This window comes from Kitasatospora sp. NPDC018619 (genome assembly GCF_044391605.1).
In the GTDB taxonomy this organism is placed as follows: domain Bacteria; phylum Actinomycetota; class Actinomycetes; order Streptomycetales; family Streptomycetaceae; genus Kitasatospora.
In genome coordinates, this window is sequence record NZ_JBISAI010000012.1 from 215344 (window position 1) to 271270 (window position 55927).

Annotated in this window: 50 protein-coding genes and 3 pseudogenes; 20 read left to right on the plus strand and 33 right to left on the minus strand. The window is 76.9% G+C overall.

All coding sequences use genetic code 11. The annotated features are described in order from the left end of the window. Nucleotides 1-235 precede the first annotated feature (235 nt). Complete coding sequence (locus ACH5AR_RS20900) at nucleotides 236-1360, plus strand: DNA gyrase subunit B (RefSeq protein ID WP_396302936.1); 1125 nt, start codon at nucleotides 236-238, stop codon at nucleotides 1358-1360. A gap of 59 nt (nucleotides 1361-1419) precedes the next feature. Here ACH5AR_RS20900 and ACH5AR_RS20905 read toward each other — a convergent pair whose 3' ends face one another. After that, a complete protein-coding gene (locus ACH5AR_RS20905) occupies nucleotides 1420-3057 on the minus strand; it encodes an alkaline phosphatase D family protein (protein WP_396302937.1) in 1638 nt (545 codons plus the stop codon). A gap of 457 nt (nucleotides 3058-3514) precedes the next feature. Here ACH5AR_RS20905 and ACH5AR_RS20910 point away from each other — a divergent pair, with 457 nt between their 5' ends. Then, entirely contained in the window at nucleotides 3515-4432 is a 918-nt protein-coding gene (locus ACH5AR_RS20910; RefSeq protein ID WP_396302938.1) for a LysR family transcriptional regulator, read from the plus strand. Between the two features lie 70 nt (nucleotides 4433-4502). Here ACH5AR_RS20910 and ACH5AR_RS20915 read toward each other — a convergent pair whose 3' ends face one another. After that, a complete protein-coding gene (locus ACH5AR_RS20915) occupies nucleotides 4503-5414 on the minus strand; it encodes a neutral zinc metallopeptidase (protein WP_396302939.1) in 912 nt (303 codons plus the stop codon). Between the two features lie 192 nt (nucleotides 5415-5606). Beyond that, a complete protein-coding gene (locus ACH5AR_RS20920; RefSeq protein WP_396302940.1) occupies nucleotides 5607-6101 on the minus strand; it encodes a hemerythrin domain-containing protein in 495 nt (164 codons plus the stop codon). 356 nt (nucleotides 6102-6457) lie between these two features. On the opposite strand from ACH5AR_RS20920, the gene ACH5AR_RS20925 reads away from it, so the two are divergent. Further along, a complete protein-coding gene (locus ACH5AR_RS20925; protein ID WP_396302941.1) occupies nucleotides 6458-7060 on the plus strand; it encodes an AAA family ATPase in 603 nt (200 codons plus the stop codon). Between the two features lie 87 nt (nucleotides 7061-7147). Here the strand turns inward: ACH5AR_RS20925 and ACH5AR_RS20930 are convergent, their stop codons facing one another. After that, nucleotides 7148-7879 carry a helix-turn-helix domain-containing protein gene (locus ACH5AR_RS20930; RefSeq protein WP_396302942.1) on the minus strand — a complete coding sequence of 244 codons (732 nt, stop codon included), beginning with the start codon at nucleotides 7877-7879 and terminating at the stop codon, nucleotides 7148-7150. Nucleotides 7880-8133: 254 nt separating this feature from the next. Between ACH5AR_RS20930 and ACH5AR_RS20935 the strand changes: the two genes are divergently transcribed. The 3 genes from ACH5AR_RS20935 to ACH5AR_RS20945 all read left to right on the plus strand — a co-directional run bounded on the left by ACH5AR_RS20935 (nucleotide 8134) and on the right by ACH5AR_RS20945 (nucleotide 10438). Continuing rightward, the gene (locus ACH5AR_RS20935; protein ID WP_396302943.1) at nucleotides 8134-8799 is read left to right on the plus strand and encodes a DUF4097 family beta strand repeat-containing protein; all 666 of its coding nucleotides are present in this window, start codon (nucleotides 8134-8136) and stop codon (nucleotides 8797-8799) included. 40 nt (nucleotides 8800-8839) lie between these two features. Then, nucleotides 8840-9670: an alpha/beta fold hydrolase gene (locus tag ACH5AR_RS20940; RefSeq protein ID WP_396302944.1), complete on the plus strand. Its 831-nt coding sequence runs from the start codon at nucleotides 8840-8842 to the stop codon at nucleotides 9668-9670. 117 nt (nucleotides 9671-9787) lie between these two features. After that, nucleotides 9788-10438, plus strand: coding sequence for a GNAT family N-acetyltransferase (locus ACH5AR_RS20945; protein WP_396302945.1), 651 nt, complete (start codon nucleotides 9788-9790; stop codon nucleotides 10436-10438). Nucleotides 10439-10855: 417 nt separating this feature from the next. Here the strand turns inward: ACH5AR_RS20945 and ACH5AR_RS20950 are convergent, their stop codons facing one another. From ACH5AR_RS20950 to ACH5AR_RS20960, 3 genes are all read right to left on the minus strand, one after another. Next, a complete protein-coding gene (locus ACH5AR_RS20950) occupies nucleotides 10856-11596 on the minus strand; it encodes an HAD family hydrolase (RefSeq protein ID WP_396302946.1) in 741 nt (246 codons plus the stop codon). A 98-nt stretch (nucleotides 11597-11694) separates the two neighbouring features. After that, a complete protein-coding gene (locus ACH5AR_RS20955) occupies nucleotides 11695-12933 on the minus strand; it encodes an alpha/beta hydrolase family protein (protein ID WP_396302947.1) in 1239 nt (412 codons plus the stop codon). 161 nt (nucleotides 12934-13094) lie between these two features. Continuing rightward, nucleotides 13095-13445 carry an ArsR/SmtB family transcription factor gene (locus tag ACH5AR_RS20960; RefSeq protein ID WP_396302948.1) on the minus strand — a complete coding sequence of 117 codons (351 nt, stop codon included), beginning with the start codon at nucleotides 13443-13445 and terminating at the stop codon, nucleotides 13095-13097. A gap of 196 nt (nucleotides 13446-13641) precedes the next feature. Here ACH5AR_RS20960 and ACH5AR_RS20965 point away from each other — a divergent pair, with 196 nt between their 5' ends. Beyond that, entirely contained in the window at nucleotides 13642-14832 is a 1191-nt protein-coding gene (locus tag ACH5AR_RS20965) for an MFS transporter (protein ID WP_396302949.1), read from the plus strand. A 110-nt stretch (nucleotides 14833-14942) separates the two neighbouring features. On the opposite strand, the gene pgm is transcribed toward ACH5AR_RS20965, so the two are convergent. Both pgm and ACH5AR_RS20975 read right to left on the minus strand, forming a co-directional pair. Then, nucleotides 14943-16583 carry a phosphoglucomutase (alpha-D-glucose-1,6-bisphosphate-dependent) gene (gene pgm / locus ACH5AR_RS20970; RefSeq protein ID WP_396302950.1) on the minus strand — a complete coding sequence of 547 codons (1641 nt, stop codon included), beginning with the start codon at nucleotides 16581-16583 and terminating at the stop codon, nucleotides 14943-14945. A gap of 201 nt (nucleotides 16584-16784) precedes the next feature. Further along, nucleotides 16785-17084, minus strand: coding sequence for a YciI family protein (locus ACH5AR_RS20975; RefSeq protein ID WP_396302951.1), 300 nt, complete (start codon nucleotides 17082-17084; stop codon nucleotides 16785-16787). A gap of 407 nt (nucleotides 17085-17491) precedes the next feature. Here ACH5AR_RS20975 and ACH5AR_RS20980 point away from each other — a divergent pair, with 407 nt between their 5' ends. Then, complete coding sequence (locus ACH5AR_RS20980; protein WP_396302952.1) at nucleotides 17492-19003, plus strand: FAD-binding protein; 1512 nt, start codon at nucleotides 17492-17494, stop codon at nucleotides 19001-19003. A gap of 65 nt (nucleotides 19004-19068) precedes the next feature. On the opposite strand, the gene ACH5AR_RS20985 is transcribed toward ACH5AR_RS20980, so the two are convergent. Further along, nucleotides 19069-20568, minus strand: coding sequence for a multicopper oxidase family protein (locus tag ACH5AR_RS20985; RefSeq protein ID WP_396302953.1), 1500 nt, complete (start codon nucleotides 20566-20568; stop codon nucleotides 19069-19071). A gap of 418 nt (nucleotides 20569-20986) precedes the next feature. Here ACH5AR_RS20985 and ACH5AR_RS20990 point away from each other — a divergent pair, with 418 nt between their 5' ends. The 3 genes from ACH5AR_RS20990 to ACH5AR_RS21000 are packed head-to-tail and all read left to right on the plus strand — an operon-like array spanning nucleotide 20987 to nucleotide 23927. After that, the gene (locus tag ACH5AR_RS20990) at nucleotides 20987-22528 is read left to right on the plus strand and encodes a pyridoxal phosphate-dependent decarboxylase family protein (protein WP_396302954.1); all 1542 of its coding nucleotides are present in this window, start codon (nucleotides 20987-20989) and stop codon (nucleotides 22526-22528) included. Further along, complete coding sequence (locus ACH5AR_RS20995) at nucleotides 22525-23265, plus strand: hypothetical protein (protein WP_396302955.1); 741 nt, start codon at nucleotides 22525-22527, stop codon at nucleotides 23263-23265. Before ACH5AR_RS20990 ends, ACH5AR_RS20995 begins: the two co-directional genes overlap by 4 nt. Next, nucleotides 23262-23927, plus strand: coding sequence for a DUF6875 domain-containing protein (locus ACH5AR_RS21000; RefSeq protein ID WP_396302956.1), 666 nt, complete (start codon nucleotides 23262-23264; stop codon nucleotides 23925-23927). The genes ACH5AR_RS20995 and ACH5AR_RS21000 overlap by 4 nt, the downstream gene beginning before the upstream one ends. A gap of 101 nt (nucleotides 23928-24028) precedes the next feature. Here ACH5AR_RS21000 and ACH5AR_RS21005 read toward each other — a convergent pair. The 4 genes and pseudogenes from ACH5AR_RS21005 to ACH5AR_RS21020 all read right to left on the minus strand — a co-directional run bounded on the left by ACH5AR_RS21005 (nucleotide 24029) and on the right by ACH5AR_RS21020 (nucleotide 26925). Continuing rightward, nucleotides 24029-24812: pseudogene (locus ACH5AR_RS21005) on the minus strand (ABC transporter permease). Nucleotides 24813-24855: 43 nt separating this feature from the next. Further along, nucleotides 24856-25688 (minus strand): annotated as a pseudogene (locus tag ACH5AR_RS21010) (ATP-binding cassette domain-containing protein). Between the two features lie 563 nt (nucleotides 25689-26251). Further along, nucleotides 26252-26722 (minus strand): NUDIX domain-containing protein, encoded by a 471-nt coding sequence (locus ACH5AR_RS21015; protein ID WP_396302957.1) that lies wholly within the window; start codon nucleotides 26720-26722, stop codon nucleotides 26252-26254. A 2-nt stretch (nucleotides 26723-26724) separates the two neighbouring features. Further along, nucleotides 26725-26925 carry a hypothetical protein gene (locus ACH5AR_RS21020; RefSeq protein WP_396302958.1) on the minus strand — a complete coding sequence of 67 codons (201 nt, stop codon included), beginning with the start codon at nucleotides 26923-26925 and terminating at the stop codon, nucleotides 26725-26727. Nucleotides 26926-27044: 119 nt separating this feature from the next. Here ACH5AR_RS21020 and ACH5AR_RS21025 point away from each other — a divergent pair, with 119 nt between their 5' ends. Both ACH5AR_RS21025 and ACH5AR_RS21030 read left to right on the plus strand, forming a co-directional pair. Then, nucleotides 27045-27884 (plus strand): Scr1 family TA system antitoxin-like transcriptional regulator, encoded by an 840-nt coding sequence (locus tag ACH5AR_RS21025; protein WP_396302959.1) that lies wholly within the window; start codon nucleotides 27045-27047, stop codon nucleotides 27882-27884. Beyond that, complete coding sequence (locus tag ACH5AR_RS21030) at nucleotides 27869-28078, plus strand: DUF397 domain-containing protein (RefSeq protein ID WP_396302960.1); 210 nt, start codon at nucleotides 27869-27871, stop codon at nucleotides 28076-28078. The genes ACH5AR_RS21025 and ACH5AR_RS21030 overlap by 16 nt, the downstream gene beginning before the upstream one ends. 168 nt (nucleotides 28079-28246) lie before the next feature. Here ACH5AR_RS21030 and ACH5AR_RS21035 read toward each other — a convergent pair whose 3' ends face one another. From ACH5AR_RS21035 to ACH5AR_RS21100, 14 genes are all read right to left on the minus strand, one after another. Further along, complete coding sequence (locus tag ACH5AR_RS21035) at nucleotides 28247-29179, minus strand: TIGR04222 domain-containing membrane protein (RefSeq protein ID WP_396302961.1); 933 nt, start codon at nucleotides 29177-29179, stop codon at nucleotides 28247-28249. Between the two features lie 1007 nt (nucleotides 29180-30186). Beyond that, nucleotides 30187-30981 (minus strand): MBL fold metallo-hydrolase, encoded by a 795-nt coding sequence (locus ACH5AR_RS21040; protein WP_396302962.1) that lies wholly within the window; start codon nucleotides 30979-30981, stop codon nucleotides 30187-30189. A 193-nt stretch (nucleotides 30982-31174) separates the two neighbouring features. Further along, complete coding sequence (locus tag ACH5AR_RS21045; RefSeq protein WP_396302963.1) at nucleotides 31175-32083, minus strand: alpha/beta hydrolase; 909 nt, start codon at nucleotides 32081-32083, stop codon at nucleotides 31175-31177. Next, nucleotides 32080-32781, minus strand: coding sequence for an indole-3-glycerol-phosphate synthase (locus ACH5AR_RS21050; RefSeq protein WP_396302964.1), 702 nt, complete (start codon nucleotides 32779-32781; stop codon nucleotides 32080-32082). The genes ACH5AR_RS21045 and ACH5AR_RS21050 overlap by 4 nt, the downstream gene beginning before the upstream one ends. After that, nucleotides 32778-33530, minus strand: a complete 753-nt coding sequence (locus tag ACH5AR_RS21055; RefSeq protein ID WP_396302965.1) for an N-(5'-phosphoribosyl)anthranilate isomerase — start codon at nucleotides 33528-33530, stop codon at nucleotides 32778-32780. The genes ACH5AR_RS21050 and ACH5AR_RS21055 overlap by 4 nt, the downstream gene beginning before the upstream one ends. After that, entirely contained in the window at nucleotides 33527-34672 is a 1146-nt protein-coding gene (locus ACH5AR_RS21060; RefSeq protein WP_396302966.1) for an acyl-CoA dehydrogenase family protein, read from the minus strand. The genes ACH5AR_RS21055 and ACH5AR_RS21060 overlap by 4 nt, the downstream gene beginning before the upstream one ends. A 158-nt stretch (nucleotides 34673-34830) precedes the next feature. Then, nucleotides 34831-35205, minus strand: a complete 375-nt coding sequence (locus ACH5AR_RS21065; RefSeq protein WP_396302967.1) for an ectoine synthase — start codon at nucleotides 35203-35205, stop codon at nucleotides 34831-34833. Continuing rightward, a complete protein-coding gene (trpA, locus tag ACH5AR_RS21070; RefSeq protein ID WP_396302968.1) occupies nucleotides 35199-36080 on the minus strand; it encodes a tryptophan synthase subunit alpha in 882 nt (293 codons plus the stop codon). Before trpA ends, ACH5AR_RS21065 begins: the two co-directional genes overlap by 7 nt. Continuing rightward, nucleotides 36073-37101 (minus strand): hypothetical protein, encoded by a 1029-nt coding sequence (locus ACH5AR_RS21075; RefSeq protein ID WP_396302969.1) that lies wholly within the window; start codon nucleotides 37099-37101, stop codon nucleotides 36073-36075. Before ACH5AR_RS21075 ends, trpA begins: the two co-directional genes overlap by 8 nt. Before the next feature lie 5 nt (nucleotides 37102-37106). Then, complete coding sequence (locus ACH5AR_RS21080) at nucleotides 37107-37385, minus strand: acyl carrier protein (RefSeq protein WP_396302970.1); 279 nt, start codon at nucleotides 37383-37385, stop codon at nucleotides 37107-37109. A gap of 120 nt (nucleotides 37386-37505) precedes the next feature. Further along, nucleotides 37506-39035, minus strand: a complete 1530-nt coding sequence (locus ACH5AR_RS21085; protein WP_396302971.1) for an AMP-binding protein — start codon at nucleotides 39033-39035, stop codon at nucleotides 37506-37508. Between the two features lie 5 nt (nucleotides 39036-39040). Continuing rightward, nucleotides 39041-39910, minus strand: coding sequence for a MaoC family dehydratase (locus ACH5AR_RS21090; RefSeq protein WP_396302972.1), 870 nt, complete (start codon nucleotides 39908-39910; stop codon nucleotides 39041-39043). Next, nucleotides 39907-41142 (minus strand): beta-ketoacyl-[acyl-carrier-protein] synthase family protein, encoded by a 1236-nt coding sequence (locus ACH5AR_RS21095; RefSeq protein ID WP_396302973.1) that lies wholly within the window; start codon nucleotides 41140-41142, stop codon nucleotides 39907-39909. The genes ACH5AR_RS21090 and ACH5AR_RS21095 overlap by 4 nt, the downstream gene beginning before the upstream one ends. A gap of 50 nt (nucleotides 41143-41192) precedes the next feature. Beyond that, a complete protein-coding gene (locus ACH5AR_RS21100; RefSeq protein ID WP_396302974.1) occupies nucleotides 41193-42404 on the minus strand; it encodes an aminotransferase class I/II-fold pyridoxal phosphate-dependent enzyme in 1212 nt (403 codons plus the stop codon). 571 nt (nucleotides 42405-42975) lie between these two features. On the opposite strand from ACH5AR_RS21100, the gene ACH5AR_RS21105 reads away from it, so the two are divergent. The 6 genes and pseudogenes from ACH5AR_RS21105 to ACH5AR_RS21130 all read left to right on the plus strand — a co-directional run bounded on the left by ACH5AR_RS21105 (nucleotide 42976) and on the right by ACH5AR_RS21130 (nucleotide 47685). Then, on the plus strand, nucleotides 42976-43848 hold the full coding sequence (locus ACH5AR_RS21105; RefSeq protein ID WP_396302975.1) for a BTAD domain-containing putative transcriptional regulator: 873 nt from the start codon (nucleotides 42976-42978) through the stop codon (nucleotides 43846-43848). Nucleotides 43849-44116: 268 nt separating this feature from the next. After that, on the plus strand, nucleotides 44117-44470 hold the full coding sequence (locus tag ACH5AR_RS21110; RefSeq protein WP_396302976.1) for an ArsR/SmtB family transcription factor: 354 nt from the start codon (nucleotides 44117-44119) through the stop codon (nucleotides 44468-44470). Between the two features lie 1087 nt (nucleotides 44471-45557). Next, nucleotides 45558-45935: a hypothetical protein gene (locus ACH5AR_RS21115; RefSeq protein ID WP_396302977.1), complete on the plus strand. Its 378-nt coding sequence runs from the start codon at nucleotides 45558-45560 to the stop codon at nucleotides 45933-45935. An 84-nt stretch (nucleotides 45936-46019) separates the two neighbouring features. Then, nucleotides 46020-46214, plus strand: a complete 195-nt coding sequence (locus ACH5AR_RS21120) for a hypothetical protein (RefSeq protein WP_396302978.1) — start codon at nucleotides 46020-46022, stop codon at nucleotides 46212-46214. Between the two features lie 22 nt (nucleotides 46215-46236). Next, nucleotides 46237-46416, plus strand: a pseudogene (locus ACH5AR_RS21125) (NUDIX domain-containing protein); the annotation flags it as partial. Nucleotides 46417-46707: 291 nt separating this feature from the next. Then, nucleotides 46708-47685, plus strand: coding sequence for a phosphotransferase family protein (locus ACH5AR_RS21130; protein ID WP_396302991.1), 978 nt, complete (start codon nucleotides 46708-46710; stop codon nucleotides 47683-47685). 455 nt (nucleotides 47686-48140) lie between these two features. Here the strand turns inward: ACH5AR_RS21130 and ACH5AR_RS21135 are convergent, their stop codons facing one another. Continuing rightward, nucleotides 48141-49364 (minus strand): MFS transporter, encoded by a 1224-nt coding sequence (locus ACH5AR_RS21135; RefSeq protein WP_396302979.1) that lies wholly within the window; start codon nucleotides 49362-49364, stop codon nucleotides 48141-48143. A 157-nt stretch (nucleotides 49365-49521) separates the two neighbouring features. Beyond that, a complete protein-coding gene (locus ACH5AR_RS21140) occupies nucleotides 49522-49839 on the minus strand; it encodes an ArsR/SmtB family transcription factor (RefSeq protein ID WP_396302980.1) in 318 nt (105 codons plus the stop codon). Between the two features lie 1470 nt (nucleotides 49840-51309). On the opposite strand from ACH5AR_RS21140, the gene tpx reads away from it, so the two are divergent. Further along, nucleotides 51310-51810, plus strand: coding sequence for a thiol peroxidase (tpx, locus tag ACH5AR_RS21145; RefSeq protein WP_396302981.1), 501 nt, complete (start codon nucleotides 51310-51312; stop codon nucleotides 51808-51810). Between the two features lie 2016 nt (nucleotides 51811-53826). Here the strand turns inward: tpx and ACH5AR_RS21150 are convergent. Genes ACH5AR_RS21150 through ACH5AR_RS21160 form a run of 3 tightly spaced genes read right to left on the minus strand, consistent with a single transcriptional unit; the run spans nucleotide 53827 to nucleotide 55862 of the window. Then, nucleotides 53827-54582: an SDR family NAD(P)-dependent oxidoreductase gene (locus ACH5AR_RS21150; RefSeq protein WP_396302982.1), complete on the minus strand. Its 756-nt coding sequence runs from the start codon at nucleotides 54580-54582 to the stop codon at nucleotides 53827-53829. Continuing rightward, a complete protein-coding gene (locus ACH5AR_RS21155; protein WP_396302983.1) occupies nucleotides 54579-55565 on the minus strand; it encodes a 3-oxoacyl-ACP synthase III family protein in 987 nt (328 codons plus the stop codon). Before ACH5AR_RS21155 ends, ACH5AR_RS21150 begins: the two co-directional genes overlap by 4 nt. Before the next feature lie 36 nt (nucleotides 55566-55601). After that, entirely contained in the window at nucleotides 55602-55862 is a 261-nt protein-coding gene (locus ACH5AR_RS21160) for a hypothetical protein (protein WP_396302984.1), read from the minus strand. Nucleotides 55863-55927: the final 65 nt, after the last annotated feature.

The window sequence follows — 55927 nt, forward strand, 5'->3', positions numbered from 1 at the left end:
CGCCGTCGGTCAACGGCGCGGCGCGGCCCCCCCGCCCCCCCCCCGCCCCCCCCCCCGGGGGGGGGGGGGGGGCGCCGGCCGCACTGCGGCGCCGGGCCGGGACAGCCGGGGGCCGTAGCCCGGCGACAGGCGCCCACGCAGCCGTACAGGCCCTCGCCGCAACGGCCCTGACCTGGCGTTACGAGGAAATTCACCTAGGCTGTGGAGCTCTGCCGGCCACCTTGGGAGGGGCACCGTGAGCCAGGACGACAACCCGTACGCCAACGCCCGGATCGAGGTGCTGGAGGGGGCGGAAGCCGTTCGCAAGTGGCCCGGGATGTACATCGGGTCGACGGGTGAGCGCGGCGTGAACCAGTTGGTGTTCGAGGTCGCCGGCCCGGCGGTGGAGGAGGTCCTGGCCGGCCGGGCCGGGCGCGTCGAGATCACTCTGCTGCCCGACGGCGGCGTGCGCGTCGCGGACGACGGCCCGGGCGCCGGCGTGGAGGCCCTGCTGACCCGCATGCACTCCGGGGAGCGGTCCCGCGGGCGCCACGACGTGGCGTGCGCCTTCCTCGGCATCGGGCCCTTCGTCGCCAACGCCCTGTCGAGCCGGATGACGGTCGAGGCGCGGGGCGGGGGCGTGCGCCGGGTGCAGGAGTACGCGCGCGGCCGCGCCCTCACCCCGCTCGCCGAGGCCGGGCCGGCCGCGGGCAGCGGGACCTGCGTCACCTTCCGTCCGGACCCCGAGGTCTTCGGGAGCACGCGCCCGGCGTTCGACGCCCTGGCCGACCGTTTCCGCGAACTGGCGCTGCTGAACCGCGTACTGGACGTCTCGCTGACCGACGAGCGCGACCCTCGGCAGGTGCGGTCGCTGCGTCTTCGCTTCCCCGGCGGCGTACGGGAGCTGGTCGGCCTCCTCGACGAGGGGGATGCGGCGCCCGCCGTCACGGACACCGTCTGGTTCGAGGCCGTGGACGAGCGGATGGCGGGCACGGTGGAGGTGGCCCTGCGGTGGCGCGAGCGCGGCGGGGAGCGGGTGCGCAGCTTCGCCAACAACCGGCCCACCGGACGCGGCGGCTCCCACGAGGAGGGCCTGCGCGAGGGGGTGGCGGCCGCGCTCGGCGCGTACGCGCGCCGGCACCCGCGGCCGGGGCCGGCGGGCGCGGAGCGCATCGCCGGGGCGGCCTGCGCGGGCCTGACGGCGGTGGTGTCGGTGAAGCTCGACGATCCCCGGTTCGAGGGCTCCACCCTCGACGTGCTCGCCGTCCCCGCGGTGCGCGGCTGCGTCGCCGGGGCCGTGCGGGAGCGCCTGGGCGCGTGGCTGGCTGGGCATCCGGAGCAGGCCGCGGCCGTCCTCGCCCGCGCCGCGGAGGGCGGCTGAGCGCCGTACGGGGCGCCCGGGCCCGCCGCCTCCCTCAAGGCGGCGGGCCCGGGGCCCGGTCAGGCGGGGCGGATGCCCGGGTGGCCGGCCTCGGTGGTGAAGGAGGCGGCGGTGGACAGGGTGCCGCCGGGGCGGGTGATGTGGGAGACCACCCGGTAGTCGGCGCGGGCGCGGTGCTGGTCCAGGGTGAGCACGGTGTAGCCGCGGCGCCCGTCGTAGAACTTCATGTGCGGGTTGGCCGCCATGAGGGTGGCCCAGTTGGACGGCTGCTGCGCGCCGTCGCCGTCGCTGCTGATCGAGGTGCCGACGAACTCCACGCCCACGGTGCGGGAGTTCGGGTCGTCGAAGTCGCGCTTGACGTCCAGGGCGTAGGCCACGTGCACGTCGCCGGTGAGCAGGACGAGGTTCTCGACGCCGGCGCGCTCGACGGCCTGGAGGAAGCGCTCGCGGGCGGCGGGGTAGCCGTCCCAGGCGTCCATGGAGAGCTTGGAGCGCTCGGCGGTGGTGTTCTTGCGGCGGGAGAAGACGACCTGCTGGGGCACGACGTTCCAGGTGGCCTTGGAGTGGCGCAGGCCCTCGGCGAACCAGCGCTCCTGGGTGGCACCCATCAGGGTGCGCTTGGCGTCCTCGGACTGCGGGGTCGGGTACTGCCAGCCGTCGCCGTTGGCCTGGTCGTCGCGGTACTGGCGGGTGTCGAGGATGTCGAACTGGGCGAGGCGGCCGTAGTGGACGCGCCGGTAGAGGGTGAGCTCGGTGCCGCGCGGCTGGGGCATGCGCAGCGGCTGGTTCTCCCAGTAGGCGCGGTAGGCGGCGGCGCGGCGGGCGACGAAGGGGGCCGGGTCCTGGTTCTTCTCGGGGATGCCGGCGGCGTAGTTGTTCTCGACCTCGTGGTCGTCCCAGGTGACGTACCAGGGGTGGGCGGCGTGGGCGGCCTGGAGGTCGGGGTCGTTCTTGTAGAGGGAGTAGCGCAGCCGGTAGTCCTCCAGGGTGGTGGTCTCGTGGTCGAAGTGGGCCGGCAGGGTGCGGTCGGTGTACTTGCGGTCGCCGCCGGCGGCGTCGATGCCGTACTCGTAGATGTAGTCGCCGACGTGGAAGACGGCTTCCAGGTCCTCGGCGGCCAGGTGGCGGTAGGCGGTGAAGTAGCCGTCCTCGTAGGCCTGGCAGGAGACGAAGGCGATGCGGGCGCTGTCGGGCCTGCGGCCGCGCGGCGGCAGGGTGCGGGTGCGCCCGACGGGGCTGGTCCAGGGGCCGACGGTGAAGCGGTACCAGTACTCGCGGCCGGCGTCGAGGCCGTCGGCGTCGACGTGGACGGCGTAGGAGAACTCGGCGTGGGCGCGGGCGGTGCCGCGGCGCTCGACGCGGCGGAACCGCTCGTCGCGGGCGATCTCCCAGCCGACCTTGACGGAGCCGGTGGGCGGCAGGCCGGCGCCGGGCTCCAGGGGGCGCGGGGCCAGGCGGGTCCACAGCACGACGGCCTCGGAGGTGGCGTCGCCGGAGGCCACGCCGAGGGTGAAGGGGTCGTCGCCGATGGCGCGCGGGGCGAGCTCGTTGTCGGCGGCGTGGGCGGAGGGCAGGTTGACGCTGAAGGCGAGCGCGGCGGCGGCCGAGGTGACGGTCAGGAAGCGGCGACGGTCCAGGCGGGCGGCGGCCTCGCGCAGTATCCGGTCGGCGGTGGGGTGTTCGGCGGGGCGGGTCATGGGGGGTGGCGGCCTTTCGCTGCTCGGGGGTGTGCGAAGGGAATTGGAGTAGGCCGCCCCGTACGGCGGGGGTCGGGATTCCGGCAGCAGAGTGATCATCTGATGGGAGACTCGTGAAGGTCCGGCACTTCCCCGCGAACCGGGGCAGGACGCCCTATTCCGGTCGGCCGGGGTCCGTCCGTGCCGATCCGGCGGCCCCCGCAGGCCCCCGCGGGCCTGCTCCGCCCTCCGGCGCGCCCGGCGCCCGCGCCCGCACCCCATGGGCGGGTCAAGGGCCCGCCCCGGCCCGCCCGGACCCGCCCGGGCCCGCTCCCCCGGCCCGCCCCGGCCCGCTCCCGGACGGCGCCATGACCGCGGGGCTATCCTGTCCGGGGCCGCTATCGCCACGGCGTCATGACGGCGGGTCGGCCGGTCGGGGCAGGGACCGGGGCAGGGACGGGGGCGGGGGCGGGGGCCGGTGGAGCTGAACACGCTCGCGCAGTTCCTGGTGGTGGCGCGGCTGGAGCACCTGAGCCGGGCGGCGCAGGAACTGCGCGTCGCCCAGCCGTCGTTGAGCCGTTCCGTGGCACGCCTGGAGGCCGAGCTGGGCACGCCGCTGTTCGAACGCGGCGGGCGGCTGCGGCTGAACGCGGCCGGGCGGCTGTTCCGCGACTCCGTGGAGCGTGCGCTCGGGGAGCTGGAGGCGGGCCGACGGGCGGTGGCGGAGGCGGCCGGGCAGGGGCTGGGCACGGTGCGGCTGGCCTCGGAGACGTTCCTGGCCTTCGGCGGGCCGCTGGCCGCGTTCAAGCGCGCCCACCCGGGGGTGGAGGTGGAGCTGCACCAGCTGGGCGCGCAGGAGGCGGCGCGCCGGCTGCGCGCCCGGGACGTGGACCTCGCGGTGGTGTCCCAGCCGGTCGCCGCCGAGGGGCTGGAGTCGCTCCTGCTGCTGGACGAGGAGGTGGGGCTGGCCGTCGCGCCGGACGACGAGCTGGCCGGGCGCCGGGCCGTCGGCGTCGAGGAGCTCGCCGGGCGCCCGGTCGTCGCCGCGCGGCCCGGGCACTGGCAGCGCCGCCTGCTGGAGCGGCTGTTCGCCGCCCACGGCCTGACGCCGCGGATCGTGTGCGAGAGCGACGAGGCCGGCGCCATCGCCGAGCTGATCAGCGCGGGCCTGGGGGTGGGCCTGGTGCCCGCCCTCGCCCGGCGCACCGCCACCCGGCTGCCGCTGGTGTGGGTGGACGTCCGGGACCCCGGGTGCCGGCGCAGCCTGACGCTGCTGTGGGACGGGCGGGCGCGCCTGCCCGCCGCCGCCCGCCGACTGCGCGAGGCGGTCGCGGGCTGGGACTGGGCGGACGGCGGGCGGGCGGAAACGGGGACGGGGACGGGGACGGGCTTCTGAGAGCGCCGCCCCGGCCCCGGCAGGCGGGCCCTACGGCCCGGCCGCCCTACGGCTCGGCGGCTCGGCGGCCCTACAGCTTGGCCGCCGAGAAGGTGTCGCACTGGGCGAAGTCGCCGCTGCGGTAGCCGGTGGTGAACCAGGCCTTGCGCTGCTCGGCGGAGCCGTGCGTCCACGCCTCCGGGTTGATCCGCCCGGTGGCGTTCTGCTGGATCCGGTCGTCGCCGACCGCCGCCGCAGCGTCCAGGCCCTGGGCGATGTCCTGGTCGGTGAGCGAGGCGATCAGCGGGCGGCCGGTGGAGGGCTGCGGGGTGGTGGTGGCGTGGTGCGCCCACACCCCGGCGTAGCAGTCGGCCTGGAGCTCCAGGCGCACCGAGCCGCTGGTGGCGCCCTGGCGGTCGTTGCCGACCTTCTGCATGGCGCCGGTGAGGTTCTGGACGTGGTGGCCGTACTCGTGGGCGACGACGTAGGACTCGGCGAAGGGGCCGCCCTTGGCGCCGAAGCGGGCCGACAGCTCGTTGAAGAAGCCGAGGTCGAAGTAGGCCTTGCGGTCGCCGGGGCAGTAGAAGGGGCCCACCGCGGAGGTCGCCGCCCCGCAGGCGGTGGAGACCTGGCCGGTGAACAGCACCGTCTCGGCGTTCTTGTACGGCACCTTGGCGGTGCGCGGCAGCTCGGTGCGCCAGAACTCCTGGACGCTGTTGGTGACGGCCACGATCCGGCAGTCCTGGCGCTTGTTGGCGTCCGCGCCGGTCTTGCAGGACTTCTGCGCCTCGCCCTCGGTGCGCACGCCGCCGGAGCCGGCGGAGGAGCCGGTGCCGGAGCCGGAGGACAGGCCCAGCAGCTGCGGGTCGACGCCGAGGACGACCGCGAACAGCACCGCGATCAGGCCCACGGCCCCGCCGCCGATGGCGACCTTCCCGCCGGGGATGCCGCGCCGGTCGTCCACCTGCGAGGTGTCGAGGTCGCCCTGGTCGTCGAACTGCATGTGCCCCTGCCTGCCCGTTCCTGTCGTCTTGTGCACCTGCCGGTGGCTCCGGGCCAGCCTACGGGCCCGCGCGCCCCGCGCGCCGCGGCGGGGCCTCAGCCGGGCGTGCGGGCGCGCCGACCACGCGCGGCGGTTGCGGCCCGGTCCCGGCCGCCGGCGGCGAGGACCGGGACGGCGGGGCGGTCCCGCGGCCTACGGCGCCCCCGGGCGCAGCACCGGCCCGGACCAGCCGTCGTCGGGCACCCCGGCGTCCAGGGCGGTGCCCAGGGCGCGTTCCTCGTAGGCGAAGTGGGATTCCATGATGGCGGCGAGGCCGTCGAGTTCGCGGCCGATGGCCTCCAGGGCGGCACCGGTGGGGGCGGTGGCGGCGGCGCGGTCGGCGAGCTCGCGCACCCGGGTGAGGATGCCGGTGACGAGGCCGTGGTCCTCGACGAGCCTGCCGACGGTGGGGGCCAGGTCGGGGCGTTCGTCCAGGAGCCGGGCGAACAGGCCGTCGTCCTCGCCCCGGTGGTGGGTGGTCAGGGCGGTGCAGAAGGCCAGGCAGTGGGTGAGGAGTTCGCCGCCGTGCTCCGGGGCCGGGCGGCCGAGGCCGGCGCGCAGGTCGGCGAGGCGTCGGCGCAGGTCCTGGTGGGCTCGGGCGAGTTGCAGGCTGAGGGCGGCCGTACGGCCGGTGGAGGGGGAGGCCACGGGGGCGGTCCCTTCGGTCGGGCACCTCCATGCCTGGCGCGGTCCGCCACCGGCACGCGATGCCGGGGCCCATCCGACCACGCGGCCGCGCCGGCGGGCAAGCGCGGGCCGCGGGGCGCGCGGGCGCGCTCGGGGCGGTGCGCCGGCGGGGTCGCGCAGGGTCTCGGCGGCCTTCGGCGTCGGGGCGGTCGGGTCCCTGCCGCCGGTCCGCACGGCCCGCGCCTCCAGGCTCCGCAGGCGCCGGCCGTCAGGGGTGCGCGCCGCCTCGCCGGTGGAGGTGCCGCCGGGCACGCGTGCGCTGCCGCCGCCCCCGCCCCACCGGGCCCGCCCGTCCCCGAACGGTCTACGGTGCCGGTATGCACACTGACGAAGTCCCGTGGGACGTCCTGCTGATCGGAGGCGCCTCCGGCCTCGGCAAGAGCCGCGCCGCCGCCCACCTGTCCGCCCTGCACGGCGCGTTCGTGGTCGAGTTCGACGACGTGGTGGCCGCCCTCCAGGCCGCCACCACCGCCGACAGCCACCCCGGCCTGCACCACTTCGACGCCCTGGACGACCCCGACGCGCTGCCCGCCGACCGCGTCCTGGAGCTCCAGATCGCCACCGCCCGCGCCCTGGACGACGCGCTGCTCGGCGTCGTGCGCAACCGGCTCACCGTGGACGTGCCCGCGATCGTGGAGGGCGACTACCTCACCCCCGGGGCCGCCGCCCGCGCCGCCGCCGAGGCCGCCGGGCAGGGCCGGCGGGTGCGCGCGGTCTTCCTGCACGAGGACGACCCGCGCAGCATCGGCGCCAACTACGCGGACCGCGAGCCCGCTTCGGGCCCGCAGCCCGAGCGCGCCGCCGTCAGCGCCCGCTACAGCGGCTGGCTCGCCGACGGGGCCCGCGCCCACGCCCTGCCCGTCGTCGACTGCCGCCCGTACGCCACCCTGCCCGAGCGCCTGGCCGCCGCCCTGGCCTGACGGCGCCGCCCCGCACGGCGCGCCCGGGCGGGGCGGCCGGCCCGGCGGCCGGGGCCGGCCGGGCGACCCGGGCCCGTACGGGGCGTGCTACTGCGGGCCGTTGCCGGTCGCGGGCTTGGTGTGGAGGACTTCGCGGGCCTGTTCGGCGGCGCGGACGATGCTCTCGCTGATGAAGTCGAGGAAGCGGGCGATGTTCTCCAGGCGGACGGCGGCGGGGGTGCCGGGGCCGAGGACGGCGACGCCGCGGCGGGCGGTCTCGACGACCCGGTCGTTGGCGCGGGCGCTGGCGATGACGGCCTGGTAGTAGAGCTCGTCGTCGACGATGTAGCGGTCGCGGCGGCGTTCGTCGCGTTCGCGGCGCACCAGGCTCTGGCCCTCCAGGAAGGCGATGGCCTTGGAGACGGAGGCGGGGCTGACCTGGAGGCGCCGGGCGAGTTCGGCGGCGGTGAGGCTGCCGGCGTCGGTGGTGGACAGGCAGGTGACGACGCGGGCGCTCATCCGGTTGAGGCCCGAGCCCATGAGGACGGTGGTGAGCTGCTCCTCGTAGGCGGCCACGGCCTCGACGTCGCGCCCGTGGGGCCCGGGGCCGGTGCGCGCCGCGGCGGCGGGGGCGGTACGGCGGCGCTGGGCGCGGTGCCCGGCGGCGCGGTGGGCGAGGTCGGCGCGGTAGCCGGCGGGGCCGCCGTTGCGCATGACCTCGCGGGTGACGGTGGAGGTGGGGCGCTCCAGGCGCCGGGCGATCTCGGCGTAGGGGAGGCTGTCGGCCAGCCCCAGCGCGATCTGCTGGCGTTCCTGCTGGGTGAGCCTGCCTCCCGGCATCGCGTCCTCCTCGGTGGCGGTGGCGGCCCGGCGGTGCCCGGGCCCGCGGCCACCCTAGCGTTCACCCTCAGGCCATTGCAATGATCCTGAGAGCCTTCGTTGCGTTACCCCTGCGCCCGTTGCAATGATTTACCGCAATCCACCTGCGAATACGTGGCTTTGACGCAACAAGCTTATTGCCGGAGTTCTGAAAGCAACGTAGCGTTTCCAATGTAGGAAACACCGATGGAGCGCATCCCGCACAGGAGCCCAGCATGCAGAAGTTCGACACCCCCGCCCCGGTCGCCGTCGTCCTGGACATCCCCGGCGGGCGCGTGCGGCTCATCGCCGCCGAGCGCACCGACACCACCGTCGAGGTCCGGCCCGCCGATCCCGGCAGGAGCCGCGACGTGCGGGCCGCCGAGCGCACCACCGTCGGGTTCGCCGACGGCGCCCTGCGCATCGCCGGCCCCGCCGCCGGGCACCAGCTCCTGGGCCCCTCCGGCTCCCTGGAGGTCACCGTCCAACTGCCCGCCGGCTCCGCGCTGCGGGGCACGGCCGCCGCCGCCGAACTGCGCGTCGTCGGCCGCCTGGGCGACGTGGCCTTCGACGGCGCCCACCGGCACACCAAGGTCGACGAGGCCGCGAGCCTGGAGCTGACCGCCGTCGACGGCGACGTCGAGGTCGGCCGCCTCACCGGCCCCGCCCGCATCACCACCGCCCGCGGCGACATCCGCGTCACCGAGGCGCAGCGCGGCACCGTCGAGCTGCGCACCGGCTCCGGGAGCATCACGGTCGGCGCCGCCGCGGGCGTCTCGGCCGCCCTGGACGCCGGCACCGGCCACGGCCGCGTCGCCGACTCCCTGCGCAACGACGGCACCACCGTGCTCGGCATCCGCGCCACCACCGCCCTCGGCGACATCACCGCCCGCAGCCTCTGATCCCGGCCCTCCGGGCCCGCAACCCTCCAAGGGGGACACCATGACGATCGACTCCGCATCCCCGACCGGTCCGGCCGCCTGGAAGGGCATGGTGGCGGTCGACGACACCGCCCTGGCCGTCACCGACACCGGCGGGCCCGGCCTGCCGGTGGTCTACCTCAACGGGCAGTTCGCCACCCAGGGCTACTGGCGCCGCGTCATCGCCGACCTCGGCCCCGGGCTGCGGCACATCACCTACGACGAGCGGGCCCGCGGGCGCCGGTCGAAGCGCTCCGCCGACTACTCCTTCGAGGCCGCGGTGCGGGACGTCAACGCCGTCCTCGCGGCCCGCGGCGTGGAGCGGGCCGTCACGGTGGGCTGGTCCTACGGGGCGTTCGTCAGCGCGCACTGGACCTCGCGCAACCCCCGGCGCGCGGTGGGCGCGGTCCTGGTCGAGGGCGCCGAGCCGTACGACTGGCTCGACGAGGGGCTGGAGCGGCGCATCCGCCGCCAGTTCCGGCTGTGGTACCCGCTCATGCTGCTGCTGCGCCCCACCGGCCTGACCCCGCGGATGACGCCCCGGCAGATGGCGCAGTGCAACATCGAGCTGGGCCGGATCAACAGCGCCCGCGCGCTGGGCGCGGTCCTGGACGCCATCACCGTGCCGACCCGCTACGTGCTCGCCTCGGGGGCGTCGCTGGGCAGCAAGGGCGACGAGCAGGAGCTGATCCGCGCGGCGGTGCCGGCGGTGACCGCGCGCAACCCGCACATCGGGCTCGGCGCGAAGGTGTCCAGCAGCCACGACACGATCCTGAAGAAGGACTTCCGCGCCGTCGCCGACGCCGTGCGCGAGATCGCCTCCCTCGACCGGGCGGGCGCGGGCGGGAGCTGACGGCCCGGCGGGCGGGGCCGGGGTGCGGGGAAGGCGGTGCGGGGAAGGCGGTACGGGGAAGGCGGTGCGGGGGAAAAGGCGGTGCGGCGGGCGGGGCCGGCTGGGCACACTGGGCCGATGATCACCGACCACTGGCCCCTGCGGGGGCTGCGCGTGTCCTCGCCCCGCCTGGAGCTGCGCCTGCCGACCGACGACGAGCTCGCCGAGGTGGCCGACGTCGCCGCCCGCGGCGTCCACCCGCCCCAGGAGCGGCCCTTCCTGACGCCGTGGGGCGAGCTGCCGCCCGCCGAACGGGCCCGGCACGTGCTGCAGCTGCACTGGCGGCGGCTGGGGCAGTGGAGCGCGCAGGACTGGGCGCTGGACCTGGTGGCCTTCCACGAGGGGCGCCCGGTGGGCATCCAGGACATGCGGGCCCGGCAGTTCGGCGTGCGGCGGGAGGTCGTCTCCGGCTCCTGGCTCGGCCTGGAGCACCAGGGCAGGGGGCTGGGCACCGAGATGCGCGCCGCGATGCTCCACCTGGCCTTCGCCGAACTGGGCGCCCGCTCGGCGACCTCGCTCTCCTTCCGCGACAACCACGCCTCGCTGGCCGTCTCCCGCAGGCTCGGCTACCGCGACGACGGCATCGACCGCGACGCCCGGGACGGCCGGGTGGTCGTCTCCCAGCGCCTGCGCCTGACCCCCGAGGCCTGGGCCGAACACGCCCGCACCCCCGTCACCGTCACCGGCCTGGACGCCGGCTGCCGCACCCTCCTCGGCCTCACCGCCTGACCCCGCCCGCACAGAGCAACTCCCCCACCCCTTACCAGAAGCCGCCCCCGCCAGCCCCGGGACACCAGCACCCCCACGCAGGAAGTCGGCCCCGCCGACTTCTCGCGCACGACGGCGGCCCGCCAGGGCGCGCAGGCTACACCCGCCCTCGCCCCCCAGGAGCGGCAAGACTCGACACCGCCAAGCAAAAACAGCCCCGCCCACACCAAAAGTCGGCCCCGCCGACTTCTCACGCACGACCGGAGCACCCCCCCCAACAGCAAGGCCAAGGCCCTGCGCCGGAAGCCGCCCCCGCCGACTTCTCGCGCACGACGGCCCCGCACGGCCGCCCGCGCAGGGAATCGGGCTGGACGGCTTGCGGTGCACAAAACGCAACAACCCCCCTACCCCGCGCAGGAAGTCGGCCCCGCCGACTTCTCACGTGCTACGGCCCCGCACGGCCGCCCGCGCAGGGAATCGGGCTGGACGGCTTGCGGTGCACAAAACGCAACAACTCCCCCACCCCGCGAAGGAAGTCGGCCCCGCAGACTTCTCGCGCGCTACGGCCCCGCACGGCCGCCCGCGCAGGGAATCGGGCTGGGCGGGCAGGGGTGTCAGGGGTGCAGGGCGGTGGGGGTGTCGGCGAGGGTGTGCAGGGCGTGGATGCCCTCGGCGACCGGGGTGCCGGAGGCGGTGCGGTCGAGCCAGAAGGGGCGCAGGGTGCCGAGGGCGTACCTGTCGCCGACGTAGGGCGCAGCCGGTCAGGAAGACGGCGGGGTCGGGTTTGGCCTCGCCGGGCCGGTCGGAGCCGACGAGGGCGGTGTCGGCGAAGTGGTGCAGCAGGCCGGTGGCGCGCGGTTTGGGGACCTGCTGGCCGATCGGGGCGTGGGAGACGATGCCGAGCCGGTGGGTGGGGGTGAGGGCGGCGAGGACGGGGGCGGCGTCGCGGTGGGCCGTGTAGCCGGCGAACCAGGCGGCGGTGTCCTCGCCGAGCAGGGCGAGGAAGCGGGCGTACTGCTCCTCCAGGACCTCGCGCCGCAGTGTCACGGCGCTGTGCTCGTCGGGCAGGCGGCGCAGCAGGTCGAGGCGGTGGAGGTGGGCGAGGATGCCGGCGCGCTCCGAGCCGGAGTGGTCGGACAGGGTGTCGTCGACGTCGAAGAGCACGCCGGTGGTCGGCACGGTCGGTCCTTTCGCGGGCCCGCCCCGGCTGCCCGGGGCGGGCCCGGGTGCCCGGGGCGGGCCCGACCCTACGCGGCGGCCGGCGGGTGCGGGCGGGTTCAGGCGTCGAAGCGGATCTCGGGCCAGTCCGGTGCGGGGGCGTCGAGCAGGGTGGGGGGGACGGCGCGCAGGTGGAGGTCGAAGTAGGCGGTGAGGTAGGCGCGTTGGGCGGCGACGGCGCGGTGGGGGTCGCCGGTGCCGAGGAAGTGCTCCAGCTGGTCGGCGGGCCAGGCGAAGACGGGCTGGCCCTGGGGGACGAGGAGTTGGAGGTCGCAGTAGGACAGGTGTCCGGAGCGGGTGAGGGTCAGGCGGCGGCGCCAGCCGGTCAGGTGCGGCCACAGGGTGTCCCACATGGCGTCGCGGGCGGGGCTGTCCCAGGCGGAGGCCATCAGGAGCAGGGGGCGGGGCTGGTCGGCGGTGGCGGCGGTGCCGAACAGGGGGCCGTCCAGGACGGCGCCGGCGCGGATGCGCGGGTCGTCGTGCAGGGCCTGGGCAGTGGTGGCGCCGCCCATGGAGTGGCCGAACATGCCGACGGCGTCGAGGTCGAGGGCGCCGTGCAGGCCTGCGGGCAGGGGGCCGCTGTCGAGGCGGTCGAGCAGGCAGCGGGCGTCGGCGGCGCGGTAGGCGACGATCTCGGCGTCGGTCATCGCCTGGACGCGGGGCTTGTCGCGTACTTCGAGGCGCGCGCCGGGGAACTCGACCTCGCCGGCGTCGTAGGTGTGGTCGAGGGCGGCGACGACGTGGCCGTGGGAGGCGAGTTCCTCGGCGAGGGCGGTGTTGAAGGCGCTGTCGGCGCCGGAGCCGTGGGAGTTGAGGACGACGGGGTGGCGGCGGGTGCGGTCGGCGGGCGCGTCGGGGCGGGCGTGGGTGGTGGGCCAGGTGAGGGGGGCGTCGGGGGTGCCGAAGTAGGCGGCCTGGAGGTGGGCGGTCTCGGCGGGGCTCATCCAGGGGGCGTAGGGGCCGCAGGCGCCGGGGGCGGCGGGGTACCACAGGCGGGCGCGCAGCTCGCGCGGGCGCGGGGTGGGGGCCCAGGCGTCGGTGCGGGCGGTGTCGGTCAGGTAGAGCAGGGCGGTGCCGACGGGGCGGGGCCCGGTGGGGGCGGGCAGCCGCAGCCGGGGCCCGCCCGTGCCGTCGGCGCGCGCGCCGGTACGGGCGGCGGCGCGGGCGGGCCCGGCACCGGTGGTGGCCGCGGCGGCGCCGAGGGCGAGCGCGCCGAGGAGGCCGCGGCGCGAGAGCGGCCGGGCGGAGGGGCGCGGACAGGGGCGGGCGGACGGGTCGGCGGGCTGGGCTGCGGTCATGGGCGCGGCTCCTTCGGCGGGGCGGGCGGCGTGCGCGTCCACCGTGCCGGGCCCGCCCGCCCGGGCGCGTCCGCCCGCGGCAGGAGCGGCCGGGGCCGGGCGTGCGACCGCGGGCCTACGCCTGCGGAGGCAGCCCGCCGCCGTGCCCCCTAGGGCGTGCCCTAAGGGCGAACCGCCGCCCGCCGTACGGGAGTCGGCCGGGCGGCCAGGATCGCGTCGAGCAGTCCGGGGAAGCGGGTGTCGAGGTCGGCGCGGCGCAGGCTGACGAAGCGGTTGCGGCCGGCGACGCGGGTGGTGGTGACGCCGGCCTCGCGCAGCACCCGCATGTGGTGGGAGACGGTCGACTTGTGGAGGTGCTCCAGGCCCAGGCCGCGCGGGTCGCAGGAGTGCTCGGCGTCGTCGGCGTAGCTGAGCAGCAGGGTCATCCGGACGGGGTCGCCGATGGCGTGCAGGACGGTGACGAGGTCGATGTCGGCGGTGGCGGGCTGGGGAAGCCGCTCGTCGTCGCTCATGGCGCACGCTCCTGGGGGCCGTTGGCGGGGCCGGGTCGGGTCGGGACCGGGTCGGGGGACCACCCGGGTCGGGACCGGATGGTTTGACAATCATCCACCCGTCCCCGAGTGTTTGACGAGCGTCAAACTGTTTCATGCCCGTCCAACAGTGCCGGTCCCTGCACTGTCCGTCCCACGCGCCCCGGGGGGCCTTCCCGTGCCCGTACCTCTGCTGCTGCTCGCCCTCGGCACCTTCGCCATGGGCACCGACTCCATGGTCTTCGCCGGCATCCTCGGCCCGATCTCCGCCGACCTGGGGGTGTCGGTGCCCGCCGCCGGCCAGCTGGTCACCGTCTTCGCCCTCGGCTACGCGCTGCTGGCGCCGGTCCTGGCCACGCTCACCGCCCGCTGGCCGCGCCGGCGCCTGCTGCTGACCGCGCTCGCGGTGTTCAGCGCCGCCAACGCGCTCAGCGCGCTCGCCCCCACCTACGGGCTGCTGCTCGCCACCCGGGTGCTGGCCGCGGCCGGCGCCGCCCTCTACACGCCGACCGCCAACGCCGTGGCCACCGCCCTGGTCGCCCCCGAGCGGCGCGGACGGGCGCTGGCGACGGTGCTCGGCGGGATGACGGTGGCCACCGCGCTCGGCGTGCCGCTGGGCACCTGGGTGGGGCGCGCCGACTGGCGGATGACGATGTGGCTGGTCACCGCGCTGGGCCTGGCGGCGACGGCCGGGCTGGCGCTGCTGCTGCGCGCCCTGCCCGCCCCCGCCGCCGCCCCGGCCCTGCGGGACCGCCTGGCGCCGCTGGGCCGGCCCCGGGTGCTGGGCGCCGCGGCCACCACCCTGGTGTTCTTCCTGGCCTTCCAGAGCGTCTACATCTACCTGTCCACCGCCGTGGCCGGCGCCACCGGCGGCGACGCGGACCGGCTGAGCGCGGTCCTGCTGACCTGCGGGGTGATGTCGGTGGCCGGCAGCTGGCTGGGCGGGCGCCTGGTGGACCGCGTCGGGGTGCGCCGGGTGCTGCTGGCCGGCTCGGCCGTCGCCGCCGGCGCCTTCGCCGCGCTGCCGTGGCTGGGGCGCACCATGCCGGGGGCGCTGGCCTACGCGGTGGTGGTACCGCTGGCGGGGTGGGCGGTGTCGGTGGCGCTGCCGCACCGCCTGGCCTCGATCGACCCGGGCAACGCGCCGCTGCTGATCTCGCTGAACAGCAGCGCCCTGTACCTGGGGACGGCGGCGGGGGGCGTGGCGGGCTCGGCGGCCATCGCCGTGCTGGGCGGGCGGTGGTTCCCGTTCGCGGCGGCGGCGCTGGCGCTGGCGGCCTGCGCGGTGGCGGCGGCGACCACCCGCGACGGGCGCGCGCCCGCCGGCGCCCCGCGCCCGGCAAGGCCGCGCCTGGACGCCCGCGCCTGAGCGGCCGCACCCCGAACGCCCGGGCCGCCAAACGCGCCCGGCAGGGCCGGGGCCGGGGCGACGGCCCCGCGCCCCTGCCGCGCGCGGCAGGGCCGCGCCCGCGCCCGGCCTCAGCCCCGCAGGACCTCGCCGACCAGCGCCCGGGCCTCGTCCTGCACCCGGGCCAGGTGCTCCTCGCCGTGGAAGGACTCGGCGTAGATCTTGTAGACGTCCTCGGTGCCCGAGGGCCGGGCGGCGAACCAGGCGTTCTCGGTGCAGACCTTGATGCCGCCGATCAGGGCGCCGTTGCCGGGGGCCTTGGCGAGGACGGCGGTGATCTTCTCCCCGGCGATCTCGCCGGCGCCGACCCGCTCCGGGGACAGCCGCGCCAGGCGGGCCTTCTGCTCGCGGTCGGCGGGGGCGTCCACCCGGGCGTAGCTGGGGGTGCCGTGGCGCTCGGTCAGCTCGCGGTAGCGGGCGCTGGGGGTGGCGCCGGTGACGGCGGTGATCTCGGCGGCGAGCAGGGCCAGCAGGATGCCGTCCTTGTCGGTGGTCCACACCCCGCCGTCGCGGCGCAGGAAGGAGGCGCCGGCGCTCTCCTCGCCGCCGAAGCCGATCGAGCCCTCCAGCAGGCCGTCGACGAACCACTTGAAGCCGACCGGGACCTCCACCAGGCCGCGTCCCAGGTCGGCGGCGACGCGGTCGAGCATCGAGGAGGAGACCAGGGTCTTGCCGACGCCGGCGTCGCCGGGCCAGTCGGTGCGGTGGCGGTAGAGGTAGTCGACGGCGGCGGCCAGGTAGTGGTTGGGGTTCATCAGGCCGCCGTCGGGGGTGACGATGCCGTGGCGGTCGGCGTCGGCGTCGTTGCCGGTGGCGATGTCGTACTCGTCCTTGCGGCCGATGAGGGAGGCCATCGCGGCCGGGGAGGAGCAGTCCATGCGGATCTTCCCGTCCCGGTCCAGGGTCATGAACCGCCAGGTCGGGTCGGTCACCGGGTTGACGACGGTCAGGTCCAGGCGGTGGACCTCGGCGATGCGCGCCCAGTAGGCCACCGAGGCGCCGCCCAGCGGGTCGGCGCCGATGCGCAGGCCCGCGGCCCGTACGGCGTCCAGGTCCAGGACGGAGGGCAGGTCCTCGACGTAGGCGGTGAGGTAGTCGTGGCGCCCGGTGGTGGCGGCGTTCAGGGCCCGCGCGTAGGGGACCTTGCGCACGCCGCGCATGCCCTCGAGGATCAGTTCGTTGGCGCGGTCCTGGATGCGGCCGGTGGCCTGGGAGCCGGCCGGGCCGCCGCTGGGCGGGTTGTACTTGAAGCCGCCGTCGCGCGGCGGGTTGTGCGAGGGGGTGACGACGATGCCGTCGGCGAGCGCGCGCGGGCTGCGCCGGTTGTGGGCGAGGATCGCGTGCGAGACGGCCGGGGTGGGGGTGTAGCCGTCGGCGGCGTCGATCAGCACCTGCACGCCGTTGGCGGCCAGCACCTCCAGGGCGGTGGCCCTGGCGGGCTCGGACAGGGCGTGGGTGTCGGCGCCCAGGAACAGCGGCCCCGCGACGCCCTGCTCGGCCCGGTACTCGCAGATCGCCTGCGTGGTCGCGGCGATGTGGTCCTCGTTGAAGGCCCCGTCCAGCGACGAGCCCCGGTGCCCCGAGGTCCCGAACGCCACCCGCTGCCCGGGCTCCTGCGGGTCCGGGTTCAGCGCGTAGTACGCCGTCACCAGCCGCGCCACGTCCACCAGGTCCCCGGGCTGCGCCGGCTGCCCGGCCCGTGCGTGTGCCATCCGTCTTCTCCCGCCGAAAGTCGGTAACTCGCGATGCGTGCTCGCCCCCGTGCTCACCGATCGTAGCCAGAACGCGACCGTGCCCCGAACCGCACGGGCGGCGCGGGGCGGCGCGCCGGGGCGGCGCGGACAGCCTGCGCGCACGGGCGGGGCGCGCGGGGGTCGGCGCGCCGGGGCGGGGCGCGGCGGCCCGACGGGGGCTCAGGCGGGCGGCTGCTGGCGGTGGGCCGCCAGTTCGGGGGCGGTGGCGGTGGCGAGGAACTCCGTCACCCGGTACTCGGTCAACCCGGCCCGCACGAACGGGTCGGTGGCCACCAGCGCCTCGATGCCGGCCCGGTCCTCGCCCACCGCGAGGATCACCCCGCCCTCGCGCGGCACCTTGCGCCCCGAGGCGAGGAAGGTGCCGGCCGCGTAGTGCTCCCGCAGCCACTCGGCGTGCTGCGGCAGCGCGGCGTCGATCGACTCCAGGTCGGCGGTGTACGTCAGCTCCAGTACGAACATGGGGCCAGGCTAGCCCGCCGCGCCCCGGCCCCGGCGGGAGGGTGCCGGCCCCCGTCCTGCCGGTTCGGGCAGGGGGTCCGGCAGGGCGCAGCACACCCGGCCCGTGCCGTGCCGCGCGGTGGCCCGCGCCCGCGGACCGGTGCGCGGCCCCCTGCCGCGCACCGCGCCGTCCGCCCCTCCCGGGCGCCCGGCGCGCACGGCGTGCTGCCCGCGCCCGGGAGGGGGGCGTCGCGGCGGGCGCGTGGACGGCCCACGAGCGCGCCCCGTACCGGCCGGGCGCCCCGGAGGGTGTGCACCGCGGCGCCGCCGTCCCCGGGGAGCAGCCGGGCGGTGCGGGGCAGTAGGTGATCGTCCGGCGACTGCGGTACAACAATCCCTATTTGACGACTGATCGGAGAAATTCTGATATGAGCAGGTCAGGACTGTCGCGCCGCTCCCTCCTCGCCGCCGCCGGCACCGGGGCCCTCGCCGCCGTCGTCGGCTGGGACACCGCCGCGGGCGCGTGGGCCACCGAGGCCGACGCTGCCGCCGACGGCGCGGACATCGCCCGGCTGCCGGCCCTGGACGGCACCGTGACCCTCCACGGCGAGGGGCTGGAACGCTTCTCCGGTGACTTCGGCCACCTCGTCACCGCCAGGCCGCGGGCCGTGCTGCGCCCCGGCTCGGTGCGCGACGTGCAGCAGCTGGTCGCCTTCGCCCGCCGCCACCGCATCCCGGTGGCCGTCAACGGGCAGAGCGGGGACGCGGCGCGGCTCGGCGGGGCCGGGCTGGAGTCGCACTCCAGCTACGGCCAGGCCAACCCCCGCGGCGGGGTCGCCATCGACGCCCGGGGCCTGTCCAGGGTCCTGTCGGTGCGTCCGGGGCGCGCGGTGGTCGAGGCCGGCGCCACCTGGGCGCAGGTGACCGAGGCGGGGCTGGCGGCGGGCTGGGTGCCGCCGGTGCTCACCGACTACCTGCACCTGTCGGTGGGCGGCACGCTGAGCGTGGGCGGCATCGGCGGCGGCGTGCAGCGCCACGGCATGCAGGTCGACAACGTGCTGGAGCTGGACGTGGTGACCGGCACCGGCGAGCTGGTGACCGCCTCCCCCACCCGCAACCGGGAGCTGTTCGAGGCGGTGCTGGCCGGCGGCGGGCAGGTCGCCGTCATCGTGCGCGCCACCCTGGCCCTGGTGGAGGCCCGCGAGCGCGCCCACGTCTTCTCCCTCTACTACGACGACCTGGACGCCTACCTCGCCGACCAGGAGAAGGTGCTGGCCCGGGGCCGCTTCGACTTCCAGGTCGGCGACGTGGTGCGCAGCGCGGACGGTGCGCGCTGGCGCTACCGGGCGGAGCTGGTGGCGTTCGCGGACGCGGGGCGGCCGGTGGACCGGGCGGCGCTGCTGGCGGGGCTGGCGCCGGCGCAGACGGAGGTGGTGGAGCAGGGCTGGCGGGAGTACGCGTACCGGGTGGACGGCTTCTCGGAGTACCTGCGGGCGGCCGGGCTGTGGGGGCTGCCCAAGCCGTGGCTGAGCGTGTTCGTGCCGGGCGCCTCGGCGCGGGCGTTCATGGCGCGGGCCGCGCAGGTGCTGACGGCCGAGGACCTGGGGGCGGGGCTGCTGCTGTTCTACCCGTACCTGCGCTCGAAGGTGCGGGCGCCGCTGGCGGTGCTGCCGGGCCAGGAGGTGGGCTGGCACTTCGACCTGCTGGCGTTCCCGGGGCCGGGCTCGGACACCGCGGCGATGCTGGAGCGCAACCGGGCGCTGTACGACCTGGCGGTGGAGCTGGGCGGCAAGCGGTACCTGATCGGGGCGGTGCCGGGGATGACCGGCGCGGACTGGCGGCGCCACTACGGGGGGCTGTGGGGGCGGGTGGCGGCGGCCAAGCGGCGCTGGGACCCGGCGGGGATCCTGACGCCGGGCCAGGGCATCCACGCGTCCTGACCGCCCGCCGGGCCGGGTCGCCCGCGCCGCGGCTGCGCGGGCGGGCGGCCCGGCCCGGCGGGGTGTCAGGTGATCTCCAGCTGGGCCATCATGCCCATCGCGGAGTGGTCCAGCAGGTGGCAGTGGTACGGGTAGCGGCCGCGGTAGGTGTCGAAGGTCGCGTGCAGGCGCACGCTCTCGCCGGGCATCAGGCGCACGGTGTCCTTCAGGCCCGCCTCCGCGGGGCCGGGGGGCTGCCCGTTGCGCTCCAGGACGCGGAACTGCACCAGGTGCAGGTGGAAGTTGTGCGGGATGTCGGTGTTGTCGTTGCGCACCGTCCAGACCTCCGAGGTGCCGAAGGCGGCGGAGGCGTCGACGCGGGCGGGGTCGTACTGCCGGCCGTCGATCAGGCCGAGCGGGGCCGCTCCCGCCGCGCCCTGCTCGACCTTGAGCACGACGGTGCGCTCGCGCGCCACGGGGCCCGGCGGGGGCAGGGTGCGCAGCCGCTCGGGCACGGAGGAGGGGTCGGGGGCGGGGCGCCCGACGTCGAAGCGCAGGACCTGGCCGACGTGTTCGGCGGGGCCCGGCGGCATGGAGTTGGTGAGCACGACGCCGGTGCCGGGGCGGTAGCGGGAGAAGTCGATGACGACGTCGGCGCGCTCCCCGGGGGACAGGTCGACGGTGTCGGTGGTGTGGGGGCGCTCCAGCAGGCCGCCGTCGGAGCCGATCTGGGTGATGGGGCCGCCGTCGGACAGGCGCAGCGAGAAGAAGCGCAGGTTGGAGGAGTTGAGCAGGCGGATGCGGTAGCGGCGGGCGGCGACCTCGACCCTGGGCCAGGGGCGGCCGTTGGCGAGGATGGTGGCGCGCCCGGCGGCGTCGTCCATGCGGTAGACGAGGGCGCCGGAGGCGTCGAAGCGGGCGTCGCGCAGCGCGATGGGCAGGTCGTAGCGGCCCGAGGGCAGCGGCAGGGCGGCCTCGGTGGCGTCGGTGAGCAGGTAGGTGCCGGCCAGGCCCCGGTAGACGTGCTCGGACTCCAGGTGGTGGGCGTGGTCGTGGAACCACAGGCTCGCGTGGGGCTGGCCGTTGGGGTAGGTGTAGGTGCGGGAGGCGCCGGGGCCCAGCAGGTTCATCGGGCCGCCGTCGCTGTCCACGGGGACGGCTGAGCCGTGCAGGTGGACGGAGACCGGGTCGTCCAGGAGGTTGGTCTGGCGCACGACCACCGGCCGCCCGGAGCGGGCGCGGATGACGGGGCCGGGGAAGGCGCCGTTGTAGGTGAGGACCTCGGTGCGGTGGCCGGGCAGGATCCGCGCGTAGGAGCGCAGCATGGTCACCGCGTAGGTGTCGGTGCCGCCGTCGGTGGACACGGGGCTGAGCACCGGGGGCAGCGGCAGGGCGGCGGTGAACTTCTCGGCGAGCGCGGGGCCGGCGTCCGGGCCGGGGTCGGGCAGGGCGGCGGCGGCCGTAGGGGTGCGGGCGGCGTCGCGGGCGGCCGCGGCGGAGGGGGCCGGGCGCAGCGTGGTGCGCACGAGCAGGACGCCTCCCCCGGTCGCCAGGGCGGCGCCGATCATCCTGCGTCTGGTCACCATCGCGTCTGTCCTCCCGTGGGGCTGCCCCGGCCTCGCCCGGGTGGGGGCGGCCTCGTCCGGGGGTGATTGCAGCAGCGCCGCCTCGCGCCGGGCTTGGGTCCGGCTTGGGCCGTCGCGCGCGGCCGGCGGGGGCGCGGCGGGCGCCCCGGCGGGGCGGGGGCGCGGGGCGGTGGGGCGGCGGGGGCGGGGCGGGGGTGAGCTGCGGGTGTTGCGGGCGTCTTGCGGGGGGTGGCGACGGTGGCTGCGACGCGGTCGAGGAACGCTCGAGGGCTTCGGCACGCGGTGACCGCCCGTACTCGCCAGGGGCCCGGCGCGCTGCTCACCCGCGCGTCGCCTCCCCTCGCCGAGGGCGCGGTCCGTCGGCACCTGATGGCACCTGATTCGTCCGGGAACGTGAGCTGAGGGGAAGGGCCGGAGCGTGGACCTGCGGTACTGGCTGCCGAGGGCGGCCGAGGTGGCCGAGCGGTGGGGCGAGCGGTTCGGGCCGCTGCGGGCGCACCCCTCGCACCTGGTGGACGAGGCGGACTTCGCCGCCGCGTTCGAGCGCTTCGCCGAGCGCCTGGAGCACAACTACCCGTTCTTCCACCCGCGGTACGCCGGGCAGATGGTCAAGCCGCCGCACCCGGCGGCGGTGGTGGGCTACCTGACGGCGATGCGCTTCAACCCCAACAACCACGCCTACGAGGGCGGTCCGGCCACCAACGACATGGAGCGCGAGTGCGTGGCGCAGCTCGCCGCGATGTTCGCGCTGCCCGCGCACGTGGGCCACCTGACCAGCAGCGGCACCATCGCCAACCTGGAGGCGCTGTACGTGGCGCGCCAGAGCCACCCCGGGCGGGGCGTGGCCTACAGCGCCCAGGCGCACTACACCCACAGCCGGATGTGCCACGTGCTGGGCGTGCGGGGGTACGCGGTGGCGGCGGACGCCGAGGGGCGGATGGACGTCGGCGCGCTGGAGGAGCTGCTGCGCACCGGGCGGGTGGGCACGGTGGTGGTCACCTGCGGCACCACCGGGGCGGGCGCCGTCGACCCGGTGCACGAGGTGCTGCCGCTGGCCCGGCGCTACGGGGCGCGGGTGCACGTGGACGCCGCGTACGGGGGGTTCTTCGCGCTGCTGGCCGCCGACGACGCGCTGGCCGCCTCGCTGGGCGTGGATCCGGCGCCGTGGCGGGCGATCGGCGGCTGCGACTCGGTGACCGTCGACCCGCACAAGCACGGCCTCCAGCCCTACGGCTGCGGGGCGGTGCTGTTCGCCGACCCGGGCATCGGGCGGCACTTCGCCCACGACTCCCCGTACACCTACTTCACCGACGCGGAGCTGCACCTGGGCGAGATCAGCCTGGAGTGCTCGCGCGCGGGGGCGTCGGCCGCCGCGCTGTGGCTGACCCTGCAGCTGCTGCCGCTGACCGCGCACGGGCTGGGCGCGGGGCTGGCCGCGAGCCGGCGCGCCGCCCTGGCCTGGGCCGGCCTGATCGAGGACAGCGCGGAGCTGACGCTGTACCAGCGCCCGCAGCTGGACATCGTCACCTACTTCCCCACCGTGCCCGGCACGCCCGCGCTGTCGGCGCTCGACGAGGCCTCGCAGACGGTGCTGCGCCGGGGCATGGCCGACGAGCACGACCCCGTGTACCTGAGCGTGCTGCGCGTGGACGCCGCCGACTTCGCGCGCCGCCATCCGGGCGTGCGCGCGGACGCGGACGGGGCGCGGGTGCTGCGCAGCGTGCTGATCAAGCCGGAGGCGGAGGGGTGGGTGGCGCCGCTGCACGCGCGCGTGGCCGCCCTGGCCGCCTCGGCCGTCTCGGGCGTCTCGGGCGCTTCGGGCGCTTCGGGCGCTTCGGGCGCCGCTGCCGGAGCCGCCGTGCCCGCTGCCGCACCCGCCGGCCCCGCCGGCCCCGCCGCCGTGACCGTTGACCCGCCTTCCCCTTCGTCCGCCCCCTCGTTCGAGGAGAGTGCCCGTTGACCACCGCCACCGCCCTGCCCGCCGCGGCCGTCCCACGGCCCGCCGCCGGGCCCCCCGCACAGCCCGCCGCCGGGCCCGCCGTGCAGCCCGTCGTCCGTCCGGCCCGGCCCGAGGAGCGCGACGCCCTCGCCCGCGTGCTGGCCGCCGCGTTCGCCGAGGACGCCCTGATGCTCTGGGCCTTCCCCGACCCCGCCCACCGCGCCCGGGTGCTGCCCGCGTTCTTCCGCCTCCAGGCCGAGCAGAGCCTCGCCCACGGCGGCGCCCTGCTCGCCCTCCCGGGCGCCGGGGAGGACACCGGCACGCCCCCCGCGAGCGGGCAGCCGCTGGGGGCGCTGCTGTTCCTGCCGCCCGGCCGCTGGGAGGACCCCGGCGACGGGGACGGCGCCGCCGCCGGCGCGCTCGCCGAGGCGCTCGGCAGCGACGGCCACGGCGCCGGCGCCCGCCGCCTGGCCGCCATCGCCCGCCTCCAGCACCGGCGCCACCCGCGCCACCGCACCCACCACTACCTCTCCTTCGTCGGCGTGCACCCCGGCGCCCGCCGCACCCGCGCCGGCCGGGCCCTGCTGCGCGCCTTCCTCGCCGAGGTCGACACCGCCGGCCAGGCCGCCTACGCCGAGGCCAGCTCCCCGGCCGGCGCCGGCCTGCTCGCCGCCCACGGCTTCACCCCCTTCGGCGAGTCCCTCGCCCTGCCCGGCGGCGGCCCCCGCCTGGCCCCGGTGTGGCGGGGGCCGCGATGAGCGCCCCCGCCGCCGTCACCGGGGCGCTGCGCCTGTACAGCGCCGGGCAGATCGACGCCGGGCACGCCGCCGGGCGCCCCGAGGCCGCCGAGACCCTCGCCTGGGCGCGCGCCTTCCTCACCGCCGCCCACCCCGACCTCGGCCGCAGCGGCCCGGTCTGCCCCTACACCCAGCCCTCGCTGCGCCGCGGCCTGTTCCACATCGCCGTCGCCGACGCCTCCCCCGAAGGGGACCTGCCCGCGCTGGTGGCCGAACTGCGCGCCCACTACGACGCGCTGCTCGCCGCGCTGGACGAGGAGTCGGACCGCGAGCTGCTGACCGTGCTGCTGGTCCTGCCGCAGCTGGACCGCGCGGACTCCACCGTGCTGGACGAGCTCCAGCGCAAGGCCAAGGACGAGTTCGTCGAACAGGGCCTGATGATCGGACAGTTCCACCCGGTGTGCGAGGAACCCGGCCTGTGGAACCGCTCCTTCCGGCCGCTGCGCGCGCCCGTCCCGCTGCTGGCGGTGCGCAAGCTGCTGGTCTTCGACCTGCCGTTCCTCTGCGGCGACGAGACCCACCTGGACCACTACCTGGCCCGCTTCGCCCCCGAGGTGCCCGCCCGCATCCGCGCCCAGCTGGTCTCCAGCGTCCGCACCCGGCGCCAGGACGCCGCCGCCTGACCCCTCCTCCCCCGCGCGCGCGGAGCCGGCCGGCGCCCGGCTCCGCGCGCGCCCCCCTTCCCGGGGCCGGCGTGCCCCGGGGGGGCGGCCGGTGGGCGTGCTCAGCGGGCCAGGCGGCCCAGCAGGGCGGAGGCGGCGGTGATGCCCGGGACGGTGGCCGGGGCGGGGACGGCGAAGTCCGGCGGCAGGCGGTTCGGGTGCCGATGCGCAGGCCGCGCAGCGCGTCGACCTGGTAGCCGAGCGGGTCGGCGCGGCTGACGCCCCGGAGCCGGCCGGGCATCGGGTCCGGCGGGTAGAGGGCGTTGGAGCCGGAGAACAGCGGCACGGCGATGGCCCGGCCGATGCCCATCAGGCGGTCGCGGGTGAGCACGACGCCGGCGACGGCCACCGACAGGCAGGCGAAGAACGCCGAGCCGAGCAGCACGACGGCCGCCACCCCGGCAGCCGCAGCGGGTTCCAGGTCACGGCGACGCCGAGGGCCGCGGCGATCAGCACCACCACCGCGGCCCGGAGGAGCGCCTTGACGCCGGCGGCGGAGGCCTTGCCGGTGACCAGGGCCACGCGCGGGGCCGGAGTGACGAGCAGTCCGGTGAGGACCCCGGAGTCCCGCTCCCAGACGAACACGGTGCCGTGGAAGAGCGCGATGGACATCGCGCACTGGGCGACGATGCCGGGCACGAGGTAGTCCGGGTACGGGATGCCGCCGGCGGGGATGGCCGTGAGGCGGGGGAAGGTCCCGCCGAAGACGAGCAGCCACCGCGCCGGCCGGACGGCCCGGGTGTACAGCTCGGTGCGGTCGTGGCGCAGCTTCCGCAGCTCGACGGCGCACATCGCGCCGCCGCGGGCGGGCACCAGGCGCCGGCCGGAGCGGGCGCGCGGGGGCACAGCACAGGGACAGGTCGGGGCCGGCGGCGCGGGTGGCCCGGCCTCAGCCGACGCGGCCCGCGGTGCGGCCGGTTCGGCGGACCCCCGGAGGAGTCTCCTTCCGTGGCGTCGGCCGGCTGCCGGCCGGCGAAGCGGCGGAAGGCGCCGTCGAGGCTGGGCTCGCCCCGGGCGGGGTCTCCCGCGCGTACCCGCTCCCTGAGCTCGGCGGGGGTGCCGAGCGCGCGGCTGCGGCCGCGGTCCGTCAGGGCGACGCGGTCGCGGTGGCGGTCCGCCCCGTCCGTGACGGGCCCCTCCGTGCCCGCCGGCGGGCACGGAGGGAGGGCGGTGACCAGGACGGTCATGCCGGTGGCGGCGCGCACGGCGTCCACGCGCTCCCCCACGCCGGTGCGGGCGATCGGGCCCAGGCCGACGGTGGCTCGTCCAGGACGAGCGGGCGCGGGGCGCCGACCAGGGCCTGGGCGGGTCCGAGGCGGCGCACCACGCCGCCGGAGCAGGTGGCGGCCATCCGCCCGGCGGCGTCGGCGAGGCCGACGGCGCCGGCGCCCGGTCAGCGCGGGCGGCGCGTTCGCGGCACGGGACGTCGAAGGCGCGGGCGAACAGGGCGACGTTCTCGCGCCCGGTCAGCGCGGCGTCGGCGGACAGCTGCCGGGGGACGTAGCCGAGCAGGCGGCGCACCTGCACGGGGCCGCGGGCGGCGTCGTGGCCGAAGACGCTCACCATCCCGCCGCCGACGGCCAGCAGGGTGGTGATCGCACGGATGGTGGTGGCCTTGCCGGCGCCGTCGGGGCCCAGCAGGCCGAACACCTCGCCGGCGCGCACGGTCAGGTCGATCCGGCCGACGGCCCTGGTGGCCCTGCCGCGGCCCCGGCACACCACCGCCTCCCCGGCCCCGCCGCTGCTCCCGGTGCCGTCGGCGTGCCCGGTGTGGTCGGTGTGCCCGGCGTGCCCGGTGTGCTCGCTCACGGTTCCTCCTCCTGCGCCGCGGCGCGGGGCGCAGGCCCTCGGCGACCTGCCGCAGCGCGGGCAGGGCGGCGGCCAGCGCCCGGCGCTGCTCGGCGGGCAGGTCGGCGACGGTGTCGCCCATCAGGGCGCGCCGGCGCCGGCGCCAGGCCTCGATCCGCTCGACGGCCCGCGGGGTGGCGTACAGCAGGGCCGCGCCCGTCGGAGGGGTCCGCCTCCCGGCGCAGCAGGCCCGGGGCGGCGGGCTGGTTGACGAGGGTGGAGACCGAGTTGCCGGCCAGGCACGGCTCCTCGGCCGCCTCCGAGACGCGCAGTCGGTCCGTCGTCCGGCGCAGGCGGCGGCGGACGAGGCGCTGGATGCCGACGAGGAGGATGGAGAACTCCTCGGCCAGCGCGGCGTCGAGCACGGGGGCTGCGTCGCGGCCACGCCTTCCATCTCAGCTCGCGGTGAGAGCTGTCCGTCGAGGGTGCGGGCGGGGTCAGACGGCGCGCTGGCCGTGGAGGAGGGCGGGCAGGGAGCGGCCGGCGAGGGCTTCGGCGGCGCGGGCGGCCTGGGAGGGGGCCATCAGGTCGGGGAGGCTGCGGGCGGGGACGAAGCGGGCGCCGAGCAGTCCGCTGCGGTGGCGGGGCGGGACGGTGACGACCGTGGTGTCGGGGACGGTGCCGCCGTCGAAGACGAGGGTGAGGCGCTGGAGGTAGCGGTCGGCGGGGGCGAAGTCGACGGCGAGGACGTGGGCGAGGCGGGCGACCAGGCCGGTCTCGGCGTGCAGGTGGCGGGCGGCGGCCAGGTGCGGGGGCTCGTCGGGGCGGGCGGAGCCGCCCGGCAGGACCATGCCGTCCAGGTAGTCGGGGTCGACGAGCAGGACGTCGCCGCGCCGGTTGCGGACCAGGACGTGGCAGCCGAGCCGGCACACGGGGGCCCCGGCCGACGGGCGGGGGTCGGTGGACAACGTCACTTCTCACCGGGCCGCTTGTGGACCTCGAAGCGGCGCCAGGCGCTGAAGGCGTCGCCGAAGAAGGTGAAGGAGGCCGGTTCGCCGTCCGGCCCGCGCAGCCACTCGCCGGTCGTCTCGTTGCGGACCCGGTGGCAGCCGGCCGCCGGGTCCCAGCGGACACCGTAGCCGTGGAGGCGGGGGGCTTGGTCGTTGGACATGGAAAGGGAACCCTCTGCGATCGGAGTTTCACGTTCTGTGCATATGGTGGCCCGGATTCCCCTAGCATCGGAAGCGGCCTGCTACCTGCCATGGGGTCGTACGGAAGTTGAGGACTGCCTTGAACAAGAAGAAGATTGACCCCGAGTCGAGCCCCTGGGCGCCCTTCGGGATCCAGCTCCGCGCCTTCCGGGAGGCCAAGGACCTCCTCCAGGAGGACCTGGCCCCCCTCATCGGGTGCTCGCCCTCGCACCTGTCCTACATCGAACTTGCGCACCGGCCCCCGAGCCGCAAGCTTGCCGAGCTCGCCGACATCGCCCTCGACACGGGCGGCACCATGCTGCTGATGTGGTATCAGCTGAAGAACGCCGCGATCCTGGAGGGCTTCCCGGAGTTCTCCCGCTACGAGGCCCTCGCGGAAGAGATCAGAATCTTCGAGGGCACTGTCATCACCGGGCTCCTGCAGACTCGGGCATACGCCACCGCGCTCCAGATGGGCAACGTGAGGCTGGGCCTCTCTCCCCAGAAGCTGGCCGACGAGCGCATCGAATTCAGGCTTGCCCGACAGCAAGTCCTTCACCGTACCCCGCCCCCGCTCCTGCACGTGGTGCTGGACGAGACCTGCCTCAGGAGGGTCGTCGGCGGGCGGGACGTCATGGTCGAACAGCTGCTTCATCTCGAGCAGTTGGCCGCTCGACCCAACGTGATCATCCAGGTGGCCCCGTTCGCCTTGGGCGAGAACCGGGCGTTCACGCACATGGCGACCCTCCTTACCATGCCGAACCGAAAAGTTCTCGCTTACGGCGAGGTCGAGCAACGCGGTTACATCGACCGCGACTCCAAGTCGGTTGCCGCACTGAGCAGGGGCTACGATCGGCTGGCGGTCGAGGCCCTCGGCCAGACCGAATCATTGGCTTTCATCCGTGGGGCGAGGAGGGACCTGGAGTGGATGTCGACCTGACGGAGGCTTCCTGGCGGAAGAGTTCGTACAGCGGCCCGAACGGCGGCCAGTGCATCGAGGTCGCCGACGGCTTCGCCGGTGTGGTGCCCGTGCGCGATTCCAAGGACCCCTCCGGCCCAGCCCTCCTCTTCCCCTCCGCCGCCTGGCAGTCCTTCGTCACCGCCGTCCGCACCGGCGAGTTCGCCGCCCGCTGACCACACGCCGCCGCCCCGCTCCGGGGCGGCGGCGCACCGCACTCCCACCACCGCACAGGAAGTCGGCCAGGCCGACTTCCCACTCCGACCCCGGGGCCCGCCATGGGGCGCGCAACGAGCGAACCCGGCGCACAGGCCACCAGGGGCGCCCCGGCCGGGCGGGCGCGCTCACGCACCGCCGCCGCAGCCTCCTCCGCAGCCGCTGCCGCAGCCCGAGCTGCCGCATCCGCCACCGCACCCGCCGGCGCCCACTCCCCCGCTGCCGCCGCTTCGACCGCCGGTACCGTGCGAGGCGGTCCGCTTGGTGGCCGCCGCGCGGGCCAGGGCGGCCTTGCGGGCGCGGGCCGCCTCCTGGCAGACCCGCAGGTCGTGGTCGGCGGGCAACGCCTCCAGGCCGTCCAGGGCGACGGCCTCGGCCCGGTCCCGGGGATGGCGCCGGGCGGCCCGCGCCTCGGCGAGCACCCGGGCGCCGAGCACGGTGGTCGGGCGCAGGTAGGGCCACGACCTGCGGTGGGCCCACAGCGCGAGCGCGAACAGCACCGCGAAGCCCGCCGGCGGCAGGAGCAGGTTCCCGCCCGTCACGAGCGCCCACGCCAGGGCGGCCACGCCCGTCGCGGCCACCGAGACCAGCACCGTGAACATCTGCGCGCTCGCCTGCCGGGCGCGCTCCTGCAGCTCCTCGTCGTCGACCAGGCCCGCGCCCGCCAGGCGCGCGCGCACCTCGCGCACCTGCGGGCCGCGCTCCACGGCGGTGACCAGGGCGCCGATGTCGCCGGTTCCGGTGGGCCCCAGCTGTTCCACCACCGCCTCCTCCACCGGAGCCGTCTCCTGCGGTCCGGCGCCCGGGGCGGCCGGGGTCGCGGTCGCGGTGACGTCCCCGGAGCGGGAGGCGACGATGCGGCCGCGCTCGTACAGCTCCAGGAGCGTCAGCTGCGCCAGGTTGCCCGCCAGGGCGGCGAGTTCGTGCGGGCGGAGGTCGAACTCCCGGCCGCGTGCGTCCCGTTCGGCCCGGTGCAGCTCGCGCAGCGCCGCCCGGCTGCGCAGCCACCCCGCAGCCAGCCCGACCGCCGCCCCCAGCAACAGGACCGGTACCACCCACATGGCGCCCCCTCCCCCGGCAGGTCAGCCCAGTGTGGGGACGCGGGCGCCACCCGGAAAGCCCCAAGTCCTCGGCGGGGAGAGGGACTTGCCGCCAACCGATCCGGCGGGTACCGGTGGGTCGCACAGCAGGTGGTCGAGGACATCGGGCCGGGCGACGGCCCGGCGGGCGGCCGTCGCCCGCAGGCTGAACGCGCACCCCGTGGCGCAGCCGGCCGGCCGGTGCGCACGGCGGCCCGGCGGGCGGCCCCGGGCCGCAGGCCGGGCAGCGTGAGACGCGCACGTCGGCGGCGCGACCGGCGGCTTGCCGGCGCACAGCGGGCGGCCGCCCGGCAAGCGGCCGTCGAGGAACCGCAGGACACCGCCGGAACGCACGCCCGGCCGCCGAACCGGCGGCCGACGGGCACAACGGACAGGGACCCCAGCAGGCACGGAACACACCGGGAACACCGGAACCGGCCACGGCCCGGCCGACGGCCGCGCGCCCACAGGGCCGGGACGAGGCCGTCGGCGAGGAACACACCGGGGGCACCCGGACAGCGAGGCCCCCGCAGGCACCCGCAGGACACCACCGAAACGCACACCCGGCCGCCGAACCGGCGGCCGACGGGCACAACGGACAGGGACCCCAGCAGGCACGGAACACACCGGGAACACCGGAACCGGCCACGGCCCGGCCGACGGCCGCGCGCCCCACGGGGCCGGGACGAGGCCGTCGGCGAGGAACACACCGGGGGCACCAGGACAGCGAGGCCCCCGCAGGCACCCGCAGGACACCACCGAAACGCACGCCCGGCAGCCGAACCGGCGGCCGACGGGCGCAGCTTCCCCGGCCCCGCGGACGGCCGCGCGCCCCAGGGGCAGCGAGGAGCACGCCGGGGGGTACCGGAACGGGCGAGGCCCCCGCAGGCACCCGCAGGACACCGCCGGAACGCACGCCCGGCGGCCCGCGGACGCAACTCACCACAGCCCCCGGGGACGGCCGCGCGGCCGTCCTCGGGGGCGGGCTGCTAGAGGGGGGCGAAGCGGCGGTGGCCGCCGGTGGTGAGGATGCGGCCGAAGCGCATGCCGGGGAAGTGGGCGGCGGCGAGGAGGGTGTCGGTGTCGGCGGCCTGGTCGGCGATGCGGTTGCGCACGGCGCGGGCGGCGGCCGGGTCGATGTCCCAGACGACCTGCCAGTCGCGTTCGGCGAACTGGACGACGGAGTGGGCGACGTCGCCCAGCAGCAGGGCGCGGAGGCCGCGGGAGGACAGGACGTAGACGGTGGTGCCGGGGGTGTGGCCGGGCTGGTGGAGGGCGTCGAGGCCGGGGGCGAGGGTGGTGTCGGTGTCGAAGAGTTCGAGCCGGTCCTCGACGGGGGCGAGCTTGGCGACGGCCTGGGGCGAGGCGGTGGGGCCGGTGACGAAGTGCTGCCAGTCGGCGCGGTGGGCGCGGTAGGTGGCGCGGGGGAAGACGGGCCGGCCCTCGACGGAGGCCCAGCCGGTGTGGTCGAAGTGGAGGTGGGTGAAGACGACGTCGGTGACGTCGGCGGGGGTGACGCCGTGGGCGGCGAGGGAGTCGAGCAGGGCGCCGCCGCGGTAGGTGCCGTCGTCGTGGGGGCCGACGCCGGCGTCGACGAGGACGGTGCGCTCGCCGGTGCGGACGAGGAAGCCGCCGAGCGGCAGGGTGAGGGTGCCGTCGGGGGCGAGGTGGTGGCGGTGGCAGGCCCAGGGGTCGTCGGTGCCGGGGCGGGTGAGGATGTCGGCGGCGGTCTCGGTGCCGGTTCCGTCGGTGATGGCCAGGACGTCGATGTCGCCGATCCGCACGTGCTGCTCCCCTCGTCGGGCGCGGCCGTCTGTCGGCGCGCCTGTGGGGGCAACCGCGGCGGGCCGGGCGCGATTCCCCCGGCGCCCGCTTCCCCCGGGTGCGGTGGGCGGGCCCCGCCGTCCTCCTTCGCCCGGAGGGGGACGGCGGGGCCCTTCCCTCCACCCTGCGCCAGGTGGTCGGGGGGCCGGCGCGTCAGAGCGCGGCGAGCAGCGGCGCGGACGCGGGCGCGGGCGCAGGGGTGGGGGTGGGGCGGGTGAGGCAGTCGTCGGTGAAGGCGAGGGCGCGCAGGTGGTAGGGGCGGGCGGCGTGGCCCAGGGAGAGGTTGTGGCCGGCGCGGCGGGCGGTGGCGAGGTGGGCCAGGCCGGTGGGGAAGGCGGCGGTCAGGGCGGCGCGGTGGGTGCTCTCCAGGCGCCACCAGTGCTCGTGGTCGGCGAGGGTGAGGCGGACGGGGACGCGGACGCGGGCGGCGAGGGCGCTGTAGCGGGCGGGCCAGGTGGCCAGTTCGCGGGATTCGAGGGCGGGGACGGGGGTGAGCAGGGTGCGGGCGGCGTGGAAGGTGCCGGGCGGGTAGAGGTGCAGGGGGCCCCAGTTGAGGCGGCCGCCGCCGGCGAGGTCGTCGGGGCGGTCCCAGGCGCCGGGGGCGTAGTGCTGGGCGAGGCCGGAGATGTCGCAGCCGAGCAGGGGCAGGGCGGGGTCGGCGGGCCAGTGGGCGGCGAGGTGCAGGGCGATCTTGCCGCCGAAGGAGTGGGCGAGGAGTTGGACGCCGGCGCCGGTGGGGTGGGCGCGGGCGTAGTCGGTGAGGGCGGCGTGCACGGTGGCGGCCTGGTCGGCGATGAGCTGGCCGGCGGGCAGGCGGTGGGCGGAGGCGCCGTGGCCGGGGCGGTCGACGGCCAGGACGGTGTAGCCGAGGTCGGCGGCGAGGGTGAGCAGGCTGGTGTCGCGGTGGGCGGGGCCGGCGAAGTAGGCGGCGCGCATGCCGCGGCCGTGGATGGCCAGGACGACGGCTTTGGGGGTGCGGTGCTCGGGTTCGGCGACGAGGGCGGACAGCGGGATGCCGTCGGCGTCCAGGACCAGGGAGCGGGTGCGCAGGTCGTGGTTCACGCGGCGGCTCCGGTGCGGGCGTGGTCGAGGTCGGCGAGCCAGCCGGCGAGGTCGCGGGTGCGCATCAGGGAGGTGCCGACGAGCAGGCCGGCGTAGCCGGCGTCCAGGAGGCGGGCGGCGTCGGCGGGGTCGGTGATGGCGGAGGCGGAGACGGGGGCGCGTACGCCGGCCGCGCGCAGGGCGGGCAGCAGGCGCAGGCTGCGGCCGAGGTCGCCGCGGTCGCGTTCGCGGGTGCGGATGTCCTTGTTGTTGACGGCGACGACGCATTCGCGGGGGCGGGGCAGGGCGGCCAGTTCGCGTTCGTCGGTGATCTCGACGAAGGGGGTCAGGCCGAGGTCGAGGGCGCAGGCGACCAGGCGGTGCAGGGAGGCGGCGGGCAGCAGGGCGGCGGTGAGCAGGACGGCGGAGGCGCCGAGTGCGCGGGCGGCTTCGAGCTGGGCGGGGCGGGTGAGGAAGTCCTTCTGCAGGACGGGCAGGTCGGTGGCGGCGGCGACCTCGCGCAGCAGGCGGGTGGTGCCGCCGAACCAGCGGCCGGTGACGACGGACAGGCAGGGGGCGCCGGCGCGTTCGTAGCGGGCGACGAGGTCGGTGACGGTGCGGTCGCCCAGCAGGTCGGTGCCGTGGGGGTCGCGGAGCTTGACCTCCATGACCAGGGGGCGTTCGGCGCCGAGCAGGGCGTCGGTGAAGCTGGGGCTCATGCCGGGGCCTCCTGGAGGCGCGGGTGCCAGGCGCGGGTGAGGGCGGTGACGTTGTCGTGGGTGAGGCGGCCGGTGCGGTCGCGGGCGGCGGAGTCGATGTCGGCGCCGGCGTACAGGGGGTGGTCGGTGACGGTGCGGTAGGTGGCGCGGTTGGCGGCGCTGAGGCCGCCGGCGAGGAGGAAGGGGATGGTCAGGCGGGGCAGCAGGGCGTGGACGTGGGCGGGGTCCAGGCTCTGGCCGGTGGAGCCGACGCGGCCGTCGTCGGTGACGGTGTCCAGGAGGAACAGGTCGCAGCCGGCGCGTTCGAAGGCGCGGGTGAAGGCGCGTTCCAGGCAGCGGCCGCGGGACAGGTGCAGGACCTTGACGAGGACGGCGTAGGGCAGGTGCTCGCGCAGTTCGGCGACGAGGGCGGGGCTCTGGTAGGCGTGGAGCTGGATCCAGCGGATGCCGGTGGCGCGGGCGAGGGCGGCCAGGGTGGGGGCGTGGTCGAGGAAGGTGACCAGGACGGGTTCCAGGCCCAGGCGGATGGCGGTGGCGGCGAGGTCGGCGAGGCGGTCGGCGTCGAGGTCGGCGGGGCCGCCGGGCACGCCGTGCCACAGGCCCACCAGGGTGGGGCCGGTGTCGGCGAGCAGGGCGAGGTCGGAGCGGGTGCGGGCGCCGCAGACCTTGAGGTGGCCGGCGCGGCGCGGGGCCGGGGCGCCGGGGTGGGCGGCGGGGGCGGCGGGGTGGGGGGCGGCGGGGGCGGTCATTTGCCCAGTCCCAGCATGGCGGCGATGCGGTTGTACTGGATCTCGTTGCTGCCGGAGTAGATGGTGCCGGCGACGGCGTTGCGCACGTCCTTCTCCAGGCCGTACTCGGACATGTAGCCGTTGCCGCCGAAGACCTGGACGGCGGCCAGCGAGGTGGCGAGGTTGGACTCGCTGGTGAGGAGTTTGGCGATGGCCATGTCGACGGTGACGTTGTCGCCGGCCTCCAGGCGCTGGGCGGTGTCGTACAGCCACTTGCGGGCGGTTTCCAGGCGGATCTTGGTGTCGACGATCTTGTTGGCGACGGACTGGTAGGAGCCGATGGGCTTGCCGAAGGACATGCGGGTCTTGGCGTAGTCCAGGCAGCGGGCGAGGCGGTGCTGCATCTCGCCGGTGTTGACGATGAAGCTGTAGAGGATCTCGCGTTTCATGACGTGGTCCAGGACGAGGAAGCCGCCGCCGACGCGGCCCAGGACGCGGTCGGCGGGCACGCGCACGTCGTCGAGGTAGAGCTCGGACAGCGGGGAGGTGCGCAGGCCCATCTTCTTGATGGGGTTGCCGGTGGTCAGGCCGGGGGTGTGGGCGTCGACGAGGAAGGCGGTGACGCCCAGGGCGCCGCCCTGGGGGTGGGTGCGGGCGTAGACGACGACGACGTCGGCGACGGGGCCGTTGGAGACGAAGGTCTTGGCGCCGTTGAGGACGAAGTGGTCGCCGTCGCGTACCGCGCGGGTGCGCATCTGCATGGCGTCGGAGCCGGAATCGGACTCGGTGATGGCGTGGGCGCCGATGGCCTCGCCGGAGGCGATGCGCGGCAGGTAGGCCTCTTTGAGGGCGGGTGAGCCGAAGGCCTGCAGGGGCACGCCGGTGGAGGCCATGGAGGTGGTGACGGAGAAGTTGAGGCCGCCGTCGCGGCAGGTGGCGCCGAGGCCTTCGAGGACGTACATGGTGGTGAGCAGGGACTGGCCCAGGCCGCCGTAGCGCTCCTCGAAGGGCAGGGAGAGGATGCCGGTCTTCTGGATCATGCGCCACTTGTCGTGGGAGAAGGCGCCCTGTTCGTCGCCTTCGATGTGGCCGGCGCTGAGGTCGTCGCCGAAGCGGGCCAGGCCCTCGCGCAGGGCCCTCTGGTCGGCGTTCCAGCGGATCATGGGATGTGCCGCCTTCCTCCCGGGCCGCGGTGGCGGGGCCCGGGGTGGCAGGCCGGCGCGCGGTGGCGCCGGCTCACGTCGGTTCCTGGGGGCGCGCCCCCGCCGGGGCCCGGGCGCGGGCCCCGGCGGGGGCGGCGGGGGCGCGGGGCGCCGGGCGCCTAGTAGGCGGAGGAGGAGTGGGCGTCGAGCTGGTGGACCTCGTCGCCGCGCAGGGCCGGGGAGAAGACGCACACCAGGCGCAGGTCCTCCTCGGGGGAGGCGACGAGGTAGTGGGCGTCGTGCTCGTCGAGGGCGTACAGGCGCCCGGGGGTGATGGGGTGGGTGGTGCCGTCCATGGTGACGACCTCGCCGGAGCCGGCGATGCAGTAGCAGGCCTCCAGGTGGTTGCGGTACTCCAGGCGGGACTTGGTGCCGGCGTTGACGACGGTGTCGGTGAGGCTGTAGCCGAGGCCGTCGCTCTCCAGGAGGAAGCGGCGGGACAGGCCGTTGCCCCACTCGACGGTCTTCACGTCGGCCAGGTCGCGGATCAGCATGAGGTTTCCTCTCGGGTCGTGGTGCCGCGGGTGGTGGGGGTGGGTGCGGTGGTGCGCGGTCCGCCGGGCCGCTTCGCCGGGGGGCGGCGGGCGGGGCGGAGGTCGGTGAGGAAGGCCCGCAGTTCGGTGACGGGGTCGAGGCCTTCGGTCTGTGCGTGCTCGAGGCGGGCGACGGCGGCGGAGCCGACGATCGCGGCGTGTGCGCCGCAGGCGGCGACGGCGTCGAGGTCGGCGGCGCTGCGCACGCCGAAGCCGACGGCGACGGGGGTCGCGGGGGCGGCGGTGCGCAGGGCGGTGACGGTGGCGGCGAGGGTGTGGTGGCCGGCGGCGGGGGCGGTGCCGGAGCGGCCGTAGTGGGCGACGAGGTAGACGTAGGCGCCGTGTGCGCCGCGGGCGGCGTCGGTGAGGACGTCGGGGGCGGAGGCGGGGTAGCAGGTGGTGACCTGGGGGAGGTCCTCGTCGCGCAGGGCCTGCTGCCAGGCGGGGCGCAGGCGTGGGGGCAGGGCGTGGACGAGCAGGGCGCGGGCGCCGCTGGCGCGTACGGCGCGGGCGGTGGCGGCGGGGTCGCGGTGGCGCAGGCTGTGGCTCCAGTCGGCGAGGAGGGCGACCTTGAGGTGGCGGAGGGTGGGGGTGAGGTCGGCGAGGGCGGCCAGGGTGGTGTCCAGGGTGGTGCCGGCGGCCAGGGCGCGGGTGGCGGAGCGGCGGATGACGGGGCCGTCGGTGGGTGAGTTCGGGAAGGGGACGGCGAGTTCGAGGACGTCGACGCCGTGGTCGTCGAGGAGGTGGGCGAGGTCGGCGAGGGGTGCGGCGGGGTCGCCGGCGTTGAGGAAGACGGCCAGGCCCAGGGTGTGCGGGGGGAAGAGGGTCTCAGACACCGGCGGCCTTCCGGGTGCGGGTGCGCAGGCGTTCGGCCAGGGCGCGGGGGGTGCCGTCGGCCAGGGCGGCCAGGGCGTCGGTGTAGGCGGTGCGCCAGTGGGTGTGGCGGCCGGCGGCCAGGGCGAGGGCGGCGGCGTTGAGGGCGATGGTGCGGGTGGTGGTGGGGCCGGCGCGGTCGGCGAGGGCGTCGAGGAAGTGGCCGGTGAGGTCGTCGGGGTGGGGGGCGAGGTCGGCGAGGGTGCCGTGGTGGGGGGCGACGGTGCCGGCGGGCAGGTGGAGGTCGCCGTCGGGGGTGTGCAGGGTGTTGTCGGCGAAGGGCAGGAGTTCGTCGGCGCCGGCGGTGTTGTGGGCCAGCCAGACGGTGCGGCGCCGGTCCTGGGCGGCCAGGGGGCGCAGGGCGGCGAGGGCGGCGGGGGTGGCGACGCCGGTGAGCTGGGCGGTGACGGGGACGGTGGCGAGCAGGGGGCCGAGGGTGTTGAGGAACGCGCCGAAGGGTTTGAGGGCGAGGGGGTAGAGGGTGCGGGCCAGGCGGGTGAGGGCGGGCGGGTAGACGTGGGGGCCGGCGAAGGCGATGCCGTGCTGGGCGAGGTGGTCGGCGGTGGCGTGGTGGCTGGTGGTGAGGGGGATGCCGAGGCGTTCGAGGAGGTCGACGGAGCCGGCGGCGCTGGTGTAGGCGCGTGAGCCGGTCTTGACGACGGGGGTGCCGAGGGCGGCGGCGGTCAGGGCGGCGGCGGTGGAGAGGTTGAGGGTGGGCGGTCCGCCGCCGGTGCCGACGATGTTGACGCTGTGGGGGTGGGCGTCGCCGGGGTGGGGGGCGCGTTCGGTCAGGGAGGTGGTCAGGGCGGTGAGGGTGGCCGGGTCGGGCAGGCGGGTGGTGAGGCTGGCCAGCAGGGCCGCCGCCTGGGCCCGGTCGCTGTCGGCCGGGCCCAGGGTGCGGTGTTCGAGCTGGTCCCACCACGAGCGCCAGGCCTCCAGGTCGACGGGGCGGGCGGCGAGGAGCGCGGTGAGGGCCGGGTGCATGGCCGTCAGCCGCCCACGGTGGCGGTGGCGGCGGCGGCGGTGGTGCGGCGTTCGGTGATGAAGGCGTCGATGGCGGCGACGGAGCGGAAGTTGTTGGGGTCGAGGTCGGTGTCGTCGACGGGCAGGGCGAAGTGGTCCTCGACCCAGGCGATGAGCTTGAGGACGCCGAGGCTGTCGATGACGCCGTCGGAGAGCAGGTCGTGGTCGTCGGCGAGCTGGTCGGGGGTGATGTCGGGCAGGAACTCCTCGATGAGGAACCGCTTGATCTGGGCGATGTTGCTCATGGCGGGCAACTCCCTGGCTGTGGTGGGTGGTCGGTCGGTGACTGGTGGTGCGGGGGTGCGGGGGTGGTGCGGGTGGTGCGGGGGTGCGGGGGTGGTGCGGGTGGTGCGGGGGTGCGGGGGTCAGGGGGCGGGCAGGACGGCCTTGCGGTCGACCTTGCCGGTGGCGGTCTTGGGCAGCGGGTCGTCGTGGACGGCGAGCTTCTCGGGGACGGCGGCGCGCGGCAGGTTGCGGGCCAGGTGCTCGCGCAGGACGAGGGTGTTGAGGGCGGAGCCGGGGGCGCGCTGGACGGCGGCGTGCAGGCGTTTGCCGGTGAGCGGGTCGCTCGCGGCGGCGACGGCGGCTTCGCGCACGTCGGGGTGGGCGAGCAGGACGCGTTCGATCTCGGCGGTGTTGACGGCGACGCCGCGGACCTTGACCTGGAAGTCGGCGCGGCCGGTGAGGTGGATGCGGCCGTGGTCGTCGCGGGTGACGAGGTCTCCGGTGCGGAACCAGCGCCGGCCCGGTCCGGCGCCCTCGGGGCGGGTGGTGAAGCGTCCGGCGTCGCGGGAGCGGTCGAGGTAGCCGGCGGCCTGGAAGGGGGTGGAGACGTGGAGTTCGCCGCTGCCGGGGCCCTCCAGGGGGGTGCCGTCGGCGGTGGTGATCAGGGTGCGCACGCCGGGCAGGGGCTCGCCGATGGGCACGGGCAGGGCGGCGGCGGCGTCCAGGCGGTCCAGGCGGTGCAGGAAGCTGTCGTTGGTCTCGGTGCAGCCGTAGATGTTGTAGAGCGCGGCGTCGGGCAGCAGGGCGGGCAGGGCCGCCAGGGTGCGGGCGTCGATGGCGTCGCCGGTGAACGCGGCGTGTTCGACGCCGTCCAGGACGGTGGTGCCGGCGGCGGCCCGCACGAGCAGGGCGTAGGCGAGGGGGACGGCCTGCAGGACGTGCGGGCGGTGGCGTTGGAGCTGGGCGAGCAGGTGGCGGGCGTTGAGGGCGTGGGCGGGGTCGATGAGCAGGCAGGTGCCGCCGGCGGCGAGGGTGGCCCACACGTCGAGCAGGGCGAGGTCGAAGTTGAGGGGGGCGTAGCCGGCGACGACGCGTCCGGGGCCGAGGTCGAAGGTGTCGTGGGCCCAGGCGGTGAAGCGGTCCACGCCGGCCTGCGCGAGGGGGACGATCTTGGGCAGGTCGGTGGAGCCGGAGGTGGTGAGCATGAAGGAGGTGCCGGCGGCGAGGGTGGGCACCGGGGCGGGGGCGGGCAGGGCGGGCAGGGCGGGGGTGTGCTGGCCGAGGGGGGCGAGCACGCGCCGGGCGCCGGCCTGGGCGAAGAGGGCGGCCAGCAGGGCGGGGGCCAGTTGCGGGGAGGGCAGCAGGAAGGGGCGGCGCTCCATGAGGCAGGCCAGGACGAGGGCGACGGCCTCGGGCGACTTGACGGCGTACAGGCCCACCGGTTCGCCCGGGGCCAGGTCCAGGGCCGTCAGGCGGGCGCGTTCGGCGTCGGCGAGGTCGGCGAGGGCGCGGTAGCTGACGGTGCGTTCGTGCCACAGCAGGGCGGGGGCGTCGGGGCGGGTGCGGGCGTGGGCGGTGAACGCGTCGGGCAGTGCCAGCGGTGGCGCGGGCACGGCCTCGGGCCCGGCGGCGGGCGCCGCGGGGGTGGTGGGGCGGGGGGTGGTGGTCACGGTGCTCACTCCCCCGCCGGTGCGATGCGCGCCCAGCCGGCCTTGACGGCGGTGCCCGCCTGGGTGGCGACGGTGAAGCGCACCACCTGGCCGCCGTCGTGGGGCTGCAGGGTCAGGCGCAGTTCGGCGCCCAGGGGGGTGGGGGCGGCGAAGCGGGCGCCCAGGGCGGTGACGCGGGCCGGGTCGCCGCCGGCGTGGCGGTCGGTGATCTCCTCGGCGGCCAGGGCGACCAGGTGCATGCCGTGGGCGATGGCGCCGGGGAAGCCGGCCGCGCGGGCGGCGCCGTCGTCGAGGTGGATGGGGTTGAGGTCGCCGGCGGCGTGGGCGTAGGCGGTGGTGTCGGCGGCGCGCAGCACGTGGGTGAGGGTGCGGGCCGGGCCGTGGGGGGTGGTGCCGGGGTGGGCGGCGGGCGGCGGGGTGCCGTGGGGTGCGGCGGCGGTGGCGCCCAGGAGCAGGGCGGCGGTGGCGAGGTCGGCGAGGGGGGTGCCGGTGGCGGCGTCGGTGAGGCGGGTGGTCAGGGCCAGGCGGGTGCCGCGGGCTTCGCGGCGCACGGCGGTGACCTCGACGGCGACGTCGACGTCGCCCTCGCGCAGGGGGGTGTGGGTGCGGATCTCCTGGGCGAGGTGGACGACGCCGGTGAAGCCGCTGTCGCCGGCGGTCAGGGCGGTGACGGTGTGCTGGGCCAGGGCGTGGGCGGCGACGAAGGGGTGTGCGGGGCTGGCCCCGGGCGCGGCGGCGGTGCCCAGGGGGGCGCGGGCGGCGGCGCGGTAGGCGGCCAGGTCGGCGGCGCCGACGTGCAGGCGGGTGCGCGAGGTCGCCGCGCCGGCGGCGGGGGTTGCGGGGGCTGCGGCGGGGGCGGTCGTGGGTGCGGTCATAGCGGGGTCACCACCAGGGTCGTGTTGTGGCCGCCGAAGCCGAACGAGTTGGACAGGGCCGCGCCGGCGCGGATCGGGCGCGGCGCGGTGTGCACGACGTCGAGGTCCAGGCCCTCTTCGGTCTTCTCGTGGTTGGCGGTGGGAGGGACGGTGCGGGTGTTCATGGCCTGGATGGCGCAGATCAGCTCGACGGCGCCGGCGGCGCCGATCAGGTGGCCGATGGCGCCCTTGGTGGAGGTGACGGGCACCCCGTGGGGGCCGAACACGGTGCGCAGCGCGGCGGCTTCGGCGCGGTCGTTGTGGACGGTGGAGGTGCCGTGGGCGTTGACGTGGGCGATGTCGCCGGGGGCGAGGCCGGCGTCGGCGAGGGCGGCGCGCATCGCGGCGACGGCGCCGGCGCCGTCGGGGCGGGGGTTGGACAGGTGGTAGGCGTCGGCGCTGGCGCCGTAGCCGGCGAGCAGGGCGTAGGGGGTGCGGCCGCGGGCGCGGGCGTCGTCGGCGCGTTCCAGGACGAGGAAGCCGGCGCCCTCGCCCATCACGAAGCCGTCGCGGTCGGTGTCGAAGGGGCGGGAGGCGCGTTCGGGTTCGTCGTTGCGCAGGGAGTGGGCGCCGAGGTTGCCGAACGCGGCGAGGGTGACGGGGGTGAGGGTGGCTTCGCAGCCGCCGGCGATGACGACGTCGGCCCGGCCGCTGTGCAGGAGCAGTGCGCCGTGGCCGATCGCGTCCGCGCCGGAGGCGCAGGTGGTGGCGATGGTCAGGGCCGGTCCGCTCCAGGAAAGGCGCATGGCGATCTGGGCGGCGGCGGCGTTGGGCATGGTGACCAGCGGCATCAGCGGGGAGACCCGCAGCGGGCCGTGCTCGGTGTACAGGGCGGATTCGCGGTCGCTGGTGGTGCGTCCGCCGACGGCGGTGCCCACGACGATGGCGCTGCGCCCGGGTTCGGGTGCGGGGTGGCCGGCGTCGGCGTGGGCGGCGAGGGCGGCGAGGGTGCCGTAGCGGGCGAAGGGGTCCAGGCGGCGGGCGTCCTTGGCGGGCAGGTGGGCGTGGTCGGGCAGGTCGGGGACGCGGCAGCCCAGGCGGACGCGGTGGCGGGCGAGGGCGGGGTCGGTCAGGGCGGTGGCGGTGGAGCGTGCGCAGGCGACGGTGCGCCACAGCTGCTCGACGCTGTGGCCGGCGGGGCTGACCACGCCGAGGCCGGTGACGGCGATCGGCGGCCGGGGGTGGGGGGCCATGGCTTCGTCTCCTTCGCGGCGCGCGCGGGCGGCCGGCGGCGGGGTGGGGGTCAGATGAGGCCGGTCTGGGCGGCGGCGGTCAGGAACGCCTCGGCGGCGAAGTCGATGTCGGCGGCGGTGTGGCGGGCGGTGACGGCGATGCGCAGGCGGGCGAGGTCGTTGGGGACGGCGGGGGTGACGACGGGCAGGCCGATGACGCCGGCTTTGCGGCAGGCGGTGGCGTAGTCGTAGGCGGCGTCGTCGCTGCCGGCGATGACGGGCAGGACGGCGGTGGAGGAGTCCATGGTGGAGATGCCGGCGTCGTTGAGGCGCCGGCGCAGGCGCCGGGCCTGGGTCTGGGTGTGGGTGACGCGTTCGGGTTCGCGGCGCAGGATGCGCAGGGACTCCAGGGCGGCGCCGGTCTGGGCGGGGCCCAGGGCGGCGGAGAAGAGGAAGGGGCGGGCGGCGTAGCGCAGGTGGCCGATGAGGTCGTGGCTGCCGGCGACCCAGCCGCCCATGGAGGGGATGGCCTTGGAGAGGGTGCCGAGTTTGACGTCGACGCGGACCTTGTGGTCGAAGTGCTCCTCGATGCCGCCGCCGGTGGCGCCGATGACGCCCAGGGCGTGGGCTTCGTCGACCATGAGCAGGGCGTCGTAGCGGTCGCAGACCTCGCGCAGTTCGGGCAGGGGGGCGATGTCGCCGTCCATGGAGTAGACGCTGTCGACGATGACCAGGCGCACGCCGGTGGGGGCGGCGGCCTTGAGGCGGCGTTCGAGGTGGTCGACGTCGTTGTGGCGGAAGCGGGTGACGGTGGCGCCGGACAGGCGGCAGCCGTCGACGATGGAGGCGTGGTCGTACTTGTCGATCAGGACGGTGTCGCCGGCGCCGACGAGGGCGCCGACGGTGCCGACGTTGGCGGCGTAGCCGGAGCCGAAGACGAGGGCGCGTTCGCGGCGGGCGAAGCGGGCGACCTCGGCTTCGAGTTCCTCGTGCAGGGGGATGGTGCCGGCCAGGGCCCGTACGCCGTGGTTGCCGGTGCCGTAGACGTCGACGGCGGCCTTGGCGGCGGCGACGACGCGCTCGTCGCCGGCCAGGCCGAGGTAGCTGTAGCCGGACATCATGAGCAGGCGCTCGCCGTCGAGGTCGCAGTAGGCGCTGTCGCGTTCCATGGTGTAGGCGACGAAGCTGTTGCGCCGGGAGGGGTCGGATTCCAGGGCGGCCACGCGGGCGTTCGTCGCGGCCAGCTTCGGTTCCAGGCGGTCCCATGCTCCGGTGGCGTTCACGGGCGTCTCTCCTTCACGGCGTCACGGTGGTCACGGCTTTTCACGGTCCTTCACGGCTCCCGGGGCTTTCGGGGCTTTCGGGGGCGCGGGATTGCCGCTTCGGGGGCGGTGTGCGTCCCGGGGCGGTCCCGGTGTTCTCCCGCGGGCGGCCGCGGGTGTGCTGCGGGTTCGCCGCGGTTTCCCGCGGGTGGCTGCGGGTGTTTTCTCGAAGCGTTCACGCGGGGTGCTCAAGGATGGCTACATTTCTACGGCAGGATGCGCAAGGCATCCGCAATAGGGGGTTTCCTGGCCTGCGGGAACGCTCTGACGTGCGGGAATGTTGCGTCCACGACGCATCGACCGGTCGGCGGGTATGTTTCCTTGACCGGTGTTGACACCGCGCGATGCGGCGAATGTATGGTCGAAATCCGCCGAAACCGAACGGCTGGTCGGCGGTTTATTGTTCCGATCCGCAATTTCCCACGCCGACGGCCGGGACGGGCCGTCGCTTCCGCTTTGGCTCGAGGGGGTTGGAGCTCGTGTTGAAAGGCTTCAGGGAAGACGGTCCGTTCGGCAGATCGGGGGCGTCGGCATGCTGATCCGCCTGACCGGCCTGGTGGCCGTGGAGCATGAGGACGGCGCCCCGCAGCACCTGTCCAGCGCGCAGGCCCAGGTGGCGTTCGCGCGCCTGGTGCTGGAGCGTTCCAGCGGTACCAGCCGCGACCAGCTGGCCGACACCATCTGGCCCGACGGGCTGCCGGACACCTGGGCCTCGGCGCTGCGCAGCGTGGTGAGCCGGGTGCGGGCGTTCGTGACCGCGCCGGGGCAGGGGCCGGGGGCGACGCCGCTGGTCGCGCAGGGCGGGCGGTACGTGCTGCGGCTGCCCGCGGACGCGGCGGTGGACCTGGAGGCGGCGGCCTCGGCGGTCGGGGAGGCCGGGGAGGCGCTGGCGGCGGGCTCGCACGCGGTGGCGCAGCAGTTGGCCGCGGGGGCGCTGGCGAACCTGCGCGGGGCGTTCCTGCCCGACCACGAGGGCGAGTGGGCGCAGGGGGTGCGCGAGCACGTGGAGGAGCTGCGGATCAGCGCGCTGGAGACGGCGAGCCTGGCGGCGTCGGCGCTGGGCGAGGAGCACCACGCGCTGCGGTGGGCGGACGAGGCGGTGCGCCGGGCGCCGTTTCGCGAGAGCGCCTACCGGTGCCGGATGGAGGCGCTGGCGGCGGCGGGGAACCGGGCGGAGGCGCTGCGCTGCTACCAGCAGCTGCGCCAGGTGCTGGCGGAGGAGCTGGGGATCGATCCGGCGGCGCAGACCCAGGAGCTGTACCTGGCGCTGCTGCGTTCCCGGGCTCCGGCGGCGCCGGCGCCGGCGGCGGTGCGGGCGGTGGACCCGGTGCTGATGGGGATCTTCGAGCCGTTGGCGCTGGCGCGGCTGGTGCGCCCGGCGCCGGCGCCGGTGCGGGCGGCCTGAGCCGTCCCTTCCGGCCCGGGTGCGCGTGCGTGTGCTTGTGTGCGTGTGCGTGTGCTTGTGTGCGTGTGCTTGTGTGCCCCGCCGGCGGCCCGTCCGGCGGGGCGCGGTGCGTGTTGCGCGGGTGTTGCGCGGGGCGGCGGCGGGCGGCGGCGGGCGCGGCGGGCGCGGGGAGGGGCCCTGGTAGCGTCGTTCACGTGAAGTCGCGCGCGCGGCGCGGTTCTTGACTGTCGGACGGACGGGGGTCGAGTGGTGGGAAGGGGTGGTGGGTGTGGGACGGGCACGCGTGGCGGCGCGGGTGATCGTGCACCCCGGTGTGGAGGACGTGAGCGTCCAGCAGGTGCTGGAGGCGCTCGCTGATCCGGCCCGGCGGACGGTGGTGCGCACGCTCGCGCACTCGGGAGCCGATCTCAGCTGCGGCTCCTTCGACCTGCCGGTGGGGCGTTCGACCTCCAGCCACCACTTCAGCGTGCTGCGCGAGGCGGGGCTGCTGCGCCAGTACTACGTGGGCACGACCAAGATGAACGCGCTGCGCAGCGAGGAGCTGGAGCGGCGCTTCCCCGGGCTGCTGGCGGCCGTGGTGGCCGCCGCGGACGCGGAGGCCCGCCAGGTGCGGGGGGCCTGACCGGGCCGGCGGGCGTCCGGCGCGCGGGCCCGGCGGGGTGAACACCCGGGCGCCGCACGGGAGTCCGCCGGCGGCGGCCGACGGCGGATGCTACGGCTGTCCTGCCCGTGCAGCGGGGCGGAACGCGCCCCCCGCGCCTGCGGGCCCCTCCCCCGGCACCGACCCGGCCGGATACCGCCTGCCGGAGGGGGCCGGGGTTCCGGCGGGGTTCCGGCGGGCTGAACGCCCGGGCAGTGCGCGGGAGTTCACCGGCGGGCGGCCGACGGGCTCCGGCGAGGTGAACGCCCGGGCACTGCACGGGAGTCCACCGCGGCGGCCGACGACGATGCTACGGCTGTCCTGCCCGTACGGCGGGGCGGAACGCGCCCCCCGCGCCTGCGGGCCCCTCCCCGGCACCGACCCGGCCGGATACCGCCTGCCGGAGGGGACCGGCGAGGTTCCGGCGGGGTTCCGGCGGGGTTCCGGCGGGGTTCCGGCGGGCTGAACGCCCGGGCACTGCGCGGGAGTTCACCGGCGGGCGGCCGACGGGCTCCGGCGAGGTGAACGCCCGGGCACTGCACGGGATTCCACCGCAGCGGCCCGCGGCGGATGCTACGGCTGTCCTGCCCGTACGGCGGGGCGGGACACGCCCGCCGCCTGGGGGCCCCTCCCCCGGCACCGCGCCGGCCCGGATACCGCCTGCCGGAGGGGGCCGGGGGTTCCGGCGGGATGAACGCCCGGGCGCTACACGGGAGTCCACCGCAGCGGCCAGCGGCCAGCGGTTGGATGCTACGGCTGTCCTGCCTGTGCAGCGGGGCGGAACGCGCCCGCCGCCTGCGGGCCCCTCCCCCGGCGCCGACCCGGCCGGATACCGCCTGCCGGAGGGGGCCGGCGGGCCGCGGCCCGCCGCAGGCCGTCCCGGCGCCCCGCTTTTCGAGGCCCACGGGCCGGGCCGCTGCGGTACGTTCCGCGTCTTCGCCTGCGCGGACGGTCCCGGCCGTCCCGCGGCCCCGGCCCGGCGGCGGCGGCCGGGGCGCAGACCGGTGGGCCGAGGGCCCTGCCCGCCGTCATACTGGGCGCCCGTCCCGTCGTCGCAGGAGGTATGCCCGTGGAGGAGCCGCTGTTCACCGCGCTGGTGACCGGACCCGGGAGCGGGGGCCCGGGTGCGCTGCGGGCCGTCGGGGCGGTGACCGGGCTGAGCCTGTGGCGCGGCAGGCTGCTGCTGGACGGCGCCCCCGCGGCGGCGGTGGAGGGGGTGCCGTTCGGCACCGCCGTCGGGGCGGCCCGGCGGCTGCGGGAAGCGGGGGTGCCCGCCGCCGTCCGGTGCGGCTGGTGCGAGCGGACGGTGCCCGACGGCGGGGAGCCGCTCGCCGCGGGGCCGTGCGAGTCCCGCCACTGGCCGGCCGCCCGCTGCCCGGCGAACGTGCTCACCGACGGCGACGGCGGGCCCTGCGGCACCCGCGGACCCGCCTGTCCCGTGCCCTGACCTCCCGTGGTGCCGACGGGATCCGGGAAAGTCCGGGGGACGGGCACGGGAGTGCGGGGGCCGGTCGGGCGGCGGGCCCGCGTCTTGGGCGGCGGCGTCCTGACGCCCGAGCAGCAGTCCCGCATCCGCCTCGATGCGGCCGGGCGCAGCGGTGTGCGCTTCGAGAGCGCCCACGACGGGCGGCGCCTGACGAGCCCCGCCCGCTGCCACCGCCTGCGCCAGGTGCTGCGCGCCCGCCGCTGCGGCGTCCCCCTCCACCGGGAACGCCCCGCCCGGTGACGGCTTCGAGGGCGTCCCGGTCTTCGTCACCGACCCCGCCGGCCGGCTGCTGACGCACCGGCGCGAGGAGGGCTCGGGCCTGCCGCAGCCGGGCTGCCGGCCCCCGTCGGCCCCCGTCGGCGGCCGGCGCGAGGCCGAGGAGAGCGTCGAACAGGGCGCGGCGCGCGAGGTCCGCGAGGAAGCCGGCAGGCCGTCACCCTAGGGCCGATCCGCACCCCCGGCCGGCCCCGGCCGCGGCCCCGGCCTGCCGCTCACCCGCGTCCTGCCGACCCTCTGGGGCGGGGACGACGGCGACCTGCGGCTCGGCGACGACGGCCTGGCCGTGCGCATGGCCCCCGCCGGCGGGCTCGCCGCCCTCAGGGCCCCGCCCTGCGTGCGCCACTCCTGCCGCTGCTCACCGCGGCGCTCCGGCCCCGCCGGCAGGGCCCGCCGGCGCCGGGCCGACCGGGGCAGGCGGCGGGCGCGGGGGCGGGGCGTAGGCTTGCCGTCCGTGATCGAGGGCGGGGCCCCGGGGCCGGGGTGGGAGCAGGGGTGGGACGGCACGCGCCGGTGGGTCCAGGGGCTGCTGGGGCCCGGTGAGCGCCTGGGGGCGGTGAGCGCGCTCAAGGGCGGCTGGACCTCGCGGATGCGCCGCCTGGAGGTGCTGCGCCCGCACGGCGCCGCCCCGTACGCGCTGGTGCTGCGCTCCTTCGTCAAGCCGTTCTACCGCCGCCATGCGCCGGGGCTGCTGGCCTGTGAGGCGGCGGTGCTGCGCCTGCTGGAGGCGAGCGGCGTGCCGGCGGCGCGCCTGGTGGCGGTGGACGCCCGGGGGGCGGCGTGCGAGCACCCGTCGCTGCTGATGACGCACCTGCCCGGGAGCGTGCGCGTGGCCGAGGACGGCGAGGCGCGGGCGCGGGCGGGGCTGCTGGCCGCGCAGCTGGCGGCGGTGCACGCGCTTGCGGTGGACGAGGGCGGGCGGCCGCGGCCGTGGCAGGCGTGGACGGCTCCCGAGCGGGTGGCGGTGCCCGAGGGCACCGGGCGCGGCGGGCTGTGGGAGCGGGCGGTGCGGGTGATCGGCGGCGAGGTGCCCGCGTACGAGCCGTGCTTCCTGCACCGCGACTTCCATCCCGGCAACGTGCTGTTCACCGGCCGGGGCGCGGGGCTGGCGGTCGGCGGGGTGGTCGACTGGGTGGAGACGTCCTGGGGCCCGGCGGACCTGGACGTCGCGCACTGCTCGACGGCGCTGGCGCTGCTGCACGGCCCGCGGGCGGGCATGGCCTTCGCCGACCTGTACACGGCCGCGGGGGGCCGGGCGCTGGCCGACGGGCGCGCGCACCTGTACTGGCGGCTGCTGGACGCCCTGGCGTTCGCGCCCGACGCGCGGAAGGTCGCCGAGCCCTGGCGGGAGCTGGGGCGCGACGACCTGACGGCGGCGGTGCTGAGCGCCCGTCTGGAGGACTACCTCCAGGCGCTGTTCGACCGCTACGCGTGAGCACCGGGCCCGGGACCCGGAGGGCGGAGGCCGCTCCGGGGCCGGGGCCCGGCGGCGGGTGCGGACCTGCCGCCGGCGCCGCCCCCGCGCTCCCCTGCCCGACCGGGGCCCGGCACCGGCCGCACGGGGGCGCCGGGCCCGGGCAGCCCCTCCCCGCCGCCGGCCACCGGAACGCCGGGACGCCGACGTCCGACGTCCGACGACGAGCCGGGGACCGAAGGCGCGGACGCAAGCCTGCCGCCGCCACCGCCCCCGAGCCCTGGCGGGAGCTGGGGCGCGAGGGCCTGACCGCGGCGGTGCTGACCGGCCGTCTGGAGGATCACCCGCAGGCGCTGTTCGACCGCTACGCCTGAGCGCCGGGGGCGGGTGCGCGGGGCCGGTGGGTGTTCCCGCTGTCCCCGCCGTGCGGGCGCGCCCGGGCGGCGGGGCCGGGCAGGCGGGGCGGGGGCGGGGTGTCAGGGGGTCGGGGTGCGGGTGGCCTGGTCCGGTTGTGCCTGCGGGCGGGGCTGCGGGCGGGGGCGGGTGTCGAGGCGGCGGCGCCACAGGACGGCGGCGAGGGCGGCGAGGGCCAGGGCGGCGCCGGCCAGCGGCAGGTGGCGGGGGCCGGCGGCGGTGACGACGGTGCCGCCCAGGGCGGTGCCCAGGGTGATGCCGAGGTTGGAGAAGGAGATGAAGAGGCTGTTGCCGAACTCGGGGGCGTCGGTGGCGTCGCGGGCGAGCCAGGTCTGGGCGACGGCGAGGCCGCCGGAGTGGACGGCGCCCCAGAGCAGGACGGCGGCGAGCATGGGCAGCCGGTGGGGGCCGGCGGCGTCGAGGAGGAGGTAGAGGGTGAGGTAGAGGACCGGGTAGGCGGTGACGGTGCGCACGGGGTCGCGTTCGAGGAGGCGGCCGAAGAGGGGGTTGCCGGCGGTCATGACGATGCCGAAGGCCATCAGGGCGGGGCCGGTGAGGGAGGCGTCGAGGCCGGTGACGGTGTGCAGGTACTCGGCGATGTAGCCGTAGCCGCTGAACATGGCGGCGAACACGAGGGTGGTGGCGGCCATGGCCAGCCACGGCGCGGGGCGGCGCAGGATGCCCAACTGGCCGCGGTAGGTGGGGCGGTGGGTGTCGGGCAGGTCGGGGAAGAAGGCGAGGACGCCGGCGCAGGCGAGGAGGTTGACGGCGGCGGCGCTCCAGAACGCGGCGGGCAGGGAGAAGTGGTCGGCGAGGTAGGTGGTCAGGGGGACGCCGAACGCGAAGCCGGCGCTGACGCCGGCGAAGACGGTGGTGGCGGCGCGCGCGGCGCGTCCGGGCGCGGCGAGGCGGGTGGCGGCGGTGAGGGCGAGGGCGAAGAAGACGGGGTGGAGCAGGGCGGGCAGGATCCGGAAGGCGAGGACGAGGGGGAAGGAGTGGCTGAGCGCGTAGACGGCGTTGGAGGCCGCGAACAGGGCCGGCGCCGCGGCCAGGACCGCCTTGCGGCGCAGGCGGGAGGCGAGCAGGACGCCGACGGGGCCGGTGGCGGCGACGGTGAGGGCGAAGGCGCCGACCAGCCATCCGGCGGTGGCCGGGGTGGTGTGCAGGCGTTCGGCCAGGGACGGCAGGACGCCGACGACGCCCATCTCGGTGGTGATGATGCCGAACACGCCCAGGGCCAGGACCGGGACGGCCCAGGCGCTCGGGGCGGCAGCGGTGCGGTGCACGACGACGACCTCCACAGATGGATACACAAATTCAGATAGTTGGATGCGTTCGGGGCGAAAGCGGCCGGGGACGCCCGGACGGGCGCCCCGGCACGGGCACGGGGGCACGGCACCGGCACCGGGACGGCGGGGTGACGGGGCGGCGGGGGCGGCGGGGTCAGAGCTCGTCGCGCACGTACGCGGCGAACGCGGCGATGGTCTCCTCGTTGCGCCGGTAGAACGTCCACTTGCCGACGCGCTCGGACACCAGCAGCCCCGCCTCGCGCAGGATCTGCAGGTAGCCGGAGACCACCGACTGGGCCAGCCCCGAGCGCTCCCGGATGTCGGTGACGCACACCCCGACGTGGAAGCCGACGCCGCGCTCGCGGTAGTACGCCTCGTCCCAGTAGCGCTCGGGCGTCTTGAGCCAGCGCAGGAAGTCCGCGCGCGCCGGGTTGGCGAGCGCCTTGTGCACGGCCAGCGGGTCCAGGTCCACCGCGCGCTCCTTCCGCCGTCCGGCCCTTCGCGACGCATCTAATATTCTGGATACGACCCGGGGTGTCAAGGCGGCCCCGGACCGGGGAACGGCACCGGACCCCCGGGGCGGGCCCGGGGGCGGGCGGTCAGCGGCACCGGGCGATCCGGACGCGTTGCCGCAGGCGTCGTCCGGGACGGCGGTGGCCACCGGCCCGGGCGCCGGCGGCTCCCGGGTGAAGCACACACCCGGGGCACGCGGGCGCCCGTACCCGGCGTGCACGCCGTCCACGGCGAAGGAGGCGGCGGGGACGCCGTCGGCGCCCGGCGCCGCGACGTAAGGCCCGGGCGGCGGGGTACCGGTCGGGCTCCACGACCGGCCCGGCGCCCTCGGGCTGCTCGGGCTGCTCGGGCTGCTCGGGCGGGACGACGGCGGGCCGGCGGTGCCCGCCGAGCGGGACACCGGCCTCGCCGCCCGGGCCGCGGGGGCGCCGTCCCTGCGCGACGCCCCGCCCGCCGGCACGCAGGGACGGACGGCAACCGCCGCCGGACAGCCCGGGCGGGCGGGAGCGGGCCACGGCCCGTGCCGCACCGGCCCCCCTCCCCCGCCCGGACACGGCGCACCCCCTCCACCCGCACCCCACGACCGGCCGACGAACCGACGAGCAGCGGCACAGCCCCCTCCCCCCGGACGGCGTCCGCCCGCCGCCGGGAGGCCGCACTCGGGGGGCGGGGGCGGAGGCGGGCGAGGCAGCACGCCCCCCACGGGGCCGCCGCGGCACGGACGGCCCCCCGTCCACAGCGCGGTGGCACCCCGGCGCCCAGGGACCGACAGGGACGGGCGGGTTGACCCGCCGTCCAGGGCCGGGCCCCCGCACCGCACGGCCGGACGGCACGGGCAGGCGCAACCCCCGGCACAGTGCCCGCCCCTGCCGGGAGACCGCCCCCGGGGACGGGCACTGCCCCCGGGACGGGCAGCGCACCCCCACGAGGCCGCCGAGACGGCAACGGATCTCGCCCGCACCCCGCAGGCGCCCTGCGCCCCTGCCTCCCGCACCGCCGCCCGCCCGCCCGCCCGCCCGCCCACCCGCCCGCTCCCGGCGTACAGGACCGAGCAGGGGCAGGCGGGTCGACAGGCCGTGCGGCGGGACGACGCAGACCGCGGCACGGGCAGCGCCCCCCCGGCCGGAGGCCGCCCCCGGCGGACGGACAGCGCACGGAAGCAGCACACCCCCACCAGGCCGCCGAGACGGCAACGGCCTTCGCCCGCACCCCGGGGCCGCCACCGCCGCACGACGCCCCCGCCCGCCGGGGCAGGCGGGGGCGGGGCAGGGGCGGGAGCGGCCGCCGGGCGGGCGGGTTGACGGACGGTGCGGGGCCGGGGCGCGCGGGTGCGGGTGTCCGGTCCGTGGCCGCCCCCTGGCGGGGGCCGGGGCGGGCAGTAGGATCGGCGGCGTTGCATCCCGTACACACCGCTGGTAGGAGGCTTTTCATGGCTCAGGTCACGCTGAAGGGGAACCCGGTGCAGGTCGGCGGCGAGCTGCCGGCCGCCGGCAGCCAGGCGCCGGCGTTCACGCTGGTCGGCGAGGGGCTCGCGGACGTGTCGCTGAAGGACTTCGCCGGCCGGCGCAAGGTCCTGAACATCTTCCCGAGCATCGACACCCCGACCTGCGCGACCTCGGTGCGCACGTTCAACGCCAAGGCCGCCTCCCTGGAGAACACCGTGGTGCTGTGCGTCTCGGCCGACCTGCCGTTCGCGCAGGCCCGGTTCTGCGGCGCCGAGGGCCTGGAGAACGTCAAGACCCTCTCCACCCTGCGCGGACGGGACTTCCACGACGTCTACGGCGTGGCGATCGCCGACGGCCCGCTGGCCGGCCTGACCGCCCGCGCCGTCGTCGTCCTGGACGAGGACGACACCGTCCTGCACACCGAGCTGGTCGCCGAGATCGCCGACGAGCCGAACTACGAGGCCGCCCTCGCCGCCCTCAACTGACCCGCCCCGCACACCCGCCCGCCCGCCCCGGACACGGGGACGGCGGCACGCACAGTGCGCGCAAGGGCGTGCCCCGCACGGCCACGGCCCGTGCGGGGCACCCGCGCCCCCCGGCCGTGACCCCCCGGCCCCCACCCGCCGCGATGAGAACCGCCCGGGCCCGCACCGCGAAGAGCACCACCGGGCCCGCCCGGATCCGCCGGGCCACACACCGCCACCGCACCCGCCGCACCACCGGCCGCCTCCACACAGCTGCCGCCCCGCCCCCTCAGCTCCAGCCCCAGCCGGCGCCGCACCGACCCACCACCCCCGGGCCCCGCAACCCTCCCCGTACGCCCGGCTTTCAGGCCGGCCCCGGCCACCCCACCCCCACCCCCCGCTCGGCCCCCACACCCCCGCGACGGCACTCCACGCACCCGCGACCGACACCGGCCCCCCGGGGAACCCCGGGCCCCGCAACGCCGCCCACCGGCCCCGGAGCGACCCGCCCCCACACAGTCGCCCGCCCGCGCACCCGCGCCCTCCTACCGACCGAAGCCGTCACCCACAACAGGCGCCCACCCCTCGCCGGAGATCCACCAGCACGCCACACGACAGCACGGCACGGCACCACGCGGCACGGGGCGGCGCAGCTCGGCACCGGGCGGCACGGCACGGTGAAGGCGCGGCAGGTACGACGCGGGGCGGCGCAGCACGGCACGGTCAGACACAGCGTGGCGAGGTACGGCACGGCACGGGGCGGCACGGTGAAGGTGCGGCAGGTGCAGCGCGGGGCGGCGCAGCACGGCACGGTGAAGGCGCGGCAGGTACGACGCGGGGCGGCGCAGCACGGCACGGTCAGACCCAGCGTGGCGAGGTACGGCACGGCACGGGGCGGCACGGTGAAGGTGCGGCAGGTGCGGCGGTACGAGGGCATGGACGGCAAGGTGTCTCCCGAAGCGTCGTCGGATCCCGTGCGCCCGGGGCGCACACGGCGCGCGGAGCGGCCACCTCCCCCGCATCGGCGCAGCCCGTCTGCCTCCCGGGCGCCGGAAGGCAGGCGGGCAGACGGCAGACGCCCGCGTCCCCGCGCCCCGGGCACGGGGCCAGGGGATGTGGAAGGCCGGACCGGGGCGGGGCGGCACAACGGCCAGACACAGCGTGGCGAGGTGTGGGTCGGCGCGGCGTGGCACCGCGAAGGAGCGGCAGGTGCGGCGAAGCGAGGGCGTAGGCGGGGCGGCGCAGCACGGCACGGCCAGACGCAGTGTGGCGAGGTGGGGCGGCACGGCGTGGCATGGCGACGGCGCGGCAGGTATGACGCGGGGCGGGGCGGCGCAGCTCGGCGCGCACGGTGTGGGGCGGCGAGGTGTCGCCCGAAGCGTCGTCGGAGCCCGTGCCCCCGGGGCGCACACGGCGCGCGGAGCGGCCCCCTCCCCCGCATCGGCGCAGCCCGTCTGCCTCCCGGGCACCAGAAGGCAGACGGGCAGACGCCCGCGTCCCCCGCGCCCCGGGCACGGGGCCAGGGGATGTAGGAGGCCGGACCGGGGCGGGGCGGCACAGCGGCCAGACACAGCGTGGCGAGGTGTGGGTCGGCGCGGCGTGGCACCGCGAAGGAGCGGCAGGTGCGGCGAAGCGAGGGCGTAGGCGGGGCGGCGCAGCTCGGCGCGCACGGTGTGGGGCGGCGAGGTGTCGCCCGAAGCGTCGCCGGAGCCCGTGCCTCCGGGCACACACGGCGCGCGGAGCGGCCCCCTCCCCCGCATCGGCGCAGCCCGTCTGCCTCCCGGGCACCAGAAGGCAGACCGGCAGACGGCAGACGGGCAGACGCCCGCGTCCCCCGCGCCCCGGGCACGGGGCCGGGGCGCGGGGACGCGGGAAGCGGTACGCGGCAGGCCCGGCCGGGCGGGGCGCCCGCCGGGCCTGCCCGGGGCGGGGCGGGGGGCCGACCGTCCGGGACACGGCGGCCGGGCGCCCCCGGCGGACGGGCCCGGGGCGCCCGGCGGACGGGCCGGGGGCCCGGGCGGGGCGGCGGGCCGGGGGTCAGGTGATGGAGGCCCCGGAGTCGATGCTGATGACCTGCCCGGTCATGCAGTCCTGGTCCAGGAACAGCGTCATCGAGCGGGCGACCTCGCGCGGGGTGACGAACCGCGGCACCGGTACCTTCTCCCGCATCCCCGCCACCACGTGCTCGGGCAGGGTGTCGGTCATCCCCGTGATCATGAACCCCGGCGACAGGGCGTTGACGGTCACCCCCCGGCGCCCGCACTCCGCCGCGAGCGTGCGGGTCAGCCCGATCAGGCCCGCCTTCGACGCCGAGTAGGCCGTCTGCCCGGCGGTGGCGATCAGCGCCGACGGGGACACGATGTTCACCACCCGCCCCCACCGCGAGCGCAGCATCGCCGGCACGCACGCCCGCGCCGTGTGGAAGGAGCCGACCAGGTTCGTGTCGATCACCTCCCGCCACTGCGCCGGGTCCTGCATCGCCATCAGCGCGTCCCGGCGCACCGCCCCGTTGTTGACCAGCACGTCCACCGGCCCCAGAGCCGCCTTCACCTGCTCGTACATCGCCGTGACCGCGTCCCAGCTCGCGACCGAGCCGCTCACCAGGACGTGGTCGTTGACCAGCCGGGCGGCGACCTTCTGCGCGCCCTCGCGGGAACTGTTGTAGTGCACCGCGACCCGGCAGCCCGCCGCGTCCAGCGCCAGCGCCAGCTCGCTGCCCAGGCCCCCGGACGCCCCGGTCACCAGCGCCACCGGCGACACCGGCCGCGCCCCGAACGCCTCCCTGCCGCTCACCGCTCCACCCCTCCCCACGTCAGCAGCACCGAACCCCACGTCATCCCCGCGCCGAACCCGGCCAGCAGCACCGTGTCGCCGTCCTTGATCCGCCCGGCGTCCAACGCCTCCGCCAACGCGATCGGGATCGAGCCCGAAGCCGTGTTGCCGTAGCGCTCCAGGTTCGTCACCAGCCGGTCGGCGGGGATCCCGGTGTGCGAGAGCACCGAGTTGATGATCCGGATGTTCGCCTGGTGCGGCACCACGTGGTCCACCTGCGCGGGCTCGGCCTTCGCCTGCTCCAACGTCTCACGGATCGTGCGCACCGTGTAGCGCACCGCGTTCAGGTAGATCTCGTTGCCGTTGATCTGCGCGTAGTGCAGGCCCTCCTCCACGGTCCGCGCCGTGGTCGGCATCCGCGAACCGCCCGCCAGGACCTTCAGACTGTCCTTGCACGAGCCGTCCGCACCCAGGTTCCACGCCCGGATGCGCTGCACCGCGCCCGGCACCAGCACCACCGCCCCCGCCCCGTCGCCCACCAGGATCGACAGGTCCCGGTCCGCGGGGTTCGCGGTCAGCGTGTGCGTGTCCGAACCGATCACCAGCACCGGCCGCGGGTCCATCGCCATCAGACCCGCCGCCGTCACCAGCGCGTACACGAACCCCGCGCACTCCGCGTTCACGTCGTGCGCGCTGCCCGCGATCCCCAGCGCCTCGTGGACGAACGCCGACGTCGCCGGCGAGGGCTGCTCCGGAGTCGCCGTCGCCACGATCAGGTGCGCGATGTCCGCACCCGTCAGCCCCGCGCGCTCCAGCGCCCGGCGCCCGGCCTCCACGGCCATCGACGCCGTCGTCTGCCCCGGACCGACCGCCCTGCGCTCACGGATCCCGCACCGCGAGACGATCCAGTGCTCGTCCACACCGAACCGCCGCGCGAGCTGCGCACTGGTCACCACCCGCTCCGGGACCGACATCCCCCAGCCGGTGACGTCGAAACCGCTCACCACCCTGCCCCTCTCTGCCCGGTGCCGTCCGACGCCTCAGTTGCCGGCACCCGGCACCAGCGCCAGGATCCGCTCGTGGACCACCCGCAGCGTCGTCGTGTCGTCGATGTCCGCGAACAGCGACTCGTCCGCCGGGATGTGCGGGTACTGGTTCTGGAACCCGTACAGCCACTCCATCAGGTCCAGCGAGTCCACGTCCGCGATGTGCTGCAACGCCGCGTCCGCGTCGATCTCCTGCGCGCCCGACACCGCCTGGAGCTGCTGGGCCAGGTCCTCGATCGTGGGGATCTGAGACATCAGTGATCGTTCCTCTCCTCGCCCGTTCCCGGAACCGGGACCACGGGCACTCGAATACGCCGAAT

Coding starts and splice junctions, on each gene's coding strand:
- ACH5AR_RS20905 (WP_396302937.1), bottom strand. CDS start 3,057: ATGACCCGCCCCGCCGAACACCCCACCGCCGACCGGATACTGCGCGAG.
- ACH5AR_RS20915 (WP_396302939.1), bottom strand. CDS start 5,414: ATGCAGTTCGACGACCAGGGCGACCTCGACACCTCGCAGGTGGACGAC.
- ACH5AR_RS20925 (WP_396302941.1), top strand. CDS start 6,458: ATGCACACTGACGAAGTCCCGTGGGACGTCCTGCTGATCGGAGGCGCC.
- ACH5AR_RS20930 (WP_396302942.1), bottom strand. CDS start 7,879: ATGCCGGGAGGCAGGCTCACCCAGCAGGAACGCCAGCAGATCGCGCTG.
- ACH5AR_RS20935 (WP_396302943.1), top strand. CDS start 8,134: ATGCAGAAGTTCGACACCCCCGCCCCGGTCGCCGTCGTCCTGGACATC.
- ACH5AR_RS20940 (WP_396302944.1), top strand. CDS start 8,840: ATGACGATCGACTCCGCATCCCCGACCGGTCCGGCCGCCTGGAAGGGC.
- ACH5AR_RS20945 (WP_396302945.1), top strand. CDS start 9,788: ATGATCACCGACCACTGGCCCCTGCGGGGGCTGCGCGTGTCCTCGCCC.
- ACH5AR_RS20955 (WP_396302947.1), bottom strand. CDS start 12,933: ATGACCGCAGCCCAGCCCGCCGACCCGTCCGCCCGCCCCTGTCCGCGC.
- ACH5AR_RS20960 (WP_396302948.1), bottom strand. CDS start 13,445: ATGAGCGACGACGAGCGGCTTCCCCAGCCCGCCACCGCCGACATCGAC.
- pgm (WP_396302950.1), bottom strand. CDS start 16,583: ATGGCACACGCACGGGCCGGGCAGCCGGCGCAGCCCGGGGACCTGGTG.
- ACH5AR_RS20975 (WP_396302951.1), bottom strand. CDS start 17,084: ATGTTCGTACTGGAGCTGACGTACACCGCCGACCTGGAGTCGATCGAC.
- ACH5AR_RS20980 (WP_396302952.1), top strand. CDS start 17,492: ATGAGCAGGTCAGGACTGTCGCGCCGCTCCCTCCTCGCCGCCGCCGGC.
- ACH5AR_RS20985 (WP_396302953.1), bottom strand. CDS start 20,568: ATGGTGACCAGACGCAGGATGATCGGCGCCGCCCTGGCGACCGGGGGA.
- ACH5AR_RS21000 (WP_396302956.1), top strand. CDS start 23,262: ATGAGCGCCCCCGCCGCCGTCACCGGGGCGCTGCGCCTGTACAGCGCC.
- ACH5AR_RS21020 (WP_396302958.1), bottom strand. CDS start 26,925: ATGTCCAACGACCAAGCCCCCCGCCTCCACGGCTACGGTGTCCGCTGG.
- ACH5AR_RS21035 (WP_396302961.1), bottom strand. CDS start 29,179: ATGTGGGTGGTACCGGTCCTGTTGCTGGGGGCGGCGGTCGGGCTGGCT.
- ACH5AR_RS21050 (WP_396302964.1), bottom strand. CDS start 32,781: ATGAGCCCCAGCTTCACCGACGCCCTGCTCGGCGCCGAACGCCCCCTG.
- ACH5AR_RS21055 (WP_396302965.1), bottom strand. CDS start 33,530: ATGACCGCCCCCGCCGCCCCCCACCCCGCCGCCCCCGCCGCCCACCCC.
- ACH5AR_RS21060 (WP_396302966.1), bottom strand. CDS start 34,672: ATGATCCGCTGGAACGCCGACCAGAGGGCCCTGCGCGAGGGCCTGGCC.
- ACH5AR_RS21065 (WP_396302967.1), bottom strand. CDS start 35,205: ATGCTGATCCGCGACCTGGCCGACGTGAAGACCGTCGAGTGGGGCAAC.
- ACH5AR_RS21075 (WP_396302969.1), bottom strand. CDS start 37,101: ATGCACCCGGCCCTCACCGCGCTCCTCGCCGCCCGCCCCGTCGACCTG.
- ACH5AR_RS21080 (WP_396302970.1), bottom strand. CDS start 37,385: ATGAGCAACATCGCCCAGATCAAGCGGTTCCTCATCGAGGAGTTCCTG.
- ACH5AR_RS21090 (WP_396302972.1), bottom strand. CDS start 39,910: ATGACCGCACCCACGACCGCCCCCGCCGCAGCCCCCGCAACCCCCGCC.
- ACH5AR_RS21095 (WP_396302973.1), bottom strand. CDS start 41,142: ATGGCCCCCCACCCCCGGCCGCCGATCGCCGTCACCGGCCTCGGCGTG.
- ACH5AR_RS21105 (WP_396302975.1), top strand. CDS start 42,976: ATGCTGATCCGCCTGACCGGCCTGGTGGCCGTGGAGCATGAGGACGGC.
- tpx (WP_396302981.1), top strand. CDS start 51,310: ATGGCTCAGGTCACGCTGAAGGGGAACCCGGTGCAGGTCGGCGGCGAG.
- ACH5AR_RS21160 (WP_396302984.1), bottom strand. CDS start 55,862: ATGTCTCAGATCCCCACGATCGAGGACCTGGCCCAGCAGCTCCAGGCG.